The organism is Tateyamaria sp. (assembly GCF_039945315.1).
In the GTDB taxonomy this organism is placed as follows: Bacteria; Pseudomonadota; Alphaproteobacteria; order Rhodobacterales; family Rhodobacteraceae; genus Tateyamaria.
This window is the reverse complement of record NZ_JBDUXB010000010.1, coordinates 1-49,514: the sequence shown is the minus strand read 5'-3', so window position 1 is coordinate 49,514 and position 49,514 is coordinate 1. Positions and strand designations below refer to the sequence as shown.

General features: G+C 55.5%; 47 protein-coding genes and 4 pseudogenes. 16 read left to right on the top strand and 35 right to left on the bottom strand.

Going from position 1 to position 49,514, the window contains the following annotated elements:
* Positions 1-562: 562 nt before the first annotated feature.
* Complete coding sequence (locus ABJD00_RS03800) at positions 563-1,108, bottom strand: histidine phosphatase family protein (protein ID WP_413848929.1); 546 nt, start codon at positions 1,106-1,108, stop codon at positions 563-565.
* A 216-nt stretch (positions 1,109-1,324) separates the two neighbouring features.
* On the opposite strand from ABJD00_RS03800, the gene ABJD00_RS03795 reads away from it, so the two are divergent.
* Complete coding sequence (locus ABJD00_RS03795; protein WP_413848927.1) at positions 1,325-1,600, top strand: hypothetical protein; 276 nt, start codon at positions 1,325-1,327, stop codon at positions 1,598-1,600.
* Positions 1,601-2,334: 734 nt separating this feature from the next.
* On the opposite strand, the gene ABJD00_RS03790 is transcribed toward ABJD00_RS03795, so the two are convergent.
* The 3 genes from ABJD00_RS03790 to ABJD00_RS03780 are packed head-to-tail and all read right to left on the bottom strand — an operon-like array spanning position 2,335 to position 4,887.
* Entirely contained in the window at positions 2,335-2,967 is a 633-nt protein-coding gene (locus ABJD00_RS03790) for a MarC family protein (RefSeq protein ID WP_413848925.1), read from the bottom strand.
* Between the two features lie 13 nt (positions 2,968-2,980).
* On the bottom strand, positions 2,981-3,283 hold the full coding sequence (locus ABJD00_RS03785) for a hypothetical protein (RefSeq protein ID WP_413848923.1): 303 nt from the start codon (positions 3,281-3,283) through the stop codon (positions 2,981-2,983).
* A 32-nt stretch (positions 3,284-3,315) separates the two neighbouring features.
* Complete coding sequence (locus ABJD00_RS03780) at positions 3,316-4,887, bottom strand: hypothetical protein (protein ID WP_413853620.1); 1,572 nt, start codon at positions 4,885-4,887, stop codon at positions 3,316-3,318.
* Between the two features lie 1,268 nt (positions 4,888-6,155).
* Between ABJD00_RS03780 and ABJD00_RS03775 the strand changes: the two genes are divergently transcribed.
* A complete protein-coding gene (locus ABJD00_RS03775) occupies positions 6,156-6,944 on the top strand; it encodes an inositol monophosphatase family protein (RefSeq protein WP_413848919.1) in 789 nt (262 codons plus the stop codon).
* On the opposite strand, the gene ABJD00_RS03770 is transcribed toward ABJD00_RS03775, so the two are convergent.
* From ABJD00_RS03770 to ABJD00_RS03750, 5 genes are all read right to left on the bottom strand, one after another.
* Complete coding sequence (locus ABJD00_RS03770) at positions 6,941-8,014, bottom strand: ABC transporter ATP-binding protein (protein ID WP_413848917.1); 1,074 nt, start codon at positions 8,012-8,014, stop codon at positions 6,941-6,943. The genes ABJD00_RS03775 and ABJD00_RS03770 overlap by 4 nt on opposite strands.
* Entirely contained in the window at positions 8,011-10,230 is a 2,220-nt protein-coding gene (locus ABJD00_RS03765; RefSeq protein WP_413853618.1) for an ABC transporter permease, read from the bottom strand. Before ABJD00_RS03765 ends, ABJD00_RS03770 begins: the two co-directional genes overlap by 4 nt.
* A 3-nt stretch (positions 10,231-10,233) precedes the next feature.
* Positions 10,234-11,259, bottom strand: coding sequence for an ABC transporter substrate-binding protein (locus ABJD00_RS03760; protein ID WP_413848914.1), 1,026 nt, complete (start codon positions 11,257-11,259; stop codon positions 10,234-10,236).
* A gap of 684 nt (positions 11,260-11,943) precedes the next feature.
* Positions 11,944-12,474: a GNAT family N-acetyltransferase gene (locus ABJD00_RS03755; RefSeq protein WP_413848913.1), complete on the bottom strand. Its 531-nt coding sequence runs from the start codon at positions 12,472-12,474 to the stop codon at positions 11,944-11,946.
* A gap of 21 nt (positions 12,475-12,495) precedes the next feature.
* Positions 12,496-13,077: a TetR/AcrR family transcriptional regulator gene (locus ABJD00_RS03750; RefSeq protein WP_413848911.1), complete on the bottom strand. Its 582-nt coding sequence runs from the start codon at positions 13,075-13,077 to the stop codon at positions 12,496-12,498.
* A gap of 80 nt (positions 13,078-13,157) precedes the next feature.
* Between ABJD00_RS03750 and ABJD00_RS03745 the strand changes: the two genes are divergently transcribed.
* Complete coding sequence (locus ABJD00_RS03745; RefSeq protein ID WP_413848909.1) at positions 13,158-13,622, top strand: MAPEG family protein; 465 nt, start codon at positions 13,158-13,160, stop codon at positions 13,620-13,622.
* Between the two features lie 374 nt (positions 13,623-13,996).
* A pseudogene (locus tag ABJD00_RS03740) lies at positions 13,997-14,753 on the top strand (IS5 family transposase).
* Between the two features lie 37 nt (positions 14,754-14,790).
* On the opposite strand, the pseudogene ABJD00_RS03735 reads toward ABJD00_RS03740, so the two are convergent.
* Positions 14,791-15,747, bottom strand: a pseudogene (locus ABJD00_RS03735) (GTP-binding protein); the annotation flags it as partial.
* Positions 15,748-15,851: 104 nt separating this feature from the next.
* On the opposite strand from ABJD00_RS03735, the gene ABJD00_RS03730 reads away from it, so the two are divergent.
* From ABJD00_RS03730 to ABJD00_RS03720, 3 genes are all read left to right on the top strand, one after another.
* On the top strand, positions 15,852-16,256 hold the full coding sequence (locus ABJD00_RS03730) for an RrF2 family transcriptional regulator (protein WP_413848907.1): 405 nt from the start codon (positions 15,852-15,854) through the stop codon (positions 16,254-16,256).
* A 341-nt stretch (positions 16,257-16,597) separates the two neighbouring features.
* Positions 16,598-18,157 (top strand): acetolactate synthase large subunit, encoded by a 1,560-nt coding sequence (locus ABJD00_RS03725; RefSeq protein ID WP_413848905.1) that lies wholly within the window; start codon positions 16,598-16,600, stop codon positions 18,155-18,157.
* A 36-nt stretch (positions 18,158-18,193) separates the two neighbouring features.
* Positions 18,194-18,850: an alpha/beta family hydrolase gene (locus ABJD00_RS03720; RefSeq protein ID WP_413848903.1), complete on the top strand. Its 657-nt coding sequence runs from the start codon at positions 18,194-18,196 to the stop codon at positions 18,848-18,850.
* A gap of 52 nt (positions 18,851-18,902) precedes the next feature.
* Here ABJD00_RS03720 and ABJD00_RS03715 read toward each other — a convergent pair whose 3' ends face one another.
* The 10 genes from ABJD00_RS03715 to ABJD00_RS03670 form a co-directional block, all read right to left on the bottom strand.
* The gene (locus ABJD00_RS03715; protein ID WP_413848901.1) at positions 18,903-20,252 is read right to left on the bottom strand and encodes a sigma-54-dependent transcriptional regulator; all 1,350 of its coding nucleotides are present in this window, start codon (positions 20,250-20,252) and stop codon (positions 18,903-18,905) included.
* Positions 20,253-20,255: 3 nt separating this feature from the next.
* Positions 20,256-20,381, bottom strand: coding sequence for a hypothetical protein (locus ABJD00_RS03710; RefSeq protein WP_255415557.1), 126 nt, complete (start codon positions 20,379-20,381; stop codon positions 20,256-20,258).
* A 3-nt stretch (positions 20,382-20,384) separates the two neighbouring features.
* Positions 20,385-21,659, bottom strand: a complete 1,275-nt coding sequence (locus tag ABJD00_RS03705; RefSeq protein WP_413848899.1) for a c-type cytochrome — start codon at positions 21,657-21,659, stop codon at positions 20,385-20,387.
* Positions 21,640-22,836, bottom strand: coding sequence for a formate dehydrogenase subunit gamma (locus ABJD00_RS03700; protein ID WP_413848897.1), 1,197 nt, complete (start codon positions 22,834-22,836; stop codon positions 21,640-21,642). Before ABJD00_RS03700 ends, ABJD00_RS03705 begins: the two co-directional genes overlap by 20 nt.
* 147 nt (positions 22,837-22,983) lie before the next feature.
* Positions 22,984-23,592, bottom strand: a complete 609-nt coding sequence (gene fdh3B / locus ABJD00_RS03695; RefSeq protein WP_108836121.1) for a formate dehydrogenase FDH3 subunit beta — start codon at positions 23,590-23,592, stop codon at positions 22,984-22,986.
* 12 nt (positions 23,593-23,604) lie between these two features.
* The gene (locus ABJD00_RS03690) at positions 23,605-26,502 is read right to left on the bottom strand and encodes a formate dehydrogenase subunit alpha (RefSeq protein WP_413848895.1); all 2,898 of its coding nucleotides are present in this window, start codon (positions 26,500-26,502) and stop codon (positions 23,605-23,607) included.
* Positions 26,503-26,646: 144 nt separating this feature from the next.
* The gene (locus ABJD00_RS03685) at positions 26,647-26,835 is read right to left on the bottom strand and encodes a twin-arginine translocation pathway signal protein (RefSeq protein WP_413848893.1); all 189 of its coding nucleotides are present in this window, start codon (positions 26,833-26,835) and stop codon (positions 26,647-26,649) included.
* A 55-nt stretch (positions 26,836-26,890) separates the two neighbouring features.
* A complete protein-coding gene (locus ABJD00_RS03680) occupies positions 26,891-27,499 on the bottom strand; it encodes a molecular chaperone (protein ID WP_108836343.1) in 609 nt (202 codons plus the stop codon).
* A 17-nt stretch (positions 27,500-27,516) separates the two neighbouring features.
* Positions 27,517-28,116 carry a DUF3306 domain-containing protein gene (locus tag ABJD00_RS03675; RefSeq protein ID WP_413848891.1) on the bottom strand — a complete coding sequence of 200 codons (600 nt, stop codon included), beginning with the start codon at positions 28,114-28,116 and terminating at the stop codon, positions 27,517-27,519.
* Complete coding sequence (locus tag ABJD00_RS03670; protein WP_413848933.1) at positions 28,113-28,652, bottom strand: DUF3305 domain-containing protein; 540 nt, start codon at positions 28,650-28,652, stop codon at positions 28,113-28,115. Before ABJD00_RS03670 ends, ABJD00_RS03675 begins: the two co-directional genes overlap by 4 nt.
* 360 nt (positions 28,653-29,012) lie before the next feature.
* Between ABJD00_RS03670 and ABJD00_RS03665 the strand changes: the two genes are divergently transcribed.
* On the top strand, positions 29,013-30,959 hold the full coding sequence (locus ABJD00_RS03665) for a 4Fe-4S binding protein (protein WP_413848889.1): 1,947 nt from the start codon (positions 29,013-29,015) through the stop codon (positions 30,957-30,959).
* Here the strand turns inward: ABJD00_RS03665 and ABJD00_RS03660 are convergent.
* Complete coding sequence (locus ABJD00_RS03660; RefSeq protein ID WP_413848887.1) at positions 30,953-31,687, bottom strand: hypothetical protein; 735 nt, start codon at positions 31,685-31,687, stop codon at positions 30,953-30,955. The two genes, ABJD00_RS03665 and ABJD00_RS03660, sit on opposite strands and share 7 nt — an antisense overlap.
* Positions 31,688-31,743: 56 nt before the next feature.
* On the opposite strand from ABJD00_RS03660, the gene ABJD00_RS03655 reads away from it, so the two are divergent.
* From ABJD00_RS03655 to ABJD00_RS03640, 4 genes are read left to right on the top strand one after another with little or no spacing between them, the layout of a single operon-like run.
* Positions 31,744-31,935, top strand: a complete 192-nt coding sequence (locus ABJD00_RS03655) for a DUF6494 family protein (protein ID WP_413841543.1) — start codon at positions 31,744-31,746, stop codon at positions 31,933-31,935.
* Positions 31,936-31,938: 3 nt separating this feature from the next.
* Positions 31,939-33,000, top strand: coding sequence for an Mrp/NBP35 family ATP-binding protein (locus ABJD00_RS03650; protein ID WP_108836114.1), 1,062 nt, complete (start codon positions 31,939-31,941; stop codon positions 32,998-33,000).
* Positions 32,997-33,704 carry a DUF4444 domain-containing protein gene (locus ABJD00_RS03645; protein WP_413848885.1) on the top strand — a complete coding sequence of 236 codons (708 nt, stop codon included), beginning with the start codon at positions 32,997-32,999 and terminating at the stop codon, positions 33,702-33,704. The genes ABJD00_RS03650 and ABJD00_RS03645 overlap by 4 nt, the downstream gene beginning before the upstream one ends.
* A complete protein-coding gene (locus ABJD00_RS03640; protein WP_413848883.1) occupies positions 33,704-34,183 on the top strand; it encodes a DUF6505 family protein in 480 nt (159 codons plus the stop codon). The genes ABJD00_RS03645 and ABJD00_RS03640 overlap by 1 nt, the downstream gene beginning before the upstream one ends.
* A gap of 14 nt (positions 34,184-34,197) precedes the next feature.
* Here the strand turns inward: ABJD00_RS03640 and ABJD00_RS03635 are convergent, their stop codons facing one another.
* Genes ABJD00_RS03635 through ABJD00_RS03625 form a run of 3 tightly spaced genes read right to left on the bottom strand, consistent with a single transcriptional unit; the run spans position 34,198 to position 36,409 of the window.
* The gene (locus ABJD00_RS03635; protein WP_413848881.1) at positions 34,198-34,998 is read right to left on the bottom strand and encodes a substrate-binding domain-containing protein; all 801 of its coding nucleotides are present in this window, start codon (positions 34,996-34,998) and stop codon (positions 34,198-34,200) included.
* Complete coding sequence (locus tag ABJD00_RS03630; RefSeq protein WP_413848879.1) at positions 34,995-35,711, bottom strand: ATP-binding cassette domain-containing protein; 717 nt, start codon at positions 35,709-35,711, stop codon at positions 34,995-34,997. Before ABJD00_RS03630 ends, ABJD00_RS03635 begins: the two co-directional genes overlap by 4 nt.
* Positions 35,705-36,409, bottom strand: a complete 705-nt coding sequence (locus tag ABJD00_RS03625) for an ABC transporter permease (RefSeq protein WP_413848931.1) — start codon at positions 36,407-36,409, stop codon at positions 35,705-35,707. Before ABJD00_RS03625 ends, ABJD00_RS03630 begins: the two co-directional genes overlap by 7 nt.
* Positions 36,410-36,722: 313 nt before the next feature.
* On the opposite strand from ABJD00_RS03625, the gene ABJD00_RS03620 reads away from it, so the two are divergent.
* Complete coding sequence (locus ABJD00_RS03620) at positions 36,723-38,675, top strand: cache domain-containing protein (protein ID WP_413848877.1); 1,953 nt, start codon at positions 36,723-36,725, stop codon at positions 38,673-38,675.
* A gap of 258 nt (positions 38,676-38,933) precedes the next feature.
* Here ABJD00_RS03620 and rplL read toward each other — a convergent pair whose 3' ends face one another.
* Entirely contained in the window at positions 38,934-39,308 is a 375-nt protein-coding gene (gene rplL, locus ABJD00_RS03615) for a 50S ribosomal protein L7/L12 (RefSeq protein WP_108839200.1), read from the bottom strand.
* Positions 39,309-39,380: 72 nt separating this feature from the next.
* On the bottom strand, positions 39,381-39,896 hold the full coding sequence (gene rplJ, locus ABJD00_RS03610) for a 50S ribosomal protein L10 (protein WP_108839199.1): 516 nt from the start codon (positions 39,894-39,896) through the stop codon (positions 39,381-39,383).
* A gap of 737 nt (positions 39,897-40,633) precedes the next feature.
* Here rplJ and ABJD00_RS03605 point away from each other — a divergent pair.
* A complete protein-coding gene (locus ABJD00_RS03605) occupies positions 40,634-41,260 on the top strand; it encodes a hypothetical protein (RefSeq protein ID WP_413848875.1) in 627 nt (208 codons plus the stop codon).
* A gap of 342 nt (positions 41,261-41,602) precedes the next feature.
* Complete coding sequence (locus tag ABJD00_RS03600; protein ID WP_413848873.1) at positions 41,603-42,568, top strand: adenosine deaminase; 966 nt, start codon at positions 41,603-41,605, stop codon at positions 42,566-42,568.
* On the opposite strand, the gene ABJD00_RS03595 is transcribed toward ABJD00_RS03600, so the two are convergent.
* The 4 genes from ABJD00_RS03595 to rplK all read right to left on the bottom strand — a co-directional run bounded on the left by ABJD00_RS03595 (position 42,565) and on the right by rplK (position 45,762).
* Entirely contained in the window at positions 42,565-42,702 is a 138-nt protein-coding gene (locus tag ABJD00_RS03595; RefSeq protein ID WP_413848871.1) for a hypothetical protein, read from the bottom strand. The two genes, ABJD00_RS03600 and ABJD00_RS03595, sit on opposite strands and share 4 nt — an antisense overlap.
* 97 nt (positions 42,703-42,799) lie before the next feature.
* Positions 42,800-44,503 (bottom strand): AMP-binding protein, encoded by a 1,704-nt coding sequence (locus ABJD00_RS03590; RefSeq protein WP_413848869.1) that lies wholly within the window; start codon positions 44,501-44,503, stop codon positions 42,800-42,802.
* A gap of 133 nt (positions 44,504-44,636) precedes the next feature.
* Positions 44,637-45,335 (bottom strand): 50S ribosomal protein L1, encoded by a 699-nt coding sequence (gene rplA, locus ABJD00_RS03585; protein ID WP_108839195.1) that lies wholly within the window; start codon positions 45,333-45,335, stop codon positions 44,637-44,639.
* Between the two features lies 1 nt (position 45,336).
* Positions 45,337-45,762, bottom strand: coding sequence for a 50S ribosomal protein L11 (gene rplK / locus ABJD00_RS03580; RefSeq protein WP_108839194.1), 426 nt, complete (start codon positions 45,760-45,762; stop codon positions 45,337-45,339).
* A gap of 397 nt (positions 45,763-46,159) precedes the next feature.
* Here rplK and ABJD00_RS03575 point away from each other — a divergent pair, with 397 nt between their 5' ends.
* The gene (locus ABJD00_RS03575) at positions 46,160-46,726 is read left to right on the top strand and encodes a hypothetical protein (RefSeq protein ID WP_413853616.1); all 567 of its coding nucleotides are present in this window, start codon (positions 46,160-46,162) and stop codon (positions 46,724-46,726) included.
* A gap of 215 nt (positions 46,727-46,941) precedes the next feature.
* On the opposite strand, the gene nusG is transcribed toward ABJD00_RS03575, so the two are convergent.
* The 5 genes and pseudogenes from nusG to ABJD00_RS03550 all read right to left on the bottom strand — a co-directional run.
* On the bottom strand, positions 46,942-47,475 hold the full coding sequence (gene nusG / locus ABJD00_RS03570) for a transcription termination/antitermination protein NusG (RefSeq protein WP_108839192.1): 534 nt from the start codon (positions 47,473-47,475) through the stop codon (positions 46,942-46,944).
* A gap of 177 nt (positions 47,476-47,652) precedes the next feature.
* Positions 47,653-47,850 (bottom strand): preprotein translocase subunit SecE, encoded by a 198-nt coding sequence (gene secE / locus ABJD00_RS03565; RefSeq protein WP_413848865.1) that lies wholly within the window; start codon positions 47,848-47,850, stop codon positions 47,653-47,655.
* Between the two features lie 98 nt (positions 47,851-47,948).
* The gene (locus tag ABJD00_RS03560; protein WP_413848863.1) at positions 47,949-48,689 is read right to left on the bottom strand and encodes a hypothetical protein; all 741 of its coding nucleotides are present in this window, start codon (positions 48,687-48,689) and stop codon (positions 47,949-47,951) included.
* Positions 48,690-49,182: 493 nt separating this feature from the next.
* Positions 49,183-49,287: pseudogene (locus ABJD00_RS03555) on the bottom strand (IS481 family transposase); the annotation flags it as partial.
* Positions 49,288-49,340: 53 nt separating this feature from the next.
* Positions 49,341-49,514: pseudogene (locus tag ABJD00_RS03550) on the bottom strand (IS6 family transposase); the annotation flags it as partial.

Sequence of the window (49,514 nt, the reverse complement as noted above, 5' to 3'; positions counted from 1 at the left end):
AAACTCACCGCGGTTTAAAACTCACAAGTCAATTTACTGGTGGATAGGAGCAGGCAAAAACTACCTGATTATTGAAGTTAGAAAAGTTCTGTCGATGGGAGTGTTTGCGTGGAGCAACGAAATGTTTAACGATGACGTCTTCCCGACCAAGCACGCTCAAACTCTGAACATCCCACATCACCTGCGGGCTTTTCTTTGGCCGAGGCATTATCTTGGAGGTCGTATCGGGACCAATAGCGGACACTCGTGTTCAACGCAGCTAATGACCTCTTAGAGCCCAAGGCCGTCAGAGTAGAATCGTATATTTCGCTGGTGCGGCAAGTCAGCCACTGAGGCCATCGTGAAAGCTACGCTGCAAAGCGGCTATTACAGCGGCCATTCATTGAAGGCGCAGCGAAATCTGGAGGGCCTTGCGTTGTTCCTGCCCGCGACATGACCCGACGACGAAGATTGACTTCCTCAGGCATTAATCGGGCGTTAAGCATTCAAACCGTCAGACTTACGTGCTGCGGAAAAACTTGCGCTTGCCGTAAACTGTCGTTCCACACCAATGACCCGGCCCCTAGCGAGGGTCAAATTTTACCACTTCGCAGTTTTGAGGTTGGATTCCGGTCAGCGCGCGGATGAAGTTGCCATGAGTCACAATTGCCGTTGAGTGAATACGCTCGCGCTTGAGGAAGGCGGCAAATCCGTCGGCTCTTTCCTGCAAGGTATCGTGAGGTTCAACGGATATGCCTCTGTGGTCTTTTTCGCCGTCATGCCACCAGCAATCATCCAGATGGTCAAAATCAAGATGCGGGTAATCTTTTGCAAGTTCATGTGGCGGACGCCCGACATCGCAACTGTTACTGAGCTGCTCTCGCACGGTAGCATTGATTTGAAACGGCCGTGTGTTTCCAAAAATCAAATGGGCAGTTTGCAGTGTTCTGGTGAACGGCGAAACGATGACGTTTGCAAGCTCAAGCTGATGGATTTCGGCACGTGCCTTCTGAGCCTGAGCCTCTCCAAGCTTTGTGATCGGTGCATCGAAAATCATCGGATCCGGTTTGCTTGGATCATAAACTGCATTGAAGGCCGATTGAGCGTGTCGAATGAGGTATATTGTCACTTTGAATGTATCCGAGTGATGAGAAAGTTTGCATTGCCGTTCAGATCTTTGAGCAAGTTAAGGCATTCACTCTGCTGGCTCCATAGAGAGATACCTGCCACGCCGCCAAATTTCGGCTCCGCACCCGAATGCGGGCGTTTGGTTGGCTTGAGCGATATCAAGGCTCCACTCACCTTGGCTTGATACAATGTTGCACGTTTACGAGGAGAAATAGCAATGATCACAGTGGAAGACGTTGAGGACATGTCTGCCTTAACGCGCGATGAAATCGACGCGCTGGCGGAACACGAACACATCTCTGCATTCGACGCTGCCTTAATGGGCGATTACATGATGCAAATGCACCATGGGCAACAAAAGGTGCAGCGGATGATTTGTGACGATATCCGCGTCGCCCTGCACGACGACAATCTTCCCCATGCGCGCAAATTGTTTGCCGTGCTGCGAGGCTTTTTGGCGGAACATCCAGAGGCCGCTCGCGGAGCAAGCTAAAAGCAAATCACCTTGTTTCGTGAATGTGGCTTCTTGTCGGCTGGTCTGTCCGCGAAGCAGACAGTAGGGCAACTTGCAGCGAATGGCTGCTCTGAGCCCAAAGCACTCGAAAGTCCTTTTTGTGAAACATGACAAGTCCAAGGTCATTTTATGTCATTGTTTTGACCGCTCTGTGACCAGATTGCGGCACGGAACATCGGCTCTCATGGACACTCAGTTTTATATTTTATTTTCAATGTTATACGCAACCTAGAGGCGCCTCAAACTGATGGTAAACAAATCATCCAACCATAGTATGAAATCATACGCACTTAAGTGAAATTTTGATGAGTTGTTCCAAAGTGACCCGGCCAAGTATTCGTTAATCATCGAGACAGTGTTTGGTGTCTCGGTAACGTAGAGAGTAAGCCGCGTGTGTGTGTGGCCTGATGTGTAAATAGTAACGAGTAAGTATGGCGCGCCATGTGTTTTCAGTCTGACGACAGCGGCTTTCATTGCGAAGGTTCAAGTGGTTTCGGGTCTCCCCTCCCGAGACGTAAACACTTGAACCTTCCAGAGCTTCGGACGCAGAGCGAACTGGATGAGCGCGCAGGTTGCCCGACAAAGACATCCGCGTTTCAATCACTTTTGCAAAGTGTCCGCGCTTGCATCCCGACTCTGCTGGATCGACACCCATAGCAAGAACGCGTGGCTCCATTTGATCAGTGAGTGGCGCAAACCTCATCGGTTACTCCTTAAGCAAGACCAGGCAATACCACCTTGACACCCGCCACGATCATTTCCACTGCAATCGCCAGCAAAATCATGCCCATCAGACGCGTCATGATAACGCGCATCGTGCTGGTTAGAACCTTGCCAAAGAATGACGCAAAAAATAGGACAACAAACAACAGTACGAGTAACATACTGACCACGACCCCAATCGCGATCAAGCTTTCAAGATCTTTTGCATGACCTGCATAGATTATCAAAGTCGCTATCGTTCCGGGGCCGACAATCATAGGGAAGGTAATCGGATAGAAGGCCAGCGCGGACAAGTCGGACATATGGGTCTGCTCTTTATCCGTCCCGTGATGCGAGGTGACTTCTTTCCCGTTCAACATCGACCATGCGATATGTGCCAGAACCGCGCCACCGGCGATCCGGAACTGATCAACAGTGATGCCAAAAAAGCCGATGATTTTTTGCCCGGCAAACAGGATCACTGCGCACATAATGGCAGAGAACAAAGTGATCTTCATGGCAAGCATTCTCTGCTGAGCCACGGTAAACCCCGTCGTCAATGCAAGAAAGATCGGTAGATTTACGAAGGGGTTCATTATCGCAAAGAACGCGCCAAAGGCTTTGGTTAGCTCATAATAGTCCATGTGCATTCAACCTTTATGTATCAGCTTTGTTTGCGCGTTGCTGCTCTGTCCCATCAGTGCTCATATCCCGTGAAAAACGCAATTTTCCACGCAACTTAACATGCAAATATGGATATGTCAGAGCATCATTTTCTGAAGTCTGGTTCGTCCGCAAAGCCGCCGTTAACGCTGATTGCAGCGTATGACTGCTCTGAGCCCATTTTTGCCTGATGCTGCGATCTGAACGAATGGCCGCTTTCAGATAGGCGTGCCGAAATTGTCGTGCTTTTATTGTCGATGAACTTTGAAAATGAAAGATGATGGCGAGAGGAAGCATTCTGCAGTCCTAAACAAAAATTCGTCAGAAATTCACTTGAAGTTTGTGGGAAACTCAAGGCCCGCATCGTCGCGTTCCTGTTCCGACAGCAGTTTGATGTCATTGTTGTAAGGTATCTCGGACAATGCAGTAGCATAGCGTTTTAAGATACGCGCATGATACACCAACTTGCGCCTACGAACGGGTGGTAAAGACACAGCCGCAGCGTAAATGGCCCTATCGTTCCCAGGACCCATGTAAAAGTTGCGCGTGTTTGAATAGAGTGACTCGCCGTGGCCGTGCGCCTGAAATTGTTCCATGAACTGAAAATCATAGATGCGCCCGCGTGCAGATACGGGAAGTGTTTCCATCCACTCGCCATAAGCATTCAGAAACCATGGTTCTTCCGAATATTGGCCATACTTCTGAAGCCCCTTACTTCGGTCGTTTCCTGTTAGAAACAACATTTTCAACCCATGGCGGCGGTCGTGCGGTTCTCCATTGCCATATCGATTTATACCCCGCTCCCAGAGTACGGCTTTCAAAAGGTCAGTTGTGTACCCACGCAATAGAATTCCACCCTCGGGCACCATTTGAGTTACGGCAAGCGTACTATCCGCAATTGGAGCAGCACGTGGACGGAAGCCGCGAGAGAACTTAGCAGCTTCACGCATCTGCATAATACCTCCTGCATCGGCTAACTCTTGAACGGCATCCTTGCCATTGATCGTAGTCATGTCCCGCCCGACTGCCGACGCCATGAGACGCGCGACTGCCACGTCTAATGATGTGGCCCAATTGGTTACATGGGAAAACATGAAGTCCACGTCATCCCGATTTTCGAGCGCAGCGGCCAGCAATAGCCTTGTCTCGCGTCCACCACTGAGCGGCAGGATCGTTGGTGTGAATGACTTGGCCAAAGTCGCAATCACCGACTGATGTCGTTCAAAGAACGTCTCGACAGCTGCCTCTTCGGCGGCGGTGTCGTCCTCGGAAACTTCGAGAACAGTACTTTCGGTAGGCCAAAACCGGTGCGTTTCGAGCGAGTGTAGGTCGAGATAGTGGTTTCCCAGTGGGCGCTTTACCCGTGCGTCGGCGGTATGCCCGAACGCGAACCGCGGCCCCGCGTTGATCGCAGCTGGATAGGCCAGCGGGTAGTCATCATTCGCGATAATGCGTCTATTTATTGTCAAATGGAGTGTGGAACCGACTGTGCCCGTGTCAATGTCAAAAACAAAACCAAGCGTATTTCCCGGATCGCCATAAATACGTGCATTTTGCGTGTCTATCAGAACAAAGGCGTACCGCCCGGCACACTCAGACAGATATTTCGCAACCTCGCCATAGTCTTTCATTTTTGCAGTCGCTGCGGCGAGTGTTGTTGAATCAAGAACGATGTCGTTTTTGTCAACGGCAATCCCCAGCACCGCAATGTTCAATGCCAGCCGATCATGAAAGTGGGTCGCGACCCGCAATCCGTTACCAGCAGAAAAATGCCAGTCCGAAAGCCTCCATCTCTCAAATCCGTCTATGGTATGGTCTGCATCGCGCGACAGAATGAACTGCTGCGAGAAGACCTCCAAGGGATTAAGGGAGCGTTTACGGCAGAAGGTAGTGCCAAGCATATTTTTTCTTTCTCCCATGCGCCCATTGACGACTGGCTAACATTTTTGTTTTTGAATGAGAGTCTTTTGGAACTTTTGCAACGCGCATCCACACTTGATTGAATATAGCGAACCAGTGTGACGAATTATACATGCAGATGCCTTTTCAATAGGGTGTTTTAACAAGGAGGTCACAGCCTGTTGTGGCGATAGTTTGCGTGACCGCTATTATGTTAGCCGCAATGAGGCACATATCGATGGAACATCAGTGAGAGACTCAGCTTGCCTTGCGATAGCAGACACTGTTCCACCAAATTCGAATAGCAGCTCCGTCCGCAACTGAGACGTTGGGAATTGGCGCAGCGAACGTCTGATGCTGGAAAAAGCTGCCGTTAAGATTAACGCCTGTTTATAGGTTGCGACCCCATTCTCATTGGCTGAAAAGAAGCGTGCAGACTTATGGGTTCCGTGCTGCTTTATGCGCACCCCTACAACAGCTTGACCCACGTTTGCATGCTTATGCTTCCTGCCTTGCACGGTTATGATGTTACATCGACACCACGAGCGTGTAAGTCATTGACTTATATGTATTATTTTACACACCCCAACGCGAAGTCGGCGATTCGTGCACGCTTATGGTCAATTTGCATATAACGCTTTGATAAATATAAACTATTTATAGACCCCTTAGCTCATGCCCCACATTTTGCTCCACACCAAGGCACAGCAACACTGCGTGGAGGACGTTCGGCATTATGAACTTTCACCGACTCTAAAAGGCCGCAGGGCGGGTCAAACAATTGGTCGTAAAAACCCGAGACCGCGTGGATAACCAAATTCTTGCGTGGTCAAAATTTAAGGTTTGCAAAACGCGATGTCCGCTATCCGCTACTATGCAGTCATCTGACCAAATGACTCATGTGACCGCTTCAAGCCCAAAACAGAAGCCGGTGCAAGCCTGCACCAATGACAGCTTTGAGCCAAGAAAAGAATTGAAATTCTGCTGCCACGAACGAAGGATTGCGACTGCAAAATCAACACCGCATCGCCTTAGTGCGCTTTAAACCCCGATCCCAATCAAAGCCTGCATTGATGGACCTCAATCGCGAAATCTTTTCCTTTAACAATTGGAAAATACAATCGCCTGAGGCGCATACTTATTACTGAAGTGTCTGCCCGTGCCACATTCAAGTACCGCTTAAGGGGAGCATAAAAAATGAATGTTGGGTTTGCGGCAGCAACAATGGTAGCCCGAGCAGATCCAGTCTTCCCCTGCGAAAGTAGAACGCATGCCAGAAAGAATTGAAGTCCTAAAGGATATCTGCAAACAAGCCGGGCGTTTAGCTCTCAAATATTTCCGCGAACAAGACACGCTTGTGATCGACCACAAAGGACATCAGGACTTTGTCTCGCAGGCAGATCGCAATGTCGAGTTGCTGACGCGCGATCTGTTGGCCAAGGCTTTTCCTGAAGACGCCATTGTCGGCGAAGAGCACGCTCCGACCCCAGGCACCTCCGGGTTCACTTGGGTCATTGATCCGATCGATGGCACCACGAACTTCATCAACGGAATTCCGGCATGGACGGTTGTCGTTGCGGGCGTTCGCGGCGCTGAAACCGAATGCGGCGTCATCCACGATCCGGCAAACGACGAAACGTTTGTCGCTGTAAAAGGCGAAGGCGCAAAGCTGAATGGGGCGCCGCTGAAACTTGAAGACTCACGGCAGATTTCCGAAGGCACAGTTGGCATCGGATATTCCAACCGAGTGGATGACCAAGGGATTGTTCGCCTCGTTGCGGCTTTGGTTGATGAAGGGTCAATGTTCTATCGGAACGCGTCGGGGGCTCTTTCCCTGGCTTATGTCGCAGCGGGGCGCCTTTTGGGGTACTCCGAAGAGCACATGAACGCTTGGGATTGCGTTGCGGGTCAGCTCATTGTTGCCGAGGCCGGAGGCTGCGTAGAGGTGCAGAACGCGGACGACATGATACGCGATGGCGGACGTGTCGTTGTGGGAACGCCAGCCGTATTTGATCGGCTACTTGAGCTCTCCAAGACCGCTTTCGGGCAAACTGATTAAGCCTCCGGCAGCAATACCGGCCCTTTTTGAGAAAACCCAACGGTCACGTCAGTGCCAACTTCCAGCGGCGTGTCCACGTCTTCATGGACAGCGAACATGGAACCGAAACTGGCCTCAAGTGTGTATTCCATCCGCACACCGACATAGGTCGCCTTGGCGACGGTCGCCTTGAAACCATCTTGCGCACCAATCACCAATCTGGACGGGCGAACAGCAAGCTTGGCGGCGCCTACGGCTAGCCCACGGGCGGGGAGCACATGAGTGTAGCCCTCAATGGAAATCGCCGCCAAATCGCCATCTACGCTCTCGATGGTACAGGGCAGGATGTTCGCTTCTCCGATAAAATCGGCAACAAAGCGGTCCACAGGCGCATCGTACAGGCTGCGCGGCGTGCCAATCTGAGCGATGGAGGCGTTGCGCATAACCACGATTTCATCAGAGACGGCCAACGCTTCTTCCTGATCGTGGGTGACATAGACAACCGTGAGGCCAAGGTCTTGTTGAATGGCACGGATATCTTCGCGCACCTGACGGCGCAGTTTCGCATCAAGGTTGGACAGCGGCTCGTCAAACAACAGAACCTGTGGCTCCAACACCAAGGCACGCGCGACGGCGACCCTTTGTTGCTGACCACCCGAAAGCTCACTGGGCAAGCGCGTGTCGAACCCCTTCAGCCCAACAAGCTCCAGTCCGGCCAGCGCGCGGTCGCGCGTTTCCGATTTCGAGTATCCAGAAAAAGTCAGGCCATAAGACACATTTTCCAGCACGCTCATATGAGGAAACAGCGCATAGGACTGGAATACCATCGACACATCGCGATCTGTCGCGGGCAACGTTGTAACATCCCGGTCGCCGATCAGAATGCGCCCGGACGTTGCCATTTCCAGACCTGCAATCATACGCAACGTCGTCGTTTTCCCGCAGCCCGAAGGCCCAAGCAAGGTCACAAGCTTGCCCGCCTCCACATGCAGATCGATGTTGTCCACAGCGACAACGTCGCGTCCAAAGCTTTTGGTCACGTTCTCGAAACGAACCGGGGCGGCTTTACTGGCAATAAGTGTTTCGCTCATGTTTGTTCCTTTGCCCCAAATTGCGTGCGGCGTCCGATTTTCGTCCGCCCGACCAACACCTGTAGCAGGCCGACCGCAGCAAGCATGACAAAGATCAGCGTTGTGGAATAGGCGATCGCGAGGCCGTAATCATTGTTCTCGACACGACCGATAATATAGCTCGTCGCCATGTCGTACTCTGCTGAGACCAAAAAGATCACGGCAGAAATCGCAGTCATGGCGCGCACAAAACTGTAAACCAGTGCTGCCAGAATTGCGGGTTTCAAGAGCGGCAAGATCACCCGCCGGAAAGTTTGCCAAGAATTCGCACCAAGCGTGAGAGAACTTTCGTCCAGCGATTTGTCGAGCTGGCTCATCGAAGCGATACCCGCGCGGACCCCAACGGGCATGTTCCGAAAGATGAAGCTTACAATAAGTATGATGCCCGTACCGGTGATCTCAATCGGCGGCACGTTAAAGGCCAGAATGTAACTGACCCCGATAACTGTTCCCGGGATCGCAAAGCTCAGCATCGTGCCAAACTCGAACGCGTTTTTGCCTGCGAAAGACTGCCGTGTCAGCAGATATGCCGTGATGAGACCAACGGCGGCCGTCAACGGCGCAGCGGCGGCCGCGATATAGATCGTCGTCCAGAAACTATCCCATGCCGCGCCTGTCCAGCGGATGCCAGTCTCTTCGAAGCGCACAGAGAACGCGGTGACATAGTGTTTGAAGGTGAGCGTGTTGTTGACGCCCCAAAGTTCGACCACGCTGCCGTAAAGGATCATGCCGTACACAACGACCGTAAACAGACCCCAGACGCCTGCTGCAACAAAAACCGGGACAGCAAGGCCGTTTGGCATCAGCGGATGGACACCAGCATCGCCCTTGCCGGAAACGGTTGTATAGCTCTTTTTGCCAAGCCACATACGCTGCGCGTAGAACGCGGAGAGTGTGAAAAACAAAAGCACCATCGCAAGGACAGCGGCGCGGCCCTGATCGTACTGAGCGCCTACAATTGCAAAGAATATCTCGGTCGACAGAACATCAAAATTGCCGCCCAGAACCAGCGGATTGCCGAAATCCGCCATGCTCTCAATGAAGCCAAGCAAAAAGGCATTTGCCAGCCCCGGCCGCATCAACGGCAGCGAAACTGTACGAAACGTTTGCCAACGGTTCGCACGCAGCGTCTGCGCGGCCTCCTCCATCGACGGAGACACCCCTTCGACAACGCCGATAAGGACAAGGAACGCAATGGGCGTAAAGGCGAGCGTTTGTGCAATAAGCACGCCGGGCATGCCATACAGCCAGCGCGTCGGCTGTACACCAAACAGATCGGCAAAGAACTGCGTGACAGTCCCGGACAGGCCGAACAGCAGGATCAGGGCAAGGCCAATAACAAAGGGCGGCGTGATGATCGGCAAAACCGTCAACGCGCGCAGTGCCCGTTTGTAGCGGAAGCCCGAGCGCGTCACCACAAGAGCGAACACCAACCCCAGAACAGTGGTCAGGATGCCAACCGTGATGGCGAGGAAAAGCGAGTTCCAAGCAGCCCCACAACGCCCCCCAGACAAGCAGCCGAGGCCCCAAAGACGGTCATCAAAAAACTTGGACGCAAAGACCGAAGCAGAGTAGCCACCTTCCTCGGTGATGAAAGCGGCCAAAAGCATCTTTGCGATCGGGAAGAACACGAAAACCGTGACGATAACGATCACGCCACCAATCGCGCTGACAACAAAGACATCTCCGTTAATCGCACCCCGTGCAGCGATGCCTTGGGTGAACAGGAAAAGGTACGCCGAGGCGAGCAAAAGCGCGCCGTATCCCATACCGAACTGGCGGTCGCCAAGGTCTCCAAACAGCGCCGTCAGCCATTCGAAGTTGAACCCCCTGATGCCGATGCCAAAGCCTTGAGCAATCAGCCAACCAAAGCCAATGGCCCCGGACCCAATCAGTATCTTTGCATAAAGCGGATCGCTCTTCTTGCGGCGAAGCGCAAAAAGCGACGTGATCAACGGCAGTATAAGCGGCGCCAGCCAGAGCTTTTCGCCCTGTCCAATCAAAAACGCCGCAGGCGCGTAATCCTCATCAAAGGGATAACCATCAACCAACCATTCAAACGCAAAGAATCCATCTTCGACCCCGTACCAAGGCAAAATACAGAACCCGACCCACCCGGCGACGATCCAAAAGATCAAGGCCGGATGGGCGGTCGTTTCAGTTGAAACGTTTCGCAAGTTTTACTGCGGCAACGTCGAGACGTCTTCGTCCCATTTCTGCAGCAGACGCTTGCGCTCGGCAGACGAGCCATAGGTCTTAAAGTCATAGTCGATCAAAGTAATCGTCGACATGTCCGGCGCAGACGGAGACGTCTCGGCGCCAGTGTTCGACGGCACCTGGAACGCGTTCACTTCCAGCGCAAGGTTTTGAGCGTCCGTGGACAAAGCCCAGTCATAGAACTTCTTGGCTTCGTCCTCATTTCGCGCGCCTTCAATGATCGACATCGAACCGATTTCATATCCAGTGCCCTCACAAGGTGCGACGACCTTCACAGGGAAACCCGAAACAGCCTGCTTCACCGCATCGTGCATGAACACAATACCTATGGTGTTTTCACCACGACCCGCCGCTTTGATCGGGGCAGAGCCGGACTTGGTGTATTGGTTGATGTTGGCATGAAGGCCTTTCATAAACTCAAAGCCTTCGTCTTCACCAAACAGCTGCACCATAGAAGCCAGCGTCGTATAGGCCGTTCCCGATGAATTGGGGTTCGCCATTTGAACGTGGCCTTTGTACTCAGGCTTCAAAAGGTCCTTCCAGCATGATGGCTCGGGCAGGTTGTTGGCAGCCAAAAGGTCCGTGTTGTACCCATAGCCAAGCGCGCCAGAATAAATCCCGATTGTTTTGTCACCGGCGGATGTCGCCTGACTGATCGCCCAGTCATGCAACTGGTCTCGCATCGGCGACACGTAGGCCATTGTCAGGTTCTCTTCGGCAGCTTGCAAATGCGGATCGCCCGTACCACCCCACCAAACGTCCCCTTTTGGGTTGGCAGACTCGGCTTTGATCTGCGCGAAGGTCTCGCCTGACGATTTGCGGGTCATGTTCACGTCAATGCCTGTGGCGTCTTCAAAGCTTCGCGCCATCAGCTGGCACCAGTCTTCTTGCGCCGAGCAATACAGCGTCAATTTGTCGGCCTGCGCGGCAGACACGCCTGCTGTCAGCGCGACGATAGACGTCACGGCAATAGTGCTTAATTTCTTCATGGTAATCCTCCCTTGGCCGGGCTCAACGCCCGCATTTAGTTTCCAGTCGCCACCTTTGGCCGGACCGGAAGTGTCGGAACGTCACATTTTTCGTGATCCTGACCCAACAAGTTCAACGTAGCGAGTTTTTCCGCTTTGGGAAGATAAATGACACTTGGGGGAGATCGGGTATTGCGACGCTTTATCTGACCCGTGTGCAGGTCGAAGCGACCATGGTGGCTGACCAAGCTACGGCATTGAACGCTGGGATTCCCGAACCGTACGGCACTAATACGCCGCTTCATTTTGGGCTAGCCGACACAAACGCTAGCCGACACAAACGAGAGTTACATCGTCAATTTGCAAGGTGTTCATGTATTGAACATGACAAGCACTGTCGTGCGGTTTTGGATCCAACTTAGCAAATCACACCTGTTTGATGTAGCAACAGGCTCGCGTCGAGCAAACTAACCGTTTGTTCTCCAACTGAACCGCAACAGACTACAAATTGGTGGCGGATACAGCGCACGAGATTTTGAGGTCTCGGGTTACATTGCCCCAAAAAGCAGCCCTTTGGATAGTTGTCCCGAATGGCGGCTTCGTCCCGCAACTCGGACAGTCGACCAAAGAAACCGAATGACTGCAAACGCTCAAAGCTGGCGCTCATACACCTCGCAGCGAATGGCTGCTCTGAGCCCAAAGAAGTCAGAGTTTACTTTCTATCAAGTCACACTCCATGAACACGAGCATTTCTCCCAGTGCGGGCGGAAGATCATAGTAGGGTTCGATGAATTTGAACCCAAGTTTCTGGTACATGTTGACGGCCTCGGTTTGTAAAGGCCCAGTATCGAGACGCATTGTTTTGTAACCAAGAGCGCTTGCGATTTGAATCACGCTTTTTGCAAGGCGTTTTCCAATTCCTAATCCCTGCGCTCGCGAACGGACGAACATTCGCTTCATTTCGGCAATACCGGCCCCCAAGTCACGCAACGCGACGCAGCCGTCTACATCGTCGCCACGCCTGGCCAGAAGGAGGCAGCCTTTAGGTGAGTCATATTCCCCGGGAAGACAATCCATTTCCAATTGGTAGCCCTCATAGTCGAAGTACCGTTCTAGAAGCTCGTGATAATCAGAATAGCGGGTCCCGTGCCAGACAAGATACTCTCGCATCAAACCTCTTACCGTTTCCAAGTCCTGCTCACTTTTAGCGAAAGACAACTCGATCGTATTTTCCATTAGCATCGACCTTTTCGTTGCCTAATTGGACAGTTTAGCAATCAGTGCAGTCACGAGATCATCTTCGGAGTGCTTTAACGGGTCACCAATGCCCTCAGATAATCCAAACATCATTATCAACCCCAAAGCAGCCGAATGAATCGCAAATGCAGATTGGCGTGATTGTTCCAACGGTCCACCAAGGTGCGCTGCAAAGGCGCCATACATTCGCGATGTCGTTGAGTGGATGCGTTCAAGAGCATCCGTATTCTTTGCCTCTTGAACTCCTGTTTTTAGCATCTGCGGTGCAAGATACATCATCCGAAAACGATCAAGATCACCCATGTGAAACCTCGTTATTGCGCGCACAAAGAGCTCAACGGCTTCATTGGCTGTATCGGCCGACTCTAAGGACCTTTCTGCCTCATGGGCTTCTGCGCCCAGCCAGTCGACAAACATGGCTGCAAGCAAATCGCCCTTAGAGGGAAACCAATAAAGCACCGCCTGCTTCGAAAGGCCCAACTCACGTGCAATTGCGTCGAAAGAGACGGCGCCCAAGCCGTCAGACGCGAGTAACTCCTGCGACACACTAAGTATCTTCGCGTCGGTTCTAAGGTCGCTCATCAGTTTTTCCTTGATCGCTTACCAATGGTAAGTTTAATTTACTTACCAACGGTAAGCAAGCATCGAAAGGCGATAACACCATGGATTTGCTAAGTTTGGAAAACCCGGTATTTGAGGTTTATGTCACTGCGGCGGCATTAGCCGTACTGAAGCTCATGCTTCAAGGTTGGATGACGGTGTACCGGATGCTGAGAGCCAATTCGGGCTGGGCCAGTCCCGAAGACCTGAGGCCGGGGCTTATCAACCGGGCTCCAGATAAAGCCCAACTGGAAGTCAATGAGTATGTTGATCGTTCCCGTCGGATGCACAGAAATGACCTCGAGAATATTCCCGGGTTTCTGATCGCCGGATTGCTCTTTGTAGTCGTTAACCCGAACCTCTTGCTTGCACAGGTGTTGATGTATGGTTTCCTTCTGGCCCGGCTTGCTCACTTCGGGGCATATGCGTCGCAGCTATCGCATGAAGTCCGAGCGACATTTTACACCATCGGCTCATTGATAGTTATCTATATGGCCGCTCACGTGCTTTGGTCGGTTCTTACCTGACGAATGGAAACTTCCCTTGGCCTCAAAGAAGCGGCGGCTTCCGAGGGACCGACATGCGGACGGCAGTTTCGTCCGCATAGCGGTCGTTCAAGCAGAGCGCAGCGAAGGACTGCTCAGAGCCCAAAGCGGTCGATCGTCAGATCCCGTGCTATTAAACTGATTGATGTAAATCAAAGCCACATTCAAAGATTGGAATGTAATTACTCCTCCAGATGTTGCTTTTAGGGAGGGGAAGCAATGGGAATGTTGAAACGGATTTCAAGTGTCCGTCGTCAGGGTTTTTGGAACCAATGGCGGCCTAGGCTCCAGACCCATTAATCCACTTGAGGCTGTTTTGGCTGCGTGATTCAAGCTCCCGAACTTAAGGGGGTCTGATGAGCAATCTATTTTGGCTGAGCGACCAGCAAATGGCGCGGCTTCGGCCGTATTTTCCGAAGAGCCAAGGTAAGCCACGAGTGGATGATCGTCGCGTATTGAGTGGCATTATATTCATTAACCGCAATGGGTTAAGATGGAGTGATGCGCCCGCTGAGTATGGGCCGCCAAAAACCCTCTACAATCGATGGAAGCGGTGGAGCGACATGGGGGTGTTCGCCAGGATAATGACGGGATTGGCTGCCGAGGCTCCTGACAACAAAACAATCTCACTCGACGCCACCTACCTCAAAGCACACCGCACGGCTTCAGCCTACGGTTAAAAAAGGGGGGCGTTGACGTCTGATCGGGCGGACAAAAGGTGGTATGAACACGAAGTTGCATGCCGTTGCGGACGCGATTGGGCGTCCTATTCGGTTCTTCATGACCGCAGGCCCAGTCAGCGATTACACCGGTGCCGGAGCCCTAGTGAATAGCCTACCAGCCGCAGACTGGTTATTGAGCGACCGAGGGTATGACGCGGATTGGTTCCGTGAGGCCCTTGTAGATAAGGGAATAACGCCCTGCATCCCTGGCCGAAAGTCGCGCGACAAGCCCATCAAATATGACAAGCGCCGCTATAAACGTCGCAATCGGATTGAGATCATGTTCGGTCGCTTGAAAGACTGGCGCCGGATTTCCACCCGATACTACCGTTGTCTCAGGGTTTTCCTATCTGCGATTGCTCTCGCAGCAACCATCTTGTTCTGGCTCTAAATCAATGACTCTGGAGCCTAGGCACATTTGCCCGCTAGGTCCCGATGGGTTTGACACTCGAAAGCGATCCGGCGAGCGAAAATTCAGCAACCCATTCGGGTCGGGTGGCAATCCAGAAATGCCCCTGGCCCGGATGACGCCGGGCAGGTTTCCGTTCAAAACGGCTAGGACTTTCTCAGGCAAAAATGGAACTTTGGCGCGGTAAACATAGGACACCACGCCGTATTCTTCAGTCTCGGGTACATGGTCCGCAAAGCCGTAGAGTTCCCTGGCCCACATTGCGTGTTCATGCGCCTGATCGAAGTCAAAAAGGGCCGGTGTTTAGGATCTTCTCTGCAGCGACGTTAGATTGGTTGGTCTCGATAATTTCCGCATCGGCGTTCAGGCTTCTTATGATCTTACGTGCCGCGTCAACCTTGTCGGGACCAGCATCATCGACCTTGTTCAAGATTAAAACATCCGCAAACTCGATTTGATCCGTCAGCAGGTGCACAAGGGTGCGTTCGTCTTCCTCGCCCAGCGTTTCGGCCCGGTCATGCAGGAAATCGTGGCTGGCGTAGTCGGTCAGAAGGTTAACTGCGTCCACCACTGTGACCATTGTGTCGAGCCGGGCGACATCCGACAGGCTATCGCCAGATTCGTCGCGGAAATCGAAGGTGGCGGCGACGGGCAGCGGCTCGGAAATCCCGGTGGATTCGATCAAAAGATAGTCAAAGCGTCTTTCTGCCGCGAGCCGGCGCACTTCTTCGAGCAGGTCATCGCGCAGAGTGCAGCAGATGCAGCCGTTTGACATCTCCACAAGGGTCTCATCTGTTCGGCTAAGTTCAGTGTCGGCCCGAACGAGATCCGCATCAATATTCACTTCAGACATGTCGTTGACGATCGCCGCGACCCGCCGTCCGTCGCGGTTGTTGAGGACGCGATTGAGACGAGTTGTTTTTCCTGCGCTCAGAAAACCGGAAAGCACCGTGACCGGAAGGCGTTCATCTGACATAAACTGTTCCAACGTTGATGTGATAATTCTCGCAACTTATGTAGTTACTAGAATAATGCAACTGCATAAGTTACTTGTAATACCCGATTGGAGAAAAACCACACATGAAGCGAAACTCGCGCCTGTCGCTTGCCTTGCATACTCTGAGCCATATGGCAGGAGAGCCAGATCGAATGCGGACGTCGTCTGATATTGCAGATCACGCGGGCACCAATCCAGTCGTGGTTCGCCGCGTGCTGGGAAAACTGCGCGAGGCAGGCCTTCTGATCTCTGAAAAAGGCCATACAGGTGGATGGCGCCTAGCACTCAAGCCTCAAGATATTTCCCTTGCCGATGTCTACCTCGCGCTCGATGAACGCTTGGTTGCAGCTGATGAGGCAAGTGACGCACCTGCCTGTTCGATCGAGCACGCATTGCACACGCGCGTTTCCGGGGTTCTTGAGGAAATCGAAAGGAGCCTCGTACAGAAACTTGGAGAGACGTCGATTTCCGAAGTGCGCGGAAGCTGATCTTGTGGTGACCTGATTTTATTGCTGTGCGGTCCACTAGCGGCATCCGTCACTAAGAACTCTCACCAGACCTTCGCTTCGGCGCGCATAAATATCCAAGTCAGCGTTTACGGGGCATTTGAACCGGCAACTGGCAATACACAGGACTGGAACTCAAGACTACGCACACCGCCAACCACCCTAGTGTTTCGATAGCGGCCCTTTTGGGCTCACCTTGATTGTCTTCGGCTAAGTCACAACGACAAAACGCTCCCTCCGACAGATAAGTAATTTGTTTTAAAAGGTTTTCGTGCGAGCATTCACGTCAATTGAACACATTCTACCGGACCAGGGGAAATATGATGAACGGCGCCCAATCACTGGTAAAAACGCTTCTGAACAGTGGCGTGGATACAGTCTTTGCAAATCCCGGCACCTCGGAAATGCATTTCGTCGCCGCCTTGGATCAACACACCGAGATGAACTGCGTTCTTTGCTTATTCGAAGGCGGCACAACAGGCGCAGCGGACGGATATTTTCGCATGAAACGGGATGTTTCAGGCACTCTCCTGCATCTTGCGCCAGGTTTTGGGAATGCATTTGCCAATCTGCATAACGCACGGAAAGCCGGATCAGGGATCGTCAATGTCGTTGGGGATCACGCAACCCATCATCAGCGATATGAAAGCCCTTTGAAGGGAGACATACTTGGTATCAGCCATGCGGTCAGTCATTGGACACGAGTGTCTTCTATTGCCGAAGATGTAGCTTTGGATGGTGCCGCCGCGGTTCAGGCCGCGCGCTCGCAAAACGGACAAATTGCAACACTTGTTCTGCCAGCCGATACAGCCTGGAACCCAGCCAACGCTGCAGCAGAACGGCTGAACACCAAAGAAACACTTCACCGGCCCTCTCCCAAAGATGTCGAGGCCGCGGCGGCGCGCCTTGCGACGCAGCATGCCGCGCTGATGATCGGCGGATCAGCTCTGTTCGGACCACTCCGTGAACTGGCCGGTAAGATTGCGTCCGCGACGGGCTGCCGATTGATGGCCGACACTCTGATACCGCGTATTTCCAAGGGTGCAGGCACAACTAAATTGGACCAATTGGTGTATCCCGTAACACCTAAAATCGCGCAACTTAAAGAAACGTCATCGATTACCCTGCTTGGGACAGACCGACCCGTCGCCTTCTTTGCCTACCCCGGAAAACCCAGCGTTCCCGAGCCTTCGAATTGCCCCACTATAGATTTATGCGCGCCAACAGATGACATAGAATGGACGCTCCAATCGCTTGCTGATGCCGTCGGTGTAACCAACAAGACAGAGACGGAAACTGTTCCACTTGATCTTCCTGCAATTCCCAGCGGTCAGCTGACTCTCGAAAAAGTTGGTTTGACGCTGGCTGCGCTGATTCCAGAAAATGCCATTGTCTGCAATGAATCCGTGACCTCAGGATTTCATGTCATACCGCCCACAGCCACCGCGCGCCCACATGATCTGCTTGCGGGCACTGGCGGAGCAATAGGGCTGTGCTTACCTTGTGCTACCGGTGCCGCAATCGCCTGCCCGGACAGAAAGGTGATTGCCCTGACAGGGGACGGCTCCGCCATGTATACTCTGCAATCACTGTGGACCATGGCGCGCGAAAATCTGGACATAACAGTGATCGTGTTTGCAAACCGCGGTTATCAAATTCTTCGCAATGAGCTCGCGAATGTGGGTGTAGAGAGCTTTGGCCAGAATGCTCAGGCCATGTTTGACGTGGAAAACCCGATGCTTGACTGGGTATCCTTGGCGAAAGGTCACGGTGTTCAGTGTGTGCGTGTCGATGACGCTGATAGTTTTGCGACGGCTTTCGCGGCCGGGCTCTCCAGCGGTGGACCATCCCTGATCGAAGTAGTTTGCCCTCCGCCAGCATGACTATGCTGACGAAAAATCTGTGGAACAGTAGTAACAATGCCAATCGAATTTCTGGAACTTGGCCATAAGCCGACAAGAGCAACTGTGCTTCTGGCACACGGCGCAGGTGCTCCGATGGATTCCACTGGAATGACGGCGATCGCGGAAGCTCTTGCTGCACAAGAACTCAGAGTTGTTCGCTTTGAATTCGCTTACATGGCCCAGCGCCGGACGAAAGGCACCCGAAGACCGCCTCCTCGCGCTGACAAGTTGAACCACGAGTACATGGCTGCGATCGACGCGCTCCACGTTGATGGCCCGCTTTTCATTGGCGGGAAGTCGATGGGTGGCCGTGTTGCCAGTATGATTGCGGACGAACTGTTCAAAGCGGATCAGATCGCCGGTTTGATCTGCGTGGGGTATCCGTTCCATCCAATTGGCAAGCCCGAGAAACTGCGCACTGAACACCTGCAATTGCTGCGAACACCAACACTGATCTGTCAGGGAACGCGAGATCAGTTTGGTTCAAAGCATGAAGTCAGTGAGTATGAGCTTTCTCCCGCGATTGAGTTAAGCTGGTTCGAAGATGGAGACCATGATCTTAGACCTCGCAAACGCGTATCAGGTTTCACCCACGCGGATCACTTAAAATCAATGGCGACAGCAGCAGTGGCGTGGACCGATAGGATCAGTAATCGGCCCCCAGCTTTTTGATCGATGGCAGAGAATTAAACGACGCACTCGAAAAGTAGCCCTACCTCTGCCGCTACGCAGACCAAACCGCCAGTTTACGGTCAATGGTTTTGCGCGACACGCCCAGACGACGCGCCGCTTCGGCGCGGTTGCCGTCACAGCGGTCCAGCATGCGTAGGATGTGGCGTTGGGTCACCAGATCAAGGTTCTCGATGGCTTGCGTACCCGTCACGCTGCCATCGCCCGAAAACGCATCCGGAAACGCGCCCAGGATTACCGACCGTTCAATCAGATTACGCAGTTCGCGCACATTGCCGGGCCAGTCGTATCGGCGCAGTTTCAGCAACGTCTCGGCGTCTAGCTCAAGCGAAGGCATGCCAAGGCTTTCCGAAAAATGTGCCATAAAATGTGCAGCCAGTTCGACGATATCCTCCATGCGGTCGCGCAGATGGGGCATGTCGATCTTGACCACGTGAATGCGGTGATAAAGGTCTTCGCGGAATCGGCCCGCGGCCACGGCCGCTTCGATATCGTCGTTGGTCGCGAACAGAAACCGCAGGTTCAACGGGATCTCACGCTCGGCCCCTACGGGGCGCACTTTTTTCTCCTCTAACACGCGCAGCAGGGCTGCCTGCACCGTTTCGGGCATCTGCGCAACCTCGTCCAGAAACAGTGTCCCGCCATCGGCCAGCAGCAGCAAACCGGGTTTCAGATGGTCCTCTCCTTCGACCGAACCAAAGAGTTCTTGGGCAAAGCGGTCAGGTTGCAGCGTTGCGCAATTGATCGGCACAAAGGGGGCCTCGGCCCGGTTGGATGCGTCATGCAAATGACGGGCGGCCAGTTCCTTGCCCGTACCGCTGGCCCCGGTGAACAGCACAGGCGTCGGCAAAGGGGCAAGACGGTTAAGCATAGTGCGTACAGTTTCCATCGGATCGGACGTGCCCAGCAATTTGCCCCGCTGTGCGCCAGTCGACAGTTCACGGCGCAGCAGTGTGTTGTCCCGTTGCAGGTATTTGCGGTCCAGTGTCCGGGCCACAGCGCTCAGAATCTGGTTGGCGCGGAAGGGTTTAAGAACAAAATCGCTAACCCCGGCACGCAAGGCGGCAATGGCGGTTTCCAGATCCGCATATGCAGTAATCATGATCACATCAGCAAAGAACCCTTTGCGCTGCTGTTCGCTCAGCCAATCAAGGCCAGTGCCACCGGGCATCAGGTTGTCGATGATCACCAAATCATATTGCGCCTCGTCCAGAGCCTTGGACGCTTGCGCAGGCGATCCGACAGCATCCACCCGCTTGACCCGCGCCTCAAACGTCTTTGTCAGAAAGTGGCGCATGCCCACTTCATCATCGATCACCAATATCGAAGCGCCGGCAAGCGATGTGCCGTACATGTCGGGCGTGGCCCGGGCCGCATCGTTCATCGCCTAGTCCAGCCTGACCGCGTCACCCGAGTTGCGGGCTTCAACCGAGAACCCCATCTCTTGCAGCACGAAATACGATCCAATCGAAATCACAATTATCGCGGCAAAGCCCATTAACATGGCTCTCATGGTTCACTCCTTATTGGTGGCCGTGCGCAGAAATGCGATCAGGTCGGCCCGGTCTTGGGGTTGCGCGATCACCTGCATCGGCATCTTTGAGCCTGGAATATAGTGATCGGGGCCCTCGTCAAACAGGGCGTCGATGGTCGTTTCGTCCCAGACAATCGTTGACCCGTCCAGAATGGGTGAAAATCGATAGTCCGGCAATGTCCCTGCCCCGCGGCCAAATATCCCGTACAGGGTCGGCCCAGCCTTGCGCGAAGGCCCCGCGTCAAGGCTGTGACAGATGGAGCATTTACGCATGAACTGCCGTTCTCCATTGTTCATTGTGGCGGCGTCCCGCAGAAAACTGCGCCCTTCGCCACCCGCCGGATCATATGTGTCAAGCAGCGCCACAGGCCAAGCATAGATCACATCGTCGATGCCACCGGCATGGATAACTGTGCCATCCTGCGAAAAGGCCAGCGCCCAGACTGGTCCCGCGCGCATGGCCCGGAAATCGCGGCTGATCCGCCAGCTGTTTGTGTCCACCATCATGATGTGGCCTTCGCCGTCCCCAATGGCCAGCTGACCCGTAGCTGCGTGATGCGTCAAGGCGAGGATCGGACGCCGATCAAGCGTGAAGTCGGCAATCTGCGCGCCGGTGTCGGCGTCCACCACCCTTGTGCCGCCGTCTACCGCACCATAAGCCACCCAGCCGTCCCCGACATGTAATCGGTTGATCCCGAACCCATGCCGAACCACCGGACGCGGTGTATCCATGGTTTGAACGTCATAGCGCAGCAGATCACCTTTAGACGTAGCAGCAAACAGGGCTTTACCATCAGGTGTGTAGGCCACAGCGTTCACCCCTGCTCCGGCATAAGGCAGGATCATGGCCTCTCCCTGTGCCAGCGGCCACAGCACAATATCTCCGTCCCACGACCCGCTTGCTATGAACGTTCCATCCGGTGAGGCCGCCAATGAGGTGACCTTGCCCTTGTGCTGGCCAATCTTGCGCGGGGTGTCGCCCCAATGCCAAACAGCAAAATCATCACCGCCCGAGATCAACGTCCCATCGGTGCCCTGCGCGATCGCAGTTACGGCGGCATCATGGCCTTCCAGCCAGCGGGGTTCGGACCCATCCCAAACGCCGACAGAGTTGTCGAAACTGGCTGAGGCCAGGGTGCCATCCTCTGTCACAACCAGACCCATAACCGGCCCACCATGGCCCTTATAGGTGTTGAAGTCCTGCGCCGCCGCGGGCAGCGCCAGACACAACATCAGACTACTCAGCAGGTGTCGCATCTTTGGGCGCAGCCTTGCCTTTTGCCTCCAACTCTTCGAGCCAGAGTGAGTGGTGTTGACGAGCCCAGGCCTCGTCCACCTCGCCAGATCCCATCGCGTCATAGGCTCCTTCCATGCCAATCGACCCGATATAAATGTGGGCAATGATGATCGCCATCAGGACAAAAGCGACGATGGCGTGCCAGGCTTGGGCGTATTGCATTTCTTCATGTGGGGCGAGACCAATGGGCAACGGCCCGTAGATGGGGAGCGTTTCAATGCCCACACTACGCATCAGATCAAAGGTCTTCATGAACATCGGCAGCTCGAATGGAAAGAGCAGCGACACGCCAGAGAGCGAGATGGAACTCCCCAATAGTATGACGCTCCAGAAGATAATCTTTTGCCCGCCGTTGAACTTTTTAGCCGGCGGGTGTTTCGAGCCGATGATACCGCCCGCCTGAGCAAACCAAGTGATGTCTGTGCGGTTCGGAATGTTGTGCCAAACCCAAAGGAAGAACACCGCAATCAACGCCACAATGAAGGCCCACGCCACGTTGTTGTGGATGAACTTTGAGGCCAAAAGCAGTGTCGCGTTGAACTCTTTGGAGATGTAGGGCGCGATGAACATGCGCCCGAACAAGGTCAAAAGGCCGGTGATCCCAAGCAGGATAAACGATCCGGCCAGCAGCCAGTGCGAGGCCCGCTCAAATGTTTTGAACCGGGTTACAGTGCGCCCAGTCTTTTCGTAATCCAGTTTGACCCGCCCACGCAGAACAAAGAACACGAGCAAAAGCGCAATGGTGCCCAAAAGCAGATAGCCGCCGTATTTGGCCAGCGGTCCTTGGCGAAACTGTAACCACGACATGCCCCCATCCTGGATCAGGACGGAGGCAACTTCGCCCCCTGACGACACGGTGATGTCGGCCGATCCAAAACGCAACGCGCGCCACAGTTCAGGGTCAGAAGCGCCGCCAAGCGTGCCCAGTTGAGAGGCCATGCTGGCCGCACTGTCCGGGTCGCCTGTATTTTCACGGCGATATGATTGGTCAACCTGTTCGCCCCGCTGGCGGGCCATGATGTCTTCGAGCGTTGTGGCACCGCCAGTGGCGGACCGGTCGGGTGCTGTTGCAGTATCCTGTGCCATGGCCGGGAGGGCCAGAAACAGCGCTGTTATCACACTCAGAAGAATTCGCATGATTGTCCTCGATTAGATGCAGAAACCGCTTTCTTTGAAAGAAAGCCGGTCGGAAACTGTCAAAGGTCCCGGGAACAGATTTCAAAACCTGTTCCCGGTGTTCAAAGGCGCAATTTGGTATCGCGCCTTTGGCTTTGCTTTTGCGGATCAGCCGCCTTGGTTGCCGTAGGCAGAACCCCAGCCCCAAGCGCCCGAGCCAAAGCCACGGGCCACGACGCGTTCGCGGTAGATGCCTGACACAACGTCGCCATCACCGGCCAGCAACGCCTTGGTCGAACACATCTCGGCGCAGATGGGCAGCTTGCCCTCGGCGATCCGGTTGCGCCCGTACTTGGCGAATTCGGCGGTCGAGTGGGTTTCTTCGGGACCACCGGCGCAGAATGTACACTTGTCCATCTTGCCCCGGCTGCCAAAGTTGCCTGCCTGTGGGAATTGCGGCGCACCAAACGGGCACGCGTAAAAGCAATAACCGCAACCAATGCAGAGGTCTTTGGAGTGGAGAACCACCCCTTCCTCGTTTTGGTAAAAGCAGTCCACCGGGCAAACGGCCATACAAGGCGCGTCCGAACAGTGCATGCATGCCACAGAGATCGACCGTTCACCGGGGTCACCATCATTGATGGTCACCACGCGGCGGCGGTTGATGCCCCATGGCACCTCATGCTCGTTTTTGCATGCGGTCACACAGGCGTTGCATTCAATGCAGCGCTCGGCGTCGCACAGGAACTTGGCGCGAGCCTGTCCTCCTAATGCCATGTCGTATCCTCCTTACGCTGTCCAGATTTTGCAAAGAGTGGCTTTCGTCTCTTGCATCTGGGTTACTGAATCATAGCCATAGGTTTGGGCCGTGTTGGTGGATTCACCAAGCACATAGGGGTCCGCCCCGTCGGGGTATTTGGACCTCTGGTCTTCGCCCTGGAAGTGCCCACCAAAGTGGAACGGCATAAAGGCTACGCCCGCGCCGACCCTGTTGGTGACCATTGCCATAACCTTGACCTTGCCGCCTTCGGGCCCTTCGACCCAGACCTGCTGACCATCACGCACGCCAAGGTTATTGGCGTCCCGCGTGTTGATCTCGACGAACATGTCCTGCTGCAGCTCGGCCAGCCACGGGTTCGACCGTGTCTCGTCGCCGCCGCCCTCGTATTCGACCAGGCGGCCAGACGTGAGGATGATCGGATAGTCCTTCGAAAAGTCCTGCTTTTGGATCGACGCATACAGCGTCGGCAGGCGGTAGGCATGACGGTCCTCGTAGGTGGGGTAATCCTCCACAAGGTCTCTGCGGTTTGTGTACAGAGGCTCGCGGTGAATAGGCACCGGATCAGGGAACGTCCACACGACGGTACGGGCCTTGGCATTGCCAAAGGGCGCACAGCCATGTGCAATGGCGACCCGCTGAATACCGCCCGACAGGTCGGTCTTCCAGTTGGTCTTGGCACCCGCAACGGCATCAATGGCAGCGCGTTCATCCGCTGTCAGATCACCGTCCCAACCCAGATCCATCAGCATCTGCATCGTGAATTCGGGATATCCATCCTGAATTTCCGATCCAACGCTATAGACCCCTTCGGCCAAAAGGTTTTCGCCATCCCTCTCGACACCAAAGCGCGCACGGAAGGTCAAACCACCCTCAGCAACAGGCTTGGACATGTCGTAAAGGTTCGGCGTGCCCGGGTGGTTCATCTCTGGCGTGCCCCAGCTGGGCCATGGCAGACCGTAGTAATCGCCATCTGCGGGGCCACCAATGGCCTGCAAAGTGGTGCGATCAAACGTGTGCTGGTTCTCCATGTGCTTCTTGATCCGCTCAGGCGACTGACCAGTATAACCGACCGTCCACATGCCGCGATTGATCTCGCGCAGCGTGTCCTCAGGCTCGGGCGTCAGGCCATCTTCTTCCAGCTTGATGTTGCGGAAGAGACGCTCGTGGAACCCGAACTTTTTGGCGAGCAGAGCGATGATCTCTTCGTCCCGCTTGGATTCGAACAACGGATCAATGACCTGTTCGCGCCACTGGATGGACCGGTTCGATGCAGTGACAGAGCCACGTGTTTCGAACTGGGTACACGCAGGCAACAGATACACACCATCGGTGCGATCATGCAGCACGGCAGAGACTGTGGGGAACGGGTCGATAACGACCAGCATGTCCAGCTCTTCCATGGCCTTCTTCATCTCGACCATACGGGTCTGAGAGTTCGGCGCGTGGCCCCAGAACACCATGGCCCGGACTTTGTTCGGGTTGTCCATGTTGTCGGGATCTTCAAGGACACCGTCGATCCAGCGCGAGACGGGAATACCCGACAGGTTCTGAAGTGACTTTTCCTTGCCGTCGACACCGGTGGTGGTGGCAAACTGTCCGCCCAGCCAATCGGCATCTTCACCCCAAACGCGACCCCAGTGGGCCCAAGCGCCTGCGCTCAGACCATAGTAGCCTGGCAGTGTGTGGGACAGAACACCAAGGTCCGTGGCACCTTGCACGTTGTCGTGGCCGCGGAAGATATTGGTGCCGCCGCCTGCGGTGCCCATATTGCCAAGGGCCAGTTGCAGGATGCAGTAGGCGCGGGTGTTGTTGTTGCCGTTCGTGTGCTGCGTACCACCCATACACCAGATCACGGTGCCGGGGCGGTTGTTGGCCAGTGTCCGGGCCACGCGACGCAGTTGCGAACCGGGCGCTCCGGTCACACGTTCGACTTCTTCAGGGGTCCACTTGGCGACCTCTTCCTTGATCTGGTCCATACCCCAGACACGGGTGCGGATAAACTCTTTGTCTTCCCAGCCGTTTTCAAAGATGTGGTACAGGATACCCCAAACCAAAGCCACGTCCGATCCGGGACGGAAACGAACGTACTCGTCCGCATGTGCGGCCGTGCGGGTAAAGCGCGGGTCACACACGATGACGGGGGCGTTGTTTTGTTCTTTAGCACGGAGCAAGTGGAGCAAGGACACAGGGTGCGCCTCGGCCGGGTTGCCGCCAATGATAAAGACCGACTTGGAATTGTGGATGTCGTTGTATGAGTTCGTCATCGCACCATAGCCCCAGGTGTTTGCAACACCGGCAACTGTGGTCGAGTGACAAATCCGGGCCTGGTGATCCACGTTGTTGGTGCCCCAGTAGGCAGCAAACTTGCGGAACAGATAGGCCTGTTCGTTGTTGTGCTTGGCCGAACCCAGCCAATAAACGCTGTCCGGGCCGCTTTCTTCCCGGATTTTCATCATGCCGCCGCCGATCTCATCGATGGCCTGCTCCCATGAAACGCGCTTCCATTCCCCGTTTTCTTTCTTCATCGGGTACTTCAGTCGACGCTCGCCATGGGCGTGCTCGCGAACAGCGGCACCTTTGGCACAGTGGGCACCCAAGTTGAACGGGCTATCCCAGCCGGGTTCCTGCCCCGTCCAGACACCGTTCTGCACTTCGGCAATGACCGTACAGCCGACCGAGCAGTGCGTGCACACTGACTTTTTAAGATCTACCTGCCCCGCGACAGCCGTCGCAGCGCTGGCCTGTGTGACGGTTCCGCCTGTGGCAGCAATTGCTGACAGACCCCCAATCACCAGTCCCGATCCGCGCAAAAACGCGCGGCGGTCCACCGAGGCACCTGCGGCCTCAGACAGGATACTTGTCCGCTGGGAGCGTCTCGCAACCCCGTTGGTCTTTTTCCTAAGCATTTCTCTCTCCCTTGCTTGCTCCCCCTTGGCGGGTTCGCTTGCTTGGCTTTATTCGGCTTCCAGCAGTCGGGCGTCACGCAACCAGTCGCTGTTCACCTGCCATGTCCGGGCTTATTCCCGGGCGCGGCCCTCCCTAATGGCTCGTTAGAACCGAGCGCTGTCAAAATACGCACGCGTGTGCGCGGTATCCTGCATTTTTTCCAGGCTCAGATCCGGCTCAGCCGCCTCTGCCCCTGTGGTCCCGGCTACTGCCGCCGCCGCCGCTATTGGCGCCGTGGTCGTGGCCAGCTTCAGAAAGTCGCGGCGCGATGCACCCTCTTCTTTCTTGCTCATGCGAAAAGTCTCCTTTCGCTGTTTCAGGACAGTTGCCCGCCCCATTTGACGCGGATCACTCCGCCCCGCTCATCCGAAAGGCTTCCGCCTCTACAGACATGAAAATTTTACCGACCGTGCCCACGGGGCTGTAAAAGACCGAATTTTTGGCCTCTTCCAGATCGGTAAAGAAATGTGAGGCCCAAGGAGCCACATGGGTATTAAAGAACTGCTTTTGCGTGGTGATATCCGCCGGCTTGTCAAAGCGGCCCACAATCATCGCGCCCATCATTTCCATCAGGCTGGCAATGCTATCTTCGGGTTCAAACACGGTTTCGGACCGCTGCATGCCCTTGGCTGTCATAGCCTGACGCAGGGCGGCCAGCGGTTTTTCGTTCAGGAAACCGGTCAGGTAGTAGCTGGCGAAGGGCAACAATTCGCCCCGACCCAAACCAATGAACAGCTTGTTGAACTCGGATTCAGCGGCCTTGGGCTTGGTCACCTTTGCCAGCTTCGCCAGCGTGCCGATGGCCTGACCCAATTCGGTATCATCGCCAGACAGACCGGCAGTCTGGGTCAACAACATCTCTTCTGGCGGATTGGCCAAAAGGGCGCCGAGAAAGTTGTAAAGGTCCGCACGGGCGCGATCCATATCGCTGATCGTGGTATCGGGGGCGGCTGTCATATTGGTCTCATCCATCCTCAGGCAGTGTCAAAAGCAAACCGCATCCGGCGCTGGGGCATGGCCACTGGCGCGGGTTCGGGTTCTGGCAAAGGGTCAGGGGCGGCCGCAACGATCATAGGGACCTCCTCCTCATCGTCGGTCAGGGTCGGGGCTTGTGTCTCTTCGTCTTCGTCCTCGGACGTCTCGTCCGTGATCTCTTCGTCTTCTTCTTCGTCATCGACAAAGGCGGTCAGCATACCTTTGCCTACCTGATACACGGTCTGCATATTCTCGATGACCATGGCCGCATCCGTGAAATCCTCACCGTAATCCACCAACCCGTCGAGGTTTGCGAATATCGGGTTCAGCCGCCAAAGCCTGCGCAACGCGCGGGTCTTTAAACGCTGCGGCACGGCGGAATTCAAAAACTCACGCACCTGATCAGGACTTTCCAACGCCTCAGGCTCCAGCAGGTCCAGCTCGGCCAAAATCTCTTCGTCCGACCGTTCGGCCAGCTTCACGTCCTCTGCCTCGGCCACACGCGCATGATCCAACGCGTCTTTTACCTGCGCCTCAGCCTCAACATCAGCACGGCGGCGAGACCAGAAATCGCGGGGTTTTTCATTTGCGCCGCTCAATGGATCCGCCTCCGCTGACGGGCGGGCGAGGCATAGATGTCGGCCACCGACTGAATACGCGGATCGCCAATGCCATCCTGCGTCAGATCAATGCGCTTCTTGTCGCGCTTGCGCTTGATGAACACCTCGTCCTGATGAAACACGGTGACAAAATCCTGCACCCACGCCATCAGCCCTTCGGGCATCGGAACCTTCTCCACGATTTCTTCGCCGCTGTCGGTATAGTCTTGAGCTTCATAGGGCGAGGCCGTGACCAAGAGCACGTCAAGCGGTTCGGCGTCCTCGTTCTCGCTTTCGCGCATCACCACATAGATCGATGGCACCTCGGCCGAGAGGCCATGCAGGTAGGCTTCGGTTTCGGCGCCGTGCAGATCAAGGGACAAGGTGGCGGCGTGGTACTCAATCGCTTCGCCTTCGCGGCGCAGTTCTTGCCAGTGGGCAATGCCTGCGCCGGGCAGCACCGCAACCGCTTTCCAGCTGTAGGAGGCCCAGCGTGTCACGCCAGGCAGGCGCCGCAATACGACGCCCAAAGTCATGGACCGATGCTGGTCTGGGTTTCGGATCACCCTACGTCCTCCCGTTGATCTCATTAAACTGCCAGATTTTTCATCAGAGAAGCGATTTCTGTCTCGCAAAGTGCCCTTGGGACATGTTTTTGCTATTTGGCCAGCCTGTCCGGGGGTGCGACGCGCTAAAGGACGAAATGTCTAACTTGACTGATTAAGTCGGGAATACCGTCGCGTACGAATTCGCGAATCACTACAGCCTTCTGGCATTGAATCGCTGCGTGCCATGCGACGAATTCGGTTTGTGAAGTCATGCGAATCATGTCTAGGCTGGCGCCGAAAGGCAGGCAAAAAGGGGCAAAAAATGCCCTTGCTGAAGGGGAGAATTACGTGGTCAAATCATTGATAACATGCGATTGTTTGGGCACTCAAACCATCGATGCAACGGCCTTATCCGAGGCCACCGGCCTAGACGTCCGCCCCCCCTGTTCTGCCCTGTGCACCACGCAACTCGAACGTGCCCAAGCCGCCCTAGAGGGGGGCGACGCGGTTTTTTGTTGCACCCAGGAAGCCCGCGTTTTCGAAGAGCTGGCAGAGGGTCTTGATCGTCCTGCCCCGCACACGCTCGACCTGCGCGACCGCGCCGGTTGGAGCGCGGATGACACCCCAAAACTGCCCAAAATGTCCGCACTGATTGCCGAGGCGATGCTGCCAGAAGCCCAAGAAAAGACCGTTGATGTGATCAGCGAGGGGCTTTGCCTGATCCTTGGCCCCGCTGATGTGGCTCTGGCGGCCGCGGAACAGCTCAAGGATCATCTGGGCGTTACCGTATTGATCGACGAACCCAGCGAAGTGCCCGACACCCGCGCCTTTGACGTTGTGGTAGGCAAATTGCGCCGCGCCTCGGGTTCTTTTGCGGCCTTTGAGGTTGTCATTGACGCATTGCAACAAGTGGACCCGGGCGGGCGCGGCGCTTTTTCTTTGACCGATCCTCGCGATGGCGCCATTTCGCAATGCGACATTATTCTGGACTTGCGCGGGCAAACGCCCTTGTTCCCCGCGCCGGAAAAACGGGATGGATACTTGCGCGCCGATCCCACGCATGCGCCGGGCGTTGCCGCCGCCGTGATGGCCGCCTCGCACATGACGGGCACCTTCGAAAAGTCGCTCTACGTCCAAACAGCCCCCCTGCTCTGTGCGCACAGCCGGGCCGAGCAAACCGGGTGCACCAATTGCCTTGATCTATGCCCCACCGGAGCGATCACATCGGCTGGCGACCACGTGGCAATTGACCCTATGATCTGCGCTGGCTGCGGCGCCTGTTCTGCCGCGTGTCCGTCAGGTGCAATCACCTATGATGCGCCACCAGTCGATCACACGATGCAGCGGGTTCAGACGCTGGCCAAGGCCTATCTCGCCGCTGGCGGCCACGCACCGCGCCTGCTTGTGCACGACGCCCATGGGGCCGAAATGATCCGTTTGTCAGCCCGTCATGGACGCGGACTGCCCGGCGATGTGATCCCGATGGAGATGTCGGCCATCGGTGCCTTCGGTCATGCCGAGGCGGTCGCGGGCCTTGCCGCCGGGTTTGCCACAGTCACGCTGTTGCCCGGCCCTACCGCTGATCTGCCAGCGTTGGAAACACAGATTGCCTTGGCAAACGCAATTGCTGGCGCAGGCAAGGGCACGCTTCTGGACACGACAGACCCCGATGCAATGAGCGACGCGCTCTATGACCAAACAGCCCGCGTCCCCATCGAACAGCCGGTCCGTCCAATGGGCACACGCCGCCAGATCACGCGTCAGGCCGCGCGGGCCCTGCACCCTGACACCGATCAGGTGCCGCTGCCCGACGGCGCGCCCTATGGTGCGGTTCTGGTCGACACTGACGCCTGCACGCTCTGCCTTAGCTGCGTGTCGCTCTGCCCGTCCGGCGCGCTTGGCGATAATTCCGACAAACCGCAGCTCAGGTTTCAGGAAGACGCATGCCTGCAATGTGGCCTTTGCGCCAATATCTGCCCCGAAGACGCGATCACCTACGAACCGCGCCTCGACCTTACGGACGCGGCCCTGTCTCAGGAAATCCTAAACGAAGAAGAGCCCTTTCCCTGCATCGAATGCGGATCCCTCTTTGGATCAAAATCCGCAATCGACAGGATCACCGACAAGCTCAAGGATCACGCAATGTTTGCAGGCGACAAATTGCGGATGATCCAGATGTGCGACAACTGTCGGGTGACGGCCCAATTCCATTCGACCGACAACCCGTTTCAGGGCGGCGAAAAACCCCGCGTGCGCACCACCGAAGACTATCTGTCAAAACGGCGCGATCACTGATGTTCGAGCGGTTTACCCAAATCGGCAGGTTCGACGATGGCCACATAGGCCAGAATGGCGTCGAGGTCGTCCAGCGTCATAACAACGGGCGAAATCGGCGACGGGCGATCCAACGGGAAAGGCTCGGTTACGCCCTCAATCTGGGTAAACGCCTCGTGCGGGTTCAACACGAAAAAGGCGGCAAAGCGTGCCTCCCAATCCTCAAATCCCCGCATCACTGCAAAGCTGGGGGTCGAGCCGATGCCAAAGATGCCTCTGCCCCGCTCGGTCACATGACAGCGGCTGCATTTGACATACGACACCTCTTTTCCAGCAATCGCTTCGCGCGATATTTCAACCGCGACGGCGGCGGCGGTCTCTTCTGGCGGCGGTGCAAAAACCGGCGTACCGTCAGGGGCGAACGACAGAATTGTGCGCGTCCCGATCTCAGATACCAGCCACTCGGCAAAACGGTCCGCACCTTTGGTGTCGCGCCGCTGATCCAGATGCCACACCGCATCAAGGCCGGAAAACAGGGGTCTGCCCTCGGCACCCAGAACAATATCAGCCGCATCGACGCTGCCCACAATATCGACCTTAACCTGCGTTTTCAGGGAAAATCGCGGCTTGATGTGCTGAACCAACCCGCTTTCGATCAGCGCCGGCGGCGCGTAAAGCGAGACTTGTCGGTCATCTGCCCTTGCAAGGCCGGGCAACAACATCACTATCAAAACACCAAGGATGCGCATGAGGCCAGATTAGGCACCCCACCCGCATTCCGTCAACGACAAGGAGAGCAAAACCCATGAGCGACGACTTCAACATGTCCATGCGCAAATTCCTGAAACAGGTCGGCGTGACCTCGCAGCAGGCGATCGAAGAGGCGGTGCGCACGGGCGGCACCAGTGGCAAAAGCTACGCGGTCAAGGCTGTGATCACCATCGAAGAGCTGGGGATGACCCACGAGGTCTCCGGCACAATTTCCGGGCAGGACTGACGCGTGAGCACAAGCAGGGAACAAGTACTCGACGTCCTCAAGGGCCTCGAGGCACCGGGCGGCGACATCGTGTCCAGCGGTGTGATGCGGGCGTTGAATGTGGCGGACGGCGCTGTGCGCTTTGTGATGGAAATCAACCCGGCAGACGCCGCGATCTATGAAGACATCAAAAGCAAGGCCGAGGCCGCATTGGGCGCGATGGAGGGCATCAATCAGGTGTCAATCGTGCTGACCGGCCACACCGAAAAGGCCCCCCCACCTGACCTGCGCCCGTCCAAAGCGGCAGAGCCGAAAGGCCCGCAGAAAATCCCCGGTATCGACCGCATTCTGGCGATTGCATCGGGCAAGGGCGGCGTGGGCAAATCGACCGTGTCCGCCAATATCGCCTGCGCACTTGCGCAACAGGGGCGGCGCGTTGGTCTTTTGGACGCTGATGTTTACGGCCCGTCGCAGCCACGTATGCTTGGCGTGTCCGGGCGCCCCGCTTCACCCGATGGCAAGACGATCCTGCCGATGCGCAACCATGGCGTGACGATGATGTCTATCGGCCTGATGACGAACGAGGATCAGGCGGTGGTCTGGCGTGGCCCCATGCTGATGGGCGCGTTGCAACAGATGATGACGCAGGTCCAATGGGGTGCACTCGATGTGCTGATCGTTGATCTGCCGCCGGGCACCGGCGACGTGCAGATGACACTGGCACAAAAAGCCCCGGTGGATGGTGCGATCATAGTATCCACACCGCAGGATGTGGCCATGATTGACGCCCGCAAAGGCATCGACATGTTCAACCAGTTAAATGTGCCCATCGTCGGCATGATCGAGAACATGAGCACGCATATCTGTTCAAACTGCGGCCATGAAGAGCATGTGTTTGGCCATGGCGGCGTCGCGGCAGAAGCCGCAAAACTGGACATCCCTCTTTTGGCAGAGGTGCCACTGGATCTGCAAATCCGCCTTGCCTCTGACGGGGGTGCACCGATCACTGTCAGTCAGCCAGACGGACCACAAGCCAAAGCGTTTCAGGACGTCGCGGCGGCCCTCATTGCAAAGGGTGTCGCATGAGTGACGCACCAGAGGTCACCTTTCCACCACTGATGTGGGGCGAAGCCGCGCCCGACCACGCTTTTGACCATGCGGTGATGAAGGCGACGCTGGGCTGTGACGCCGGTCTTATCGCTTACAAATTGCGGGCCGATGCGTTGGAAGCAGCCTTGGTTTTCGCACCCGAGGTTCCATTGCAGACGGCCATGACCATGCTGCCGCTGTGCGGTGTGGGTCTGCAAAACGCGTTGGGCGCGTTGGCTCCGCCCGAAGTTGCCGTGCACCTCGACTGGTTCGGCGGTATTCGCGTGAACGGCGCGCGCTGCGGCGCATTTCGAGCGATCGCGTCAGACACTGATCCAAAGGCCGTACCTGATTGGCTGGTGGTGGGCTTTACTCTACCGCTTGTCCCCCCCTTTGAAGACACCGGCCTGACCCCGGATGAAACCGCGCTGTTTGCCGAAGGGTGCGCCGATGTCTCGCCGCCTCACCTACTCGGGGCTTGGGCGCGCCATACATTGAACTGGCTGAACCGATGGGAAACAGACGGCAGCGCCAGCCTGCATTCCGAGTGGCGCGGCATTGCGCATGGCATTGGCGAAGAGGCGACCAACCAGTCTCTGACCGGCACATTTCTTGGCATCGACGAAGAATTTGGCATGCTCTTGCGTGACGCAGACTCAACCCATCTGATCCCCCTTACCACCGTCCTGGAGACCACGTGATGAAACTCGCCCGCGCGATCCACTTTGACGAAAGCGACATGAACGTCTTTGCCAGCCCGGCCCGCACCGGCGAATGGTGCATTTCCGGCGGCTTTGAATTCTCCGACTGGGGCGAAGGCGATCTGACAGGCAAAGCGCGACAAGCCTTTGCAAACGGGTGGCTTGGTCTGGAAACCGGCGGGCGCGTGACATTCGTTGCTGTGACACAGCTGGAACAGCCCGAGCTGGAAACGCTAACCGCGCTTTTGGCCCAACACTTCGTTACCTATTACGGGGCACCTTCGGTTGAGGCGGCCACGCCTGTGGCGTCCGAAGAGTTGGCCCACATGATCGAGCTTTGCGAAGATCATGGCCCCAACACTCTGCTGACCGTCGCCCGAGAGTTGACAGAGTCGGGGGTCCGCGAAGCGTTCCGCTCGATCCAGCCGCAGGATGCTGGGCTGGATCAGTTCGCCATTCACGGTGATATGGATCACTGACTGTAGGACATGGCTTATTTCGCGTTGAACACAAACAGTGTTTCGCCATCAATCATGTAGCCATCGATCAAAGCAGCAGCCCGCGGTGACGTGAGCCACCCTTCCAGCTTGGTTACCAGTTCGGCTTTGACGTGCGGATGCCGGGCGGGATCAACAGGCAAAAAGGCATATTGGTTGAACAACACCGGATCGCCTGCAAACAACAGCGCCAGATCACCCTTATTTCCGAAATTCAGCCAACTGGCCCGGTCCGACATGATGTAGGCGTCAAGGCCCGACGCGGTGTTCAGTGCAGAGCCCATGCCTGCACCAACCGCGCGATACCACGGCCCAAAACTGTCTGGGTCAAGACCCGCGGCAGTCCACAAACTCACTTCTTTCTTATGAGTCCCGCTGTCGTCGCCACGGCTGACAAAACTGGCCTCTCCCGCCGCTATGGCAGAAAGCGCATCCGTGACCTCAGCCGCGCCCTGAATGCCCGCAGGGTCCGCAGCAGGGCCGATCAGGACAAAGTCATTGTACATGATCTCGCGTCGGTGCGTGCCGTATCCGTCAGCAACAAACGACTCCTCAGATGCCCTAGAATGGACAAGGATCGCATCGACATCCCCCGCCTGACCAAGCTTGAGCGCCTGCCCCGTACCAACCACCAACAACTGCACCTCCAAATCCAAATCTTCCTTGATTTCGGGCAACAGAACTTCGGCAAGACCAGAATTATGAAAGGACGTTGTGACCGCCATGCGCAGCGTATCGGCATGGACGATGCCAGTTGCAAAAATGGCAAGAATGGCCAATCCCAATGTCTGTTTCATTCGACAATGTCTCCATTGATGAACGCCCGCGCCTCGGGCATCGTTGCGGTGTCAAAGAATACAGATGCGGGTGCGGTTTCGTGCACTTTGCCGCCCAACATGAACACAACCTGATCGCCGATGCGCCGGGCCTGACCCATGTCATGCGTCGACAGGATCAGGCGCGTTCCATCTGCCTTAGCTTGCTGCAGAATGCCCTCAATCTCGCGCGTGGCACGCCCGTCAAGCGAGGCGGTTGGTTCGTCCAGAAACACCAATGCGGGGTTTGTGATCAAGGCCCGGGCGATGGCCAGCTTTTGTTGTTCACCACCAGACAAGACCCCTGCCCGATGGCCGAGCAAATCCGAAAGACCAACCCGCTCTGCCCATTCGCCTGCTGCCGTGCGTGCCGCCACTTTGGCGACGCGCCGCAAACGCAGCGGATAGGTCAGGTTTTCCTCGACCGTGCGACGCAAAACAATGGGTCGCTGAAAAACAAAGGCCTGATGGTGTCGCGCCTCATCCGTTGCACAGGCCCATTCGATGCGCCCACCGGTCAGTCGCGCAGTACCGTGCATCAACCGCAACAGCGTCGTCTTTCCCGCTCCGTTCGGCCCGATCACTACACACAGCCCCTGACCGTCAAGTTGCAGGTCAACCGGCCCCACAAGTGTCTTGCCACTGCGTGAAGTTTCAGCCCCCGCAAGGGTCAAGGGGAACAATTCGCTCACCATCGGCTGTCTCGTTCTGTCTGCCCCACCCAGTGAATAGTGAGGTTTACGGTCAGCGCGAGGGCTATCAGGATAAAACCTAAGGCGAGCGCGAGCGCAAACTGCCCCTTGCCGGTCTCAAGCGCAATGGCAGTGGTCAAAACGCGTGTTGCGTGGTCAATGTTGCCACCAACTATCATGATCGCCCCAACCTCGCCGATCCCACGACCAAACCCAGCCAAGGCGGCCGTCAACAGCGCACGCCTGGCATCCCACAAAAGCGTTCGCATTTTCTGAAACTGCGAAACATTAAGTGAGATGAGCAGGTCGTGATATTCGGCCCAGAGGTCCCGCAAAGATTGGTGCGCGATAGAGGCAATAAGAGGCACGATGATGATCACCTGCGCTACAATCATTGCGGTTGGGGTGAACAGCAATCCAAGCGCGCCCAAAGGCCCTGATCGGGACAAAAAGATATAGACGATCAATCCCACGACCACGGGCGGCAAACCCATGAGCGCGTTCAAAATGGCGATCACGGTACGTCGCCAACGAAATCGACGGACGGCCAGAAGCGCGGATAACGGCAGGGCGATCACACAGGCAATGACCAACGCCGTGAGGGTGACGCGGAGCGAGCGCAGCGCAATCTCTGCCAGCTCTGCATCGAACGTGACGACCAGCCAAAAGGCCTGTCGCAATCCCTCCCATAGATCGACGATGGCCGATCCTCCCTGTCATATTCGACGCCAAATTTGACCGTTTTTGCGGGGGGTTACCAGCCCTGTTTGCGGCCTTCCCCAGCTTGTCCCAAGCGGCGCGATGAGCGCGTGGGCAAGAGGTCGTTTTGTCCAGAGGTCACAACATTAACAACGGCCAGCTGTTCGACATGGCCGCGCAAGCACCCACCAAGGCTGGGACATTAACCAGATCCAACATGGCGGCGCGCCTGTGTCAAGAACATCGAACCCCAGTGTTTATCTGGCCGTGTTCCGCAGCTTTGCGGAAGACCGCCCACTTTGATAGCGTGACCTCATGAATTCTGTTCGCTTTCGCCTGATGATCCTTGCTCTTGCGCCGATGGTGCTGCTGATGCCGCTGATGCTTTTTTTGGGCATGACGCGTTGGACTGCGGACTATGATCAGGTGCTGATCACCAACGTGGAAAGTGACCTGCGGATCGCAGAACAGTATCTGTCTCGCCTGATGGTTGAGACGGGCGAAGAGTTGCAAGCTGTGGCCGGATCTGTGGAATTTGCCCAAGCGGCACCAGAGGATTTCGATGCTTTCTTTAATGCCAAACGGGGCACATTGGGCTTGGATTTTCTGTATTACCTGTCGCCGGAGGATGCGGCCGGTGTCGAACCCAACTGGCCTGTGATCGAAATGGCTGCGAGTGGCACAAGCCGGACAGAGATCGACATCTTCTCGGGACCTGACCTTAAGGCAATATCGCTCGAACTTGCTGAACGCGCGCGCCTCCCCCTGATCGAAACAGAGGCCGCTGTGCCAACCGACCGCACGGTCGAGGACCGCGGGATGGTCATCCATTCGGCCGCGCCGGTGGTTTTGCCCGATCGGACCGGCGTGCTGGTAGGTGGCGTCTTGCTGAACCGGAATCTGGCATTTATCGATACAATCAACGCGCTGGTCTACCTTGAGGAAGCAACCGGAGCGTTGCGTCAGGGCACCGCCACTTTGTTTTTGGACGATGTGCGTGTTTCGACCAATGTGCGGCTTTTTGAAGATGTGCGCGCCCTTGGCACCCGCGTCTCGGCCGCAGTTCGGGGTGAAGTGTTGGGCAACGGACGAACCTGGCTGGACCGCGCATTTGTCGTAAACGACTGGTACATCTCAGGGTATCTGCCACTGACCGACAGCTTTGGCACCTATGTCGGCATGTTATACGTTGGCTTTCTCGAAAAGCCGTTTACTGCTGCCAAGCGCAATGCATTTCTGTGGATCCTCGGCGCCTTTGCCGCTGTCGTCTTGCTGTCAGCGCCGCTGTTTCTCCGACTCGCAAAAGGTATTTTTGCACCGCTTGAACGGATGACTCACACTATGTCACTGGTCCAAAACGGCAACCTGTCTGCAAGGAACGATCTCGATGATGCGCACGATGAGGTGGGTCAGGTGGCTGGCCACCTAGATGACCTGTTGGATCAGGTACAGCAGCGCGATCGCGAGCTGCGGAGCCTGAATCAGGACCTCAATGACAGGGTTGACAAGCGTACCGCCGAACTCAAACGCACCAACGAAAAGCTCGAAGAAACGTTTCGCCAATTGGTGATGAGCGAAAAGCTTGCCTCGATTGGCGAGATTACGGCAGGTGTTGCACACGAAATCAACAACCCCGTCGCGGTCATTCAGGGCAATGTGGACGTCATCCGCGAAAGCCTTGGTGAAGGCAGCTCCGCCATCCAGACGGAATTGGGCCTCGTTGACCGTCAAGTGTCCCGGATCCAGACCATTGTCGGCAAGTTGCTACAATTTGCCCGCCCGGGAGAGTTTGCCGATTTAGAACAAGCGGTGCCCGTGGCGCCTGTGATCAAGGACTGTCTGGTATTGGTCAACCACGTGTTGTCGCAGGGCGATATAGAGGTGAAGACACATACGGACGCGTCCCTGCAGGTTCGCATTGATCCCGGCGAGTTGCAGCAGGTTCTGATCAATCTGATCATGAACGCTGTGCAGGCGATGGACGGGCACGGGACCCTGGCATTGCGGGCAGAACCATCGGATCGCGACGGCGTAGCAGGTGTCGCGGTGTCGGTTCAAGACACAGGGCCAGGCATTGATCCTGCCCTGATAGATCAGGTTTTTGCGCCGTTCTACAGCACCAAACAGGCCGAAGGGACGGGTCTTGGCCTATCCATCTCGCAGACGCTGATCCAAAGGGCGGGCGGTTTGATCCGGGTGCGCAATGCTCCGAAAGGAGGCGCTTGTTTCGAGGTTTGGCTACCTGTGCATGTGCCGGGACAAGAGTGAGCAACCAAGGAGCGCCGTTCCCGTCGATCTCCCTCAATGTGCGTCGTGAAATAGAATGATGTCACTCTTGAAGCGCGCTTTTTTCCCTGATTGCCAAAAGGCATTACCCTGTTAACAAGAAATGTGGGTTTAGACTCGATCGTTCAAGATTCCATGTACAGCCATACAGTACAATGGAACACGCCTAACCACCACGCCACAGAAAAACGGCGGCCCCTTTCGGAACCGCCGTTCTTTGTCTCGCAAGAAGAAACCAGCTTAGGCCAGTTCGACTTCCGCGCCAGCTGCTTCCAGCTTGGCTTTGACGTCTTCGGCTTCGGCTTTGTCGACGCCTTCTTTGATCTTGCCACCGGCTTCGACCAGGTCTTTGGCTTCTTTCAGGCCAAGACCTGTGATGCCGCGGACTTCTTTGATGACGTTGATTTTCGATGCGCCTGCGTTTTTCAGGACGACGTCGAATTCTGTCTTCTCTTCTTCAGCTGCACCACCACCATCGGCAGGGCCAGCCATCATCACAGCGCCACCAGCGGCGGGCTCGATGCCATACTCGTCTTTGAGGATGGTTTTCAGTTCTTGTGCTTCCAGCAGGGTCAGACCCACGATGCTTTCTGCGAGTGCTTTCAGATCAGCCATTGTATCAGCTCTTTCCGTTTCGATTTGTGTGTTCCAACGCGTGAGATTTTCACACGCCAATCGGACATTTGCTTACGCGGCCGCCTTGTCCTCGATTGTGGACAAGATGGACGCAATGTTGCTTGCAGGTGCGCCAATGGACCCGGCGATATTCGATGCAGGTGCGCCAAGCATGCCCGCGATGGTGCTGATAAGCTCCTCGCGCGAAGGCATTTTCGACACAGCCGTAACACCGGCCCGGTCCAGAGCGTTCTCACCCATTGCCCCGCCGAGGATCACGAACTTGTCGTTTTCCTTGGCGAACTCTTCGGACACTTTGGCAGCTGCCACAGGGTCTTCAGAAAAGGTCAGAACGGTCATACCCGTCAGATAGTCAGCAATGCTTTCGCAAGGCTTCCCATCAAGGGCGATTTTGGCGAGCCTGTTTTTGGCAACACGAACGCTCGACCCGTTGTCGCGTGCACGGGCACGCAGGTCTTGCATTTCGGCAACTGTCAGACCGGCGTAGTGGGCAACCACAACGACGCCAGAGCTTTCAAAGATCTGGCCGAGTTCGTCGACCACTTTCTCTTTCTGGGCTCTATCCACAGTTTTCTCCAGTTTTTGAGGGGCGAACCCCCCGGCTCAAGTAACACCGGATCACTCCGGCGGTTTGGTCCTCGAAATACACGGGTCCAAGACCGCCAGAGGCTCAAACGGAGCATCTGGAAGAAAGGTCTGTTCCCGCCTCGGGCAGGATTTATGAGGTACGCCTCACCCACCGTCTCGGACGAAATGAGGGCGTTCGAATCAATCGGACACCCTCGAAGGCGGTGATTAGAGGGTTTGAAGTGCGTTGTGAAGGGGCTTTGGGGTGCTTGGTCTGAGTGAGCTTGGGCGATAGGCGCAGAAAGCGGACTTTGCAGAGATTTGTAGACTTTGGCAGCTGTCGGCTTTGAGCGGGCATTTGTGCTCTGTGCAGCGAAAGGCTGCTTTGAGCCTAAAACCGTCATTCGTAGCGGCGACAACAAAACGTTCTGAAGTAGCCTTGCGCTCATTGGACAGTGCTTGGCTTCACTCTTGATGCGCCCCTAAGCCTCTATGAAACGAACCGTGTGTAAATTGAGTTTTCGCTCTGCACGTTCGACGATCACATAGCAAGGGTAAGGTATTCAATACTTTAAAAAAATCACGGCCCTTGCTAGTTTTTCTCATCATACGTCGTACGACATTTTTGTCAGAATAGCTTTTTCCTTCGCGCATTCTCTGGCGGAAGATCAAGGATGGGAGTTTAGCAATTCTTTGGCGGATTAGGCGTACACTGTAACTTTGATAAGGAACTTTCCATGATGCATTTCTTAAGTACCCGAAGCGGAGCCGTCCGTCTCTATGTCCTGACCGTCGTCTCTGCGATAATCATGACCGCTTGCACAGTTTCCGAGCCAGTAACCCCTCGCAGCGGCTATGCAATTGTTGGGGCAACGGGCGCATCCCCAAATGCACCAGGCTGGACCCGCGAGAAGTTAACGAGTTCTACTGCCGTTTTCGTTGCGCGTGGGCCGAATGATGGTGAAACTTCTGTAGCCAGAACGGAAATCTACAGAGGCGTTCCCAATTCTTCACAGGTGTCGGACAGAGACCTTTTGGCGGCAATCACAGACGTGTATTTTGAACGTGGAACGGGTCGGTACAAATTCATTTCCAATAAACGTTCATCGACCCACCTCAACGGTAAGGCCTGCGAGATGTTCCGGATCGTCGCTCAGGACTTGAAAGCCCCCCCTGGCGCCGGTTCCGGAGTGCTTTTCATGAAGGCTCAGGGAATTGCTTGTCGCCACCCGAAAGATGACGCGACGATGTTAGTTGTCGATGTTTCAAACCGGTCGAACGCAAAGTCGTTCTCGGCCGCCACCCAATCCGCGGCAAACCAGTTCTTCGCGGATATCCAATTTACCGAAAACGGTCTCCAATAGACATCGCGAACTTTTGCTTTGCTTTTCCACTCATAGCACCAAGCGACAACCTTCGCTAAAATAATCTATGGTGACACAACCGGCGACTAGTTTCGACCTATGGCCGCTTTGTCCGCAAGGCGGTCATTCATGTCGGATGCAGCAAGGGTCCGCTTCGTCCACTGACCGACAGTAGCCTAGGCATTCTATCCACCATCCAATCTCCCAAGGAGCTCCCCTCTCTGGTACCAGCTTCTCCACAACAAGCGAAAACCCGTCCCCCTTATCCACCCCGTTGCATAACAACTCCAAGGTAGTTATCGCTCCGGACCAATCAGAAATGAACGCGCATTGGGGGCAACTATGATTCCGAAAGTCGAGATTCACTGCCATATCGAAGGTGCGGCCGATCCAGAATTGGTTGTCGCCCAAGCGCGAAAATACAACGTTGATGTGTCCGACATCATTCAGGACGGGGCGTTCGTCTGGAACGATTTCTCCGAGTTCCTAAAGTGCTTTGATGGTGCCGCAGCCCTGTTTCGCACATCCGATGATTATGCTTTGTTGTCCGAAACCTATCTGACCCAACTTGCCTCGACCGGTTGCATCTATTCAGAGGTCTTCATTTCCACAGATCATGCCCGAATGATCGGTATTTCGGAACGGGACTATATCGACGGTCTGGCTGAGGGGATGACCCAAGCCAAGCAAAAGAACGGCATAGAAGCACGCATGATTGCCACAGGCCTGCGGCACGAAGGGCCGGAATCAGTATTGCGTGCCGCGACCTACATTGCCGAAAACCCACACCCCCTTGTCACGGGGTTTGGTATGGGCGGTGACGAACGTATGCACCATCCCAAAGACCTTGCTCCGGGTTTCGATGTTGCGCGCGACGCGGGTTTGGAGATCACAACACACGCAGGTGAATTCGGTGGTGCTGACTCTGTTCGGGATTCGCTGAAATATCTGAAACCAAGCCGGATCGGGCATGGCGTCCGAGCCATCGAGGACCCAGCTTTGGTGGAGGAGCTTGCCGACAAGAAAATCGTCTTGGAATGCTGTCCGGGTTCGAACATTGCCCTGTCTGTCTACAACAGCTTTGATGAACACCCGTTTATGGCGCTCCGGGGCGCCGGCGTTCCCGTCACGCTGAATTCCGATGACCCGCCCCATTTCCATACATCGTTGGCGCGCGAATATGACATCGCCGCCACTGAATTCGGCCTGAACGAGGATGAACTGCGCGACATCACGCGCACAGCGATCAAAGCAGCATTCGTGGATGAAGACACGCGCGCGACACTGCAGATGAAAATCGACGCCTAACCCTTAACTCGAACCTCATGTCGCCAGATATTTGGCGGGCGCGACAGCATAGACACAAGGACGTCGGCCAGATCTTCGGGTTCTGTTACGATGTGACTTGGCACCTCTTCGTTGGCCTCGCGCACCCCAACCATCTGGGGCCCCATAGGTTACCAAATTCTAAACCTGCCTCTGTAACCGCTTGATTTTCCCATGGCACAAATGTGTCCCAGCGTGGGACACCCCATTTTATCAACCAAAGTGATCCTCACGCAGCTGCCGCCGCAAAACCTTGCCCGACAGGGTGACGGGCACATCCTCGACAAAGCGGATTTCCTTAGGAATTTTATAGTTGGTCAGCGTTTCACGGCATGTCGCAAGGATCGTTTCTTCTGTCAGGCCCTCATCGGAGCGGACCACAAAAGCGACCGGCGCCTCACCTGTCTTTTCATGCGTGACCCCCACGACCCCAACCTGGACCACGCCCTGCAAGGTCGAAATCACGTCCTCGATCTCGTTCGGCGCGACGTTAAAGCCGGACACGAGGATCATGTCCTTCTTACGGTCCACAATCTCAAGGAAGCCATCTTGGTCCATGACGCCAATGTCCCCGGAATAGTACCAGCCATCCTTCAGCACCTCACCCGTCGCATCGGGATTGTCGAGATACGCCGTCATCATCGACGGAGTTTTGGCGATAACCTCGCCCGGTTCACCGACTGGGAGCTCTTGGCCCGCGTCATCAACAATTCGAACATCTGCTCCCGGGACCGGCACACCGACCTTGCCCAGACGGTTTTGTCCCGGCGGGTTTAACGTTAAGACACCCGCCACTTCTGTCATGCCATACCCTTGCAGGATCTCGACACCTGTCTGGTCCTGCCACTTCTGGGCTACACCGGTCTGCTGGGCCGCACCGCCCGAGGCGCAAAAGCGAATGCCTGAGAACAGTTTGGGATCAAACCAGTCTTCGGCCATGAGCCCCGCAAACAGTGTGTTAATCCCGGTGAACCAAGTGATGCGGTACTTCTCAAACGCCGTTTTGACATTCGAGGGCGGTCGAGGACTCGGAACAAGGATGCCATGGCCGCCGACTTTGAGCCCTGAGACAAACAAAAGGACAAATGCCGTTATGTGATAGAGCGGCAGGGCGACCAGCGCGACCTCTTCACCTTCCTTCAGGACATCAGCAGTCATCAACCGCGCCTGTTCTGCATTGGTGAGGACCGCGTGGTGCGTCAGGGACGCCCCCTTGCTGCGTCCCATCGTTCCGCTGGTATATTGATAGAGAGCCACCGATGTTCCGGTAATTCCTTTCGTGTAGGCTGCAACATCCGCTCCGTTGCGATGCTTGCGCCCCCGCGCCAAAGCATCCGCAAGCTTGGTGTTTTGCGTCGTCATATTTGGAATGACCTTGCGCACCCGCTTGAGCACAAAGCCAAGCAGCATCTTTTTGAGCGTTGGAAAGAAATCGACGATGGACAGGGTTATGACATGCTTCACCCCCGTATTCGCAACGATCTTGTCGAGTTTGTCCCCAAACAGATCGATGATGACAATCGCCTTTGCCTTACTGTCATTGAGCTGATGCTCAAGTTCGGTCGGTGTATAAAGCGGATTGACGTTGGTCCCGACGCACCCCGCCATGGAAATTCCAAGAGATGCCACACCAAAACCGATACAGTTCGGGGACATGATGGCCACCGTGTCGCCTTGAGCCAGCTTCAGATCTTCGCGCAGGTAGGACGCAAAATCGGCCGCATGATCTCTCAGTTCAGCGTAGCTGACTGTGGTGTCAGCGCCTGTGGGCAAGATTGTCGTCAGAGCCGGTTTGTCAGCAAATTTCGCAACCGCTTGATCGATTATCTGCGGGAGCGTCTGTGCAGGCAACTTGCCCGCATCCAAGGCCTTTGCCTCATCTGAAAAATACTTGTGCCACGCCTTGTCGCCGTCCATTGCAGATATCCCCCCATCCTTTCACCTGACCCTACTACACTTTGCGGCTTTCGGTAAAATTTTGGGGCGTGTGCAATAAAAAAACCGGGCTGCATGTGCAGCCCGGTTTCTAAACTTGTGATGTCTGTCCCGATTACTCGGTGACGGCACTGTCCACGTTGACGCTGACGCCTGGGCCCATTGTCGAGCTAAGCGATACTTTCTTCATATACGTGCCTTTGGATCCGGCTGGCTTGGCTTTGGCCACAGCACCGACAAAAGCGCGAACGTTTTCGATCAGCTTGGCTTCGTCAAAGGACGCTTTGCCGATACCCGCGTGGATCACGCCAGCTTTTTCGACCTTGAACTGCACTTCGCCGCCTTTGGCCGCTTTGACCGCAGCTTCGACGTCCATGGTTACTGTGCCAACTTTGGGGTTTGGCATCAGGTTCCGGGGACCCAGCACCTTACCCAGACGACCCACGATAGGCATCATGTCTGGTGTGGCGATGCAGCGATCAAAGTCGATCTTGCCGCCCTGAATGACTTCCATCAGATCCTCGGCACCGACGATGTCTGCGCCAGCCTTTTCAGCTTCTTCAGCTTTGGGGCCGCGAGCGAAGACAGCGACGCGAACGTCTTTGCCTGTGCCGTTGGGCAAACCAACCACACCACGGACCATCTGGTCTGCGTGACGGGGATCAACACCGAGGTTCATCGAGATTTCGATGGTCTCGTCGAACTTGGCTTTGGCGTTGCCTTTGACCAGGCTTACGGCCTCTTCAACAGTGACGTCCGATTTACCTGCGAATTCTGCCCGAGCGGCAGTTGTGCGTTTTCCGAATTTTGCCATCTTACTTCACCTCGATGCCCATAGAGCGGGCAGAGCCCAGGATGATCTGCATTGCGCCTTCAATGTCGTTGGCGTTCAGATCGGCCATTTTCGCTTCGGCGATTTCACGCACCTGCGCAGCAGTCACTGTGCCGATGGTTTCGCGCGATGGCGTTTTGGCACCGGATTTCACCTTGGCGGCCTTCTTGAGATAGTAGGACGCTGGCGGCGTCTTGATATCCATCGAGAAGGATTTGTCCTGATAGTAGGTGATCACGGTCGGGCACGGCGCACCAGGCTCCATGTCTGCAGTCTTGGCGTTGAACGCCTTACAGAATTCCATGATGTTAATGCCGCGTTGACCCAATGCAGGGCCGACGGGTGGGGACGGGTTTGCCTGACCTGCTTTAACTTGCAGCTTCATCGTCCCGACGAGTTTCTTGGCCATGTGCCAATCTCCTTTTCAACTCCCGCACGTCGCGACGCCGGGATATGGTTGATGTGGTTCGGTTTGGACAACGCGTTGCCCTCGCCTCCCACATGGGTGTCACCAAACGTGACAGTGGCGCCATTACAACGGGTTAAGACGATTGGCAAGTGGTTTAGCTTGTGCGCGGTGCGCGACACGAAAAAACTGCACATGCTTTTTCAGCGACGATCAAAATCCATTTCTGTTGGGGGTAGAAATGAAGTCGCGCCAGACGAAACGCCCTTCATTCCCCTTCAGGCGTCGCCGTCAAGACTGTCATCCTGCCAATCGGTGATCAGTTGTGGCTTGGTTCTATCTTCGCACTCGTTTAACTGAACCAACACCGACCCGGATGATCAAGGCGCAAACGCAAGTAATGACTGAAATCGTCTTTTTCCTGTCGGTTGGCTTAGCCCACATTATGACCAATATCGACAACCTCGCCGTCATGCTTCTCCTGGCCCCGGTCATTGGAGCAGCTCGCTGTGTTGTTGCCTATGTCATCACACAATTGATCTGCTTTGTTGTTGCCGGAGTTGCGGGGGCGACCGCCATCAATTTGCTTGGCGCATGGGTCGGCATTGTGGGCCTTATTCCAATTGGACTTGGGCTTTTTTCGTTTTGGCGGCAATCTCAGGGGGGTGATGCATTTTCAAAACCTCCACCCAGTTCCATGCTGGCAACGATAACGCTGTTTTTGGGGCTAGGCTTTGATACGATGCTGGTCATATCTGCGATCCTTGGGGATACGTCGCAGCTTTGGGACGGACTTGTCTATCTCGGCGCGATCGCATCTGTGTCCTTGCTAACCATCATATTTCTTTTGATGGCACATGAACGTATCGGTCAAAGTGCAATTGAGCGCGTCGGCCGTTTCGCTCCCTACACATTGATGGCTGTCGGGCTTTATATTCTTAGCAACAGTTTCTCAGATACTATTTAGGCGCTATCCGAAACTACGGAACGTGTCCGAATTAGGATGGGCCGTTAAGCCTCCAGATAAGGCAGGCTCATCGTTGCGCTGGCAACTCGACCGGTGTGAACCGGCCGTCCACCGAGTTGCAAGAATTTACCAACAAGGGTTCAGCCAGTTTGGCGCGTGAAACAAAAAAGGCCGCGCAAAGCGCGGCCTCTCAAACCCTTTGAACGTAGGCCAGATCAGGTCTGCTTGTTCACCTGAGTGAACTCCAGCTCGACCGGAGTTTCGCGGCCAAAGATAGACACAGTGACCTTGAGGCGTTGGTTTTCTTCGTCCACTTCCTCGACCATTCCGTCGAAATCTTCGAAAGGACCGTCGTTGACTTTGACTTTCTCGCCAATCTCGTAATGGATCAGGGTACGTGGGCTGTCTTCGCCTTCCTGAACACGGTTGAGGATCTGGTTCACTTCAGCATCACGCATCGGCATCGGACGGCCTTGTGGGCCCAGAAAACCTGTGACGCGGTTGATCGAGTTAATCAGGTGATAGCCTTGGTCAGACATCTCCATATGCACAAGAACGTAACCGGGCATAAAGCGGCGTTCGGTCGTGACTTTCTTGCCGCGCCGTACCTCAATGACTTCTTCAGTCGGGACCAGCACTTCGTCGATTTCGTCCTCAAGGCTGTGTTCTGCCACAGAGGTGCGGATCGTCTCGGCGATCTTCTTTTCAAAGTTCGAAAGAACGCTGACCGAATACCACCGTTTTGCCATGTGCCTTTGGTCCTTTGCCCGAAGTGTCGTTTCTTGCGCCACGTGATCTGAACACGCGCCAACCCGAATGAAAAGTGGCGCGGGGCTTCGAATCGCCGCGCGCCTCAGCTTAGGTCAGGAGTGCGGAATACTCCGCAGTTTTTCAAAGTGCAAGAGCCGCGGGCGGCAAAGGAGGTGTTAGCCGAAGCTGGTCAGGACGGTTTCAAGGCCCCACCGGATGAGGATATCAACAATGGCAAAAAACACAGCTGTCAGCGCGGCAAGGATGAACACCATAACGGTCGTCAAAAGCACTTCGCGCCGCGTTGGCCACACGACCTTGGACACTTCGGAGCGAACCTGCTGGATAAACTGAAGTGGGTTTGTGGTGGCCATGGTGTGAACTCGTGTCCCTGTATGCGGATAAAGTGCATGTATCCGCCCGATCTGGTGAATTCAAGGCAGGATTAATGCCCCTTGCTTTAGATCGAGGATCAGGTGTCGTGAGCCATGCGCGCGAGTCTCTGCGCCATGGCGTATGTGTGCGCTGCTTCCGCAGTTTCCATGGCCTGCAGGTCAGGCATGTAAAGCCCGTCGACCATGCCATCAGGGAAATGGTCCAGAACGGCATCCCAACGGCAGGCCCACCAATCCATGCGTTCGCGCAGCAAAACGCCCCGCACAGGATCACGCGCATCGATCCGCCGCAGATACGACACCACACCGCGCCAAATCCGATCAGAGCCGAAAACAAGAAAGATGCCAGCAACACTGCCCAAAAGCAGTGACCCGCCGATCACAAACCAATGCGGACGCACAACAACGAGTAGTGCAAGGCAGGCCATTGCCAGTTGGCGCGTGGACGGGCGAAAGGAAAGAACGCGACGAACCAATGTTGCAGCGAAGCTGCCCGCCTGTGCAATCCATGGCACGACCCAAGGGGTGCGCGTCGCCGGTGGGGTTTCGGGCTCAACTTCGGCCAGTGCCGGAAGAATATCAGCGCGGCGGCGCGGCTTGGTTCCGCTCTTGCGCGCAACAAAGGACCTGAGGCTTTCGCCTGAACGCCTCTCCGGGTTCCAATCCATGTCTGCCGAACCGCACTTTTGCCGCGCCAAACGGGCAGCCTTTCGGCTTGGTTTAGGTTCCTCATCCTCGATCAAGACGGCACGGATAATCGCCATCGTCTCTTCTTCCGTCGCGAATTGCGGCTGACCAGGAATGGGCTCGTATTGCATCAACGGGGTCCTTAACTCATCGCACTCTTGTGTCGCGCCGAGACTGCGGCGGCACGCAGACTCTTACCTGCGCACGCGCGCGGATAAGGCAAAGATGGGACGCAAACGTGCGCCTCGCGCGTCAAAAATATGACCAAAAAATGGCACTGTGTCGCATACGGATACAGTCCTGAGAAAATGTCAGAAACTGTTCCGAAAGCGTTCAGCACGACGGCAAACAGACGGCAATAGTTGGACAACTTCCGGTCGAAGTAGTCCACGAATCGATTTTGTGGCGTTTGTTGTAGGAAGAATTGGCAGGGGCATCAGGGTTCGAACCCGAGACCTACGGTTTTGGAGACCGCAAGGGCTGCTCTAGGCCTCTGCTTTCATTTACTTTTCTATGCTGACTGGTCACAAAGTACAGCTAAAAACGCCGTGCAGCGCCATTCCTGTGATTTCGGTTTGTGATTTGCCACCGCCAAATGTCGCGTCAACCCGACAGGTTTCAGCAAGGAAAATAGCCTATGCCATGCCGTTGCAAGCACCGGTGCAATGAAGAGCCCGTCAGATGTGGGATCGTTGGATGAAGCGCATAGAGGCAATCATCCAATGGCAGGGTGCTGTCAGACCAATTCGAACTCGTCTCTGCAAGGACAATATGACTGTCCTTTATGCCGCACCGAGACCACGCCACTCAGCCAAAGCGGCGGCGCGGTTGAGTTTGAAATTCGTTCGAGTTGAGAGGCTGCGTTCCTGATTACAATGATTGTAGACAGATGCGTGGACGGAGGCGAATTTCTGCAAACTTCGCATGCGCCTGAAGCGAAGCATCGCCCGTTCTCG

Excerpts from the sequence above, each read along its gene's own strand:
- ABJD00_RS03795 (WP_413848927.1), top strand. The coding sequence starts at position 1,325 with ATGATCACAGTGGAAGACGTTGAGGACATGTCTGCCTTAACGCGCGAT.
- ABJD00_RS03790 (WP_413848925.1), bottom strand. The coding sequence starts at position 2,967 with ATGGACTATTATGAGCTAACCAAAGCCTTTGGCGCGTTCTTTGCGATA.
- ABJD00_RS03785 (WP_413848923.1), bottom strand. The coding sequence starts at position 3,283 with ATGCTTCCTCTCGCCATCATCTTTCATTTTCAAAGTTCATCGACAATA.
- ABJD00_RS03780 (WP_413853620.1), bottom strand. The coding sequence starts at position 4,887 with ATGCTTGGCACTACCTTCTGCCGTAAACGCTCCCTTAATCCCTTGGAG.
- ABJD00_RS03775 (WP_413848919.1), top strand. The coding sequence starts at position 6,156 with ATGCCAGAAAGAATTGAAGTCCTAAAGGATATCTGCAAACAAGCCGGG.
- ABJD00_RS03770 (WP_413848917.1), bottom strand. The coding sequence starts at position 8,014 with ATGAGCGAAACACTTATTGCCAGTAAAGCCGCCCCGGTTCGTTTCGAG.
- ABJD00_RS03760 (WP_413848914.1), bottom strand. The coding sequence starts at position 11,259 with ATGAAGAAATTAAGCACTATTGCCGTGACGTCTATCGTCGCGCTGACA.
- ABJD00_RS03755 (WP_413848913.1), bottom strand. The coding sequence starts at position 12,474 with ATGGAAAATACGATCGAGTTGTCTTTCGCTAAAAGTGAGCAGGACTTG.
- ABJD00_RS03750 (WP_413848911.1), bottom strand. The coding sequence starts at position 13,077 with ATGAGCGACCTTAGAACCGACGCGAAGATACTTAGTGTGTCGCAGGAG.
- ABJD00_RS03745 (WP_413848909.1), top strand. The coding sequence starts at position 13,158 with ATGGATTTGCTAAGTTTGGAAAACCCGGTATTTGAGGTTTATGTCACT.
- ABJD00_RS03730 (WP_413848907.1), top strand. The coding sequence starts at position 15,852 with ATGAAGCGAAACTCGCGCCTGTCGCTTGCCTTGCATACTCTGAGCCAT.
- ABJD00_RS03725 (WP_413848905.1), top strand. The coding sequence starts at position 16,598 with ATGAACGGCGCCCAATCACTGGTAAAAACGCTTCTGAACAGTGGCGTG.
- ABJD00_RS03720 (WP_413848903.1), top strand. The coding sequence starts at position 18,194 with ATGCCAATCGAATTTCTGGAACTTGGCCATAAGCCGACAAGAGCAACT.
- ABJD00_RS03715 (WP_413848901.1), bottom strand. The coding sequence starts at position 20,252 with ATGAACGATGCGGCCCGGGCCACGCCCGACATGTACGGCACATCGCTT.
- ABJD00_RS03710 (WP_255415557.1), bottom strand. The coding sequence starts at position 20,381 with ATGAGAGCCATGTTAATGGGCTTTGCCGCGATAATTGTGATTTCGATT.
- ABJD00_RS03705 (WP_413848899.1), bottom strand. The coding sequence starts at position 21,659 with ATGCGACACCTGCTGAGTAGTCTGATGTTGTGTCTGGCGCTGCCCGCG.
- ABJD00_RS03700 (WP_413848897.1), bottom strand. The coding sequence starts at position 22,836 with ATGCGAATTCTTCTGAGTGTGATAACAGCGCTGTTTCTGGCCCTCCCG.
- fdh3B (WP_108836121.1), bottom strand. The coding sequence starts at position 23,592 with ATGGCATTAGGAGGACAGGCTCGCGCCAAGTTCCTGTGCGACGCCGAG.
- ABJD00_RS03690 (WP_413848895.1), bottom strand. The coding sequence starts at position 26,502 with ATGCTTAGGAAAAAGACCAACGGGGTTGCGAGACGCTCCCAGCGGACA.
- ABJD00_RS03685 (WP_413848893.1), bottom strand. The coding sequence starts at position 26,835 with ATGAGCAAGAAAGAAGAGGGTGCATCGCGCCGCGACTTTCTGAAGCTG.
- ABJD00_RS03680 (WP_108836343.1), bottom strand. The coding sequence starts at position 27,499 with ATGACAGCCGCCCCCGATACCACGATCAGCGATATGGATCGCGCCCGT.
- ABJD00_RS03670 (WP_413848933.1), bottom strand. The coding sequence starts at position 28,652 with ATGACTTTGGGCGTCGTATTGCGGCGCCTGCCTGGCGTGACACGCTGG.
- ABJD00_RS03660 (WP_413848887.1), bottom strand. The coding sequence starts at position 31,687 with ATGCGCATCCTTGGTGTTTTGATAGTGATGTTGTTGCCCGGCCTTGCA.
- ABJD00_RS03655 (WP_413841543.1), top strand. The coding sequence starts at position 31,744 with ATGAGCGACGACTTCAACATGTCCATGCGCAAATTCCTGAAACAGGTC.
- ABJD00_RS03645 (WP_413848885.1), top strand. The coding sequence starts at position 32,997 with ATGAGTGACGCACCAGAGGTCACCTTTCCACCACTGATGTGGGGCGAA.
- ABJD00_RS03640 (WP_413848883.1), top strand. The coding sequence starts at position 33,704 with ATGAAACTCGCCCGCGCGATCCACTTTGACGAAAGCGACATGAACGTC.
- ABJD00_RS03635 (WP_413848881.1), bottom strand. The coding sequence starts at position 34,998 with ATGAAACAGACATTGGGATTGGCCATTCTTGCCATTTTTGCAACTGGC.
- ABJD00_RS03630 (WP_413848879.1), bottom strand. The coding sequence starts at position 35,711 with ATGGTGAGCGAATTGTTCCCCTTGACCCTTGCGGGGGCTGAAACTTCA.
- ABJD00_RS03620 (WP_413848877.1), top strand. The coding sequence starts at position 36,723 with ATGAATTCTGTTCGCTTTCGCCTGATGATCCTTGCTCTTGCGCCGATG.
- rplL (WP_108839200.1), bottom strand. The coding sequence starts at position 39,308 with ATGGCTGATCTGAAAGCACTCGCAGAAAGCATCGTGGGTCTGACCCTG.
- ABJD00_RS03605 (WP_413848875.1), top strand. The coding sequence starts at position 40,634 with ATGATGCATTTCTTAAGTACCCGAAGCGGAGCCGTCCGTCTCTATGTC.
- ABJD00_RS03600 (WP_413848873.1), top strand. The coding sequence starts at position 41,603 with ATGATTCCGAAAGTCGAGATTCACTGCCATATCGAAGGTGCGGCCGAT.
- ABJD00_RS03595 (WP_413848871.1), bottom strand. The coding sequence starts at position 42,702 with ATGGTTGGGGTGCGCGAGGCCAACGAAGAGGTGCCAAGTCACATCGTA.
- ABJD00_RS03590 (WP_413848869.1), bottom strand. The coding sequence starts at position 44,503 with ATGGACGGCGACAAGGCGTGGCACAAGTATTTTTCAGATGAGGCAAAG.
- rplA (WP_108839195.1), bottom strand. The coding sequence starts at position 45,335 with ATGGCAAAATTCGGAAAACGCACAACTGCCGCTCGGGCAGAATTCGCA.
- rplK (WP_108839194.1), bottom strand. The coding sequence starts at position 45,762 with ATGGCCAAGAAACTCGTCGGGACGATGAAGCTGCAAGTTAAAGCAGGT.
- ABJD00_RS03575 (WP_413853616.1), top strand. The coding sequence starts at position 46,160 with ATGACTGAAATCGTCTTTTTCCTGTCGGTTGGCTTAGCCCACATTATG.
- nusG (WP_108839192.1), bottom strand. The coding sequence starts at position 47,475 with ATGGCAAAACGGTGGTATTCGGTCAGCGTTCTTTCGAACTTTGAAAAG.
- secE (WP_413848865.1), bottom strand. The coding sequence starts at position 47,850 with ATGGCCACCACAAACCCACTTCAGTTTATCCAGCAGGTTCGCTCCGAA.
- ABJD00_RS03560 (WP_413848863.1), bottom strand. The coding sequence starts at position 48,689 with ATGCAATACGAGCCCATTCCTGGTCAGCCGCAATTCGCGACGGAAGAA.